The following is a 55,848-nucleotide window of genomic DNA, read 5'->3' as shown; positions in this document are numbered from 1 at the left end:
TGAACTTCGTATCGAGCGCGTCGGCGTGCTCACGGAGCTGTTCGTTCGCTCCCGCTCGATAGGTGTCGCCGTTTGCGAGCACTGCCGAATACCCTTGTCGTTCGAAATAACGCGCGAGTTTCGCAATGGTTGTCGTCTTTCCGACGCCGTTGACGCCAGTGAACACCATGACGAGAGGCTTGTCAGACTCTGCGACGTGCTGATCGAAATCGAACTGGCCGACGCTGATCACGTCGAGTAACGCCTCTTTGAGCGCCGATTCGAGGATCATGTCCGTCGACTGTACCTGTGCCCTGACTGTGCCTTCGAGGTTCTCACGGATTCCCGTGAGAATCTCCTCAGCGACGCCCATCTCTACGTCACTGGACAGCAACGAGAATTCGAGGGTCTCAAGCGGTTCGTCGAGATGCTCGGGTTGGATGATGACGCCCCCTGTTGCGAACGCTTTGGCCCGCTTGCCAAAGCCAACAGACACCTCGCGGTCGTCGTCTGCGGTTTCGGCCGACGAGTCTCGCTCTGGGGGTGCTGCGTCGTCTCGTTCGTCCGTCGTCTCTTCCTGTTCGACGTCGGCGGCGTCCGCGTCGACTTCGGCGTCAGCGTCGACACTTTCGGCTTGTTCTTCAACGTCGTCTTTGAACCGATCGAGTGTTTCTTTAAGTCCCTCGAACATGCGTCATCGTTTACTCGTCTGGTTGTTGGAACTGCTGTTGCATCTGCTGGAGCTGTTGTTGTTGCATCTGTTGTGCCTGCTGTTCGAGCTCGTCGCTTTCAGACTCCAGCTCGCTGATTTCCGACTGGATCGAACTGATGCGATCGTCGAGGGCGTCTTTTTTGTGTTCGAGGCTCTCGGCCGCACCCTCACGGTCGCGTTCGGCAGCGTATCCCCCTCCGAGGGACACGACAATCTCGTCGACATCCTGTATCTCCGCGCGAACGTACGCGTCGCCGCCGAGTGGCACCTGCACGGTGTCGTCGGTTTCGAGTCGATCAAGCGCGGCGATCGCTTCGTCCGCCTCGGCTTTCTCGGTCTGTAGCTCCTCGATATCTTCTTTCAGGGCCGTGACCTCTTCGTCGATGGCTTCAAGCTGTTCTTGGAGTTGTCGGAGGCCCCCACCGCCAGCACTCATTGGGATACCCCCTCGATGTCGACCTGTGTGCGTTTCAGCCCGTGCTCAGAGCCGAAATCGGCGTAGGTGTGCTCGATCGCAACGGCTTCGTTTTCGGCGGTGGTCGTTCGTTCAAACTGTTGGTACCCTTCTCGGGTCTGGAAGCGGCCCCTAACGGTGAACTCACTCATATACGCTCATGTGGCTGCAAGGGGGAAGAATGTTGCTAGTCGATATAGCCAAGTGCGTCTTCGATGCGGCCGAGTTCTGGTCCGGTCGAATCCTGTCCAGCGACGTAGCCGTTGGCGTTTGCTATCAACCCCGAACCGACCAACGGCGCGCCGTAATTGATGGTCCCGATATCGGCACGCACGCCGAGGAGGTCCTCAAGGAAGTCGAGTTCACCGTCAGTTGCTTTGGGGTGACAGAGTACGCCCGCGTTCGTCACGACGGCGGCGGTTCCCACGGTTCGAACCCCCGCGAGCTCGCCGCGCTCGACCGGCACGGAGAGCGCGTCGGAGACGGTGTCGACCGCCGCGTCGGAGAGGTCCGGATGGACGTACGCACCGGTATCGTTTGCGAGCACGACGTTCCCCGCCGCGTTGATGGTTCCCGGTAGCTCCGTTACAGGAAGATCAACGACTGAACGGATGCGCTGGAGTTCGGTCTCGCGAATGCGGTTGCTCACGAGCAGTCCGTTCTCGTTGCCCGTCAGGAGCGCGCCGACGGTTCCCGAACCACCGATGGTGGTCTCGACGGATGGAACGTCGAGTTCCTCTACGAACGCTGTGCGGAGATCGTCCTCAACGTTGGGCCGAATGAGAAGACAGTCGTCGGTGGCGACCGCAAACACCCCGACGTACGAAGAGCCCGCAAGGGTCGCGCGAAGCACAGCTTAAGCGGTTTCGGCCTCGACGATCTGCTCGCCTTCTTCGTCGAATCGTGCCGCATGAACCCGGAGCTTCCGCGGCGGATTCTTGCGTCCGCGAGACCAGACCGTCTCGTTGATCGACGGATCGAGCCGAATGGCGCTTTCGTCGACGGCGAACTGTTTGGCGAGGTGAGCGCGGATGAGGCTCATCGCCTTATCGGCGCGTTTATGCTTTGCTTCCGCGAGCACGTCGCGCAGCGGTACCGTAACAACCCGTTCTTCGAAGTCGTTCGCACTCATGGGTTACTCGTCAGTGTTCCCTCGCCGCCAGCTGCGACGTTTCGGGTTCTGCATGACCTCGCGGTCCGTTTTCATCATCACCCACGCGGGAACGCGGGTGTTTTGGCGCTCTAGCTTTGCTAGCCGCTTTTTCTTGGCCTTCGATTTCTTGCCCATATTATCGGTATTTCCGCGGCGGTAGTTAAATGGTTGTTCCTTTGGCTCTACAGCTCGACGGTGTGTATGGTTCGGTACTCGGATCCCGAGGGCGTCCGTCTGCTCTCCATGAGTTCGACGGTCGATACGTGTATTGATCCAACGTCCGGATCCCGCTCTTCGAGTATGGTTTGGACGCGTGCCTTTTCATCAGCGTGATCCATGCGTGCGATGGTCGCGTGTGGCGTAAACGAGTGGTCAGCCGGTTCAACGCCGAGATCGACCGTTCGCCGTTCGATCGCGTCGTGGAGGCGGTGGAACTGGTGGCCCCCGTCCCGGACGCCGACCCATATGACGGTGATGTAGTCGTGGTCTGGAAACGCCCCATACCCGCCTACTGCCACATCGAACGGCTGGACCCCTGCGTCCGCGACTGCCTCAGAGAGTGCCGTCTGCAGGGCTGGGAGCTGCTGCTTGTCCAACTCACCGATGAACTTGAGGGTGAAATGGACCTGCTCGGGATCGAGGGTACGGATCCCACTGAGAGCCTCGAACGGGGCTTGTGCTGCTCGGAGTTCGTCGACCGTGTCGAGGTTGATGCTGATGAACAGGCGCATACTCAGTTTTCGTGGCGCAGTGCTTAACCGTGCCTGCTCCCTACCACGCGCATGGCTGACGACGGTGATCCGTCTCACCGATTCTCCGACGGAGAGGGATTTGATGATCCCTACGAAGGGTTCGATCTCGAACCCGAGTTCGATATCGATCCGAGTCAGGTCGATCCCGTGGATTCGCGGGTGCTCACAGACAATCTCGACGTGGGCCAACTGCCACAGGACGACATCGACGTGGAGCGGCTCATCGAGATCGGCATCGAATACACACAGATCAATCGGTACGAGCAGGCGACCGAGACGTTCGAGCGCGTCGCACGGTTGACCGACGACGACCGCCTTGAACAGGAGGCGCGGGTGAACAAAGGAGCTGCCCACGCACAACTGGAGGAGTACGACGCGGCGGTCGGCGCGTATCAGGAAGCGCTCCGGATTGATGAGGAAAGCGAACACGCCGCGACCGCAGAAACCAATCTCGCCTACGCGCTCTGGGAATCCGGCCGATCGGAACAGGCACTATCCCACGCGGAACGCGCGGTTGAACTTGATCCACGGTTCGGGCAGGCGTGGTACAACCGGGGCTTTTTCCTCGCAGAGCGTGGTCTTGCCGAGGAAGCCGTCGACTGTTTCAACAACGCGCTCCGGCTCGGGTTCAGAAACGCCGACATCCTCGAAGAGAAAGCCACGGCGCTTGAAGAGCTTGGAGAGGACGAGGAAGCCGAAGAGGTCGCCGCACAAGCCGAGGAGCTCCGTCAACAAGCAGAGAGCCGGATGATGGAGTGAGGATGTTACTCACACAGCACGAAACGGACCGGGGACTGCTCGTTGCGGTGTGTGACACCGACGTTGTCGGTGACACGTTCGAAAACGAACGAGCAACGCTCACGGTCGACGCGGAGTTCTACGCCGACGACGCCCGAACCGCAGACGAGGACGCCGTGATCGAGGCGCTCTCACGCGCGTCGATCGCCAACATCGTCGGCACCCGTTCCGTGTCGATCGCCATCGAACACGGAATCATCGACGAGGCGTCGGTGCTCGATTTCGATGGTACGCGACACGCCCAGCTGTTGCGACTGTAACATCATGGACGCCGCCCAGACGTATCGCACGTTGGCCGAACGGGGAACGACTGTCGTTTCCATTCAGGGATCGGAGTTCATCGGTCACGCGTCGCCCGCAACGGATCAGTCGGCCGCCGAAACGTTCATCGAAACCGTCTGTGAGAACCATTCCGACGCCACCCACAACGTCCCGGCCTACCGCGTCCACACGGGAACTGACAGCCGACTACTCAGGGAGTATTCAAACGACGACGGAGAGCCGTCTGGATCGGCTGGCAAGCCGCTGTTGAACGTTTTGCAGGGCCAAGAGCTGGAAAACGTGGTCGTGGTCGTAACGCGGTATTTCGGTGGCACCGAGCTTGGTGTCGGCGGACTGGTCCGGGCGTACTCTCAGGCGACCACTCAGGCGATCGACGCGGCTGGTACCGTCGACACCGTTCCCCATGAGGAATTCCTCGTCACTGTCGATTACGACGATTCGGGGACGGTACGCGGAACACTCGAAAGCGCTGGCGTCGACTTCGACGCCACCTACGAGGAGCAGGTGTCGTTTCACGTACGGCTACCACTCGCAGACGGTGATAGCTTGCGTGACCGCCTCCAAAGCGCAACGAGCGGCCGCGTGACGATCGACTAACCGGGCGGAAGCGCCGACGCTGCCCCTCTCGTCGTCTCCACCCGACAGTCGTTCGAGCTGCTCTGTTTTCTATCCAAAAATCATATACCGATCATTGAGGTTCCTTTTCCACCCGAAACGAAGGGGATTGGAGAGCCATTCGTCGCCTCAATCGGTGCCAAACGCCCGATCACCAGCGTCACCGAGACCAGGGACGATGTAGCCGTCTTCGTCGAGGTGGTCGTCCAGCGCGACGGTGAGAAGCGTCGCCGTGGGCACTGCCTCACCGACGCGCAACACGCCATCTGGTGCACTCACAGCCGAGAGCACGAACAGGTTTTCCGGTTCGGGTTGGTTGTCGAGCACTCGTTCGAGAACGGCACACATCGTACTGCCCGTTGCGAGCATCGGATCCGCGACGATCACCGTGTCCTCTGGCTCGATGTCCGGAAGCTTCACGTAATCGATCGAGATGGGAAACGTACCGTCCTCGTCCATTCCGGCTTGGTCATCGCGCCCGGCGCTGATGATCCCCTGTCGCGCGCTCGGGAACGCCTTCAGTAACCCTTCGACGAACGGCGTTGCCGCGCGAAGCACGTTGATAATCACCACGTTGTCGAGACCGGTGAGTCGCTCACCGGTCATCTCGGTGAGCGGTGTCGTTACCGGAACGTACTCCGTCTCCATCGCTCCGTCGATGATCTCGTATCCACAGACGCGTCCGAGCTTGACGAGTCCCTTCCGGAACGACACTTGCGCCGTGCTCGTGTCACGAAGCGTCGATAACGTGTCCCGCGCTAACGCGTGCGTGATGACGTGAACGTTGTCTCGGTCTTCGATGGCCATATCTCTATTCCGGATAGCGATAGTGATAAAGAGGGTGAATCCGATCTGTCTACGGCAGCGATAGACGCGGTGGCGGCCTTGCTATCCTCCGTCAACGAAAAATATACAAAATAGAATATGCGCGGTTCCGCGTTCCCTACGCCGACATGCTTTTCCCGTCTGGTCGGTGACCGTGAGCACATGACACTTGCGGAGCGAATCGAGCAGTACTACCAGCACCTCGTGGAATGGGCACACGGACTGTACCACGGGATGATCGAGCATCCGGCGTACGAGTTGATTGAAAAGGAGGCAGAAGACATCGATGACGCGTTTCTGCTCGCGTGTTTTCCGGACGCCTTCGGAATCCCGAGTCCGATCGCCTACTACACCGCGGAACTCCTTCCACACCTGACCGAGGAGTTCGCGGGCTGGGAGCGGCGATTGTGGGATCGTGAGTCGCTGCTCGAACGGAAAGGTCAACAGTATCACTTCTGATGGGATCGTTCGCTTTTTTCGGTGGGAAAGGTGGTGTCGGCAAGACGACGGTCGCCTCGGCGCACGCCCTGCGGTGTAGCCGGACTGGCGATCGGACACTCGTGGTGTCGACGGATCCTGCCCACAGCACGAGCGACGTGTTCGAGCAGGAGTTCGGTGACGAGCCGACTCCTGTCGATGGATACGAGGATCTCTTTGCGATGGAGATCGATCCCGACGCGGAGATCGATGAGCATCTACAAGAAACCAAGCGGGCGTTGGACGACCACGTGAGCGCCTCGATGGTTAATACGATCGACCGACAGATCGAACTCGCACACCGAACGCCCGGTGCGTACGAGGCCGCGCTGTTCGACCGGTTCATCGACGTGATGGCCAACGCGGAGGCCTACGACCGCGTCGTCTTCGACACCGCCCCGACGGGTGGCACTCTCCGGTTACTGTCGCTGCCCGACGCCCTCGATGGGTGGATTGAACGACTCATCGAGAAACGAACCCAGAGCATCGATCTGTTCGAGAAAGCGGCGATCGGAGACCGAGAAGCCAGACGGAAAGTCGAAACCGATCCTATCATCGCTCGGCTTCAGGGACGAAAGGAACGCTTCGAGTTCGCTGGGCGGATGCTCCGGGATTCTGCGACGTTCTACCTCGTGCTTACCCCCGATGAACTGTCTATCCGTGAGACACGGCGAACGATCGAGGATTTCACTGACCACGGGCTTTCCGTTTCCGGTCTGGTGGTCAATCGGCTCACCCCCCAACCCGACGACGACGAACAGGGACAAGGCGGGCAGTTTCTCCGGCAGCGGTGTGCCACCGAACGCGAACGTCTCGACACCATCCAGACACTTGCTCCGTCCGTCGTTGCCACCATCCAAACACGCGCTGGCGAGATCAAAGGCGATCTCCTCGAAGACGTTGCGAGCGACTTGTCTGTCGAACGTTAGAAAACATCGAGTGACACTGGTGTAGATGACTGACTGTCCGCATGCGAGCCATCATCTTAGTTCTGTTGGCAAATGCAGAAACACAAAATATTCATCACTATCTCGTGGAAGATGTGCCATAGAAATACAGTAAACTATGAATTTACTACACAGATTCATCTCTGCTGGTCGTAGAGTAGACGGTCGCAGCGATGTATGGTACGTTTTCCTGATCATCACTGGTTGGGTTTTCGCTTATTTTCACGGACTCGATAGGCCTGTTTCCTTATGGGATGAAACAGCGTACATGACAGCCGCCCAGTTCGCTGTCGAGCGCGGGTACTGGATAGTACCGCACGTTCCTTACAATGGCTGGTCAGGACCCGAAGCCATTGGTGTGCAACCGTTTTTACTCAAGCCACCGTTTGCGATCTGGCTTCAAGCCGCCTCGATGGAGTTGTTCGGTGTTTCACCCGCAGCTGGGCGACTGCCAGCAGTCGTTTGTACCTTGCTGCTTGCTGTGCTCACCTATCGGGTCGGTCGGACGATCTACTCCCGAAACGCTGGATTCGTCGCCGCTGTCGTGGTGCTCTCGGTTACGATGGTGTTTGAAAACTACCATGGCGGCCGGAGTGCGGCTATGGATGTTCCGATGCTTCTCTTCGGAACGCTCGCGGTATATGCAACGTTTCTCGGCGTTCGACGCGATGTCTCCCGAATCCGCCTGTTCTCTGTGGCCGGACTGGCCGTCGGCATTGCCATTCTCACCAAGGGATTCAACGCTGGCATATTCGCGTTCATCGTACTCCCGCTGGTCCTCATCCACTGGCGAGCGTTTCTCTCCCGTGGCGCATTTCTCGGTGTCTCTCTGGCGGTGCTCGTCCCGCTCTCGTGGTTTGCGGTGGTTGAGTTGCTCCACGATGGGATGGTGGTGTCGATGTTTTACGAGCAGGTTCTCAATCGTGTGGCCGGGGAGAAGATATCTCATCCGGGGACGTTCGGCTTTATGAATTTCCCGTACTTTCGTACTGCACCAACACTCTTTGCGCCGTGGTGGTTTCTGTTTCTGGCTGCGCTCGTGACTGTCCCCCTCGGTGTGGTGGTCCGTCGTGGCCGTTCCCGTCTAACGACCGAGACGGGCTTTGTTTGCTGGTGGTCACTCGTCGTCTTCGCCTTTTTCGTTCCGACCGGCAATCACAGGTGGTATCTCATGCCGATGGTCGTCCCGATGGGACTGCTCTGTGGTCGTCTCCTTGATCGTGGGTTTCGTCCCGGCCCTGAGGCGGCCGGGATTGCAGTCGGTGTATGGCTGACGATGATGCAGACGGCAGCTGTCGGTGACGCATTGGCTCTGGCACCAGTGTTGTCGACGATTCCCGAACCAGCTGCTCGAGCAAGTATGGCGATCGGTGTCCTCGGTGTTCACATTGCTGTCGTCTATCGCAGCCAGTGGGCCGGGACGATCTCCTCTTTGACTAGGATTGATGCCCGCTGTCTCACGGTTGGTAAGCGTGTATTCATCGCTTCATTGATCGTAATTGTTCTCGTTCAAGTTCCGTTCGCTGATACCGGGTGGCGCGCCTCCGAACAACAGGAACGAGTTGCAGACGAACTGCATTCGATGACGGCTCCTGATACGCCGGTGTACGTTCATTCCAGTGCCGACGTATCGATCTATGCGTTCGTGTTCCACGCCGAGCGACCACTGCGTTCGGTCACGATCGATGAGATCAACACAGATCCAAGTGTCGAATACGTGCTTATCAACGAATCCGAGACAGCACGAATCGACCGACTGCACAGCCGTGTCGGATCGATGTCTGCGGACTATTTCGGACCGTATATTCTCCTCAGACTGAATCAGACCAGTGCTTCCTCTCACACTCAGCCGTCACTCCGTCCGCTGGAAGTCGATGGGGTGCTACGATAGCGTGAGCAATAGCTGCCTTGCAACTCTTCTATTGGAAGTGAGGGCGTCGGTGTGGTCCGGTAGTCGTTTCGCCCAGTTCCTTCTCGTTGGTCTATTCGGTATGTTCATCGATAACGCTGTTCTTGCCCTGCTGATGGAAGGCTGGCAGCCGCCGCTCGTGCTCGCTGCGCTCGGAGGAAAGGAAGCCTCGATTGCGACGATGTTTATTCTCAACGAGTTGTGGACGTTCGCGGAAACTCCTCCCAATCAAAATCGCTGGATCGGTGCCCGTTTGGCCCGCTCTCATCTTGTCCGGTTCATCGGTGCCGGCGTCGGGGTGTCCGTACTGATGGCACTCAATCAGATGTTTGGTGTTTGGTATCTATTTGCCAATATTATCGGCATCGGTGCTGGTTTTATTTTCAATTATACACTAGAATCGACCATCACATGGCAAGTTCACCGGGCCTAATGTTTCGATAGTGGACTTGTATTGTTATGTACTCTGTGACCGCTCCCAAATGGGAGTGCTGTCATTGTAAATATGAGATTATGGAGTTCGACAAGAACGTTTATATTGACTAAATCGCCATAGACATGCAGACCCATGGTACAAGTCCTCTGGCTCATCATTGCGGTATTAGTACTGTACAGCGTCGGCTACCTCAGCTATTCGAAGTACCTCGCGGGATTCGTCGAGTTAGACGACGAGCAGGAGACACCGGCACACAAACACGACGACGGACAGGAGTACGTTCCGGCGAAGAAATCGGTGTTACTCGGACACCACTACTCCAGCATCGCAGGGGGTGCACCGATCATCGGGCCGATCACGGCTGGCGCGGCGTTCGGGTGGCTCCCCGCGGTGTTGTGGGTCGCCATCGGCAACCCGTTGTTCGGTGCGGTGCACGATTTCATGTCGTTGAGCGCGAGTTTGCGCCACGACGGCCGCTCGATCGGCTACATCATCGGTGAGTACGTCGGTGAGCGCGGCAAGAACCTGCTACTGTGGTTCGCGTTTCTGACACTCATTCTCGTGCTTGCGGTGTTTGCGTACGTCGTGGCCACCATCTTCAACGCGTATCCGAGCGCGGCGACCGCCAGCATGTTGTACATCGTGCTTGCACTGGTGTTCGGCGTGTATCTCTACCAGCTCGATCTTCCGTTTCTCCCCGGAACGGTCGCATTCGTGTCAGCCGTGTTCGTGAGCGTTTGGATCGGAATCCAGTACCCGATCGCGTTGTTCGCAACCGGCGATCTGGCGTCCGACGTGATCGTGCTGTTCGGTGATGGTGGAACATGGTTACCTCTCGCGTCGTCGATCGGTGAGAACGCAGCAGCATGGGCACCGGTGATCATCATTTACGCCGTCATTGCAGCCATCCTCCCGGTGTGGATGTTGCTCCAACCCCGTGATTATCTCTCGTCGTTTCTGCTGTACACCGGTGTCGGCGGGATGGTGCTCGCCGCAATCACCGGAACGCTGTTCGGGCTGTTTGACCCAGTTACCTACGAGGGAGCCACCTACTCCCTCGAATCGCAGCTCCCAGCGTTTCTTGGCTTTTACAGTCCTGCTGTCGGTCCGATTTTCCCGTTCCTCTTCGTCGTGATCGCGTGTGGAACCGTCAGTGGGTTTCACTCGCTGGTTTCCTCGGGAACGACCGCAAAGCAACTCAACAAAGAAAGCGACGCTCGGCCGATCGGGTACGGAGCGATGCTCGGTGAAGGGCTGCTCGCCACCACGGCGATCGCCGCGCTGATGATCGTCGGTGCAACCGAGTTCGACGCCGGTCTCGCCGGTGCGATGGCGAACTTCCCACTGGGTGGGGCGGTGATGCTGTCCAGCTTCGGGATCCCGCTGGAGTACGGAACGACGTTCATCGGACTGGTGTTCGTGAGCTTTCTGTTGACGAGCACCGACACGGCGATCCGACTCGGACGGTACATGATGGAAGAGATCGTCGGAACGCCCGATACGTCAGGCGAAAACGATCTGACCGCCCGCCTTGAGCAGTTCGCAGTGAACCGGTACACCAACGCCTTCCTCATTCAGGGCGTCCTCGCCTACCTCCTCATCGCAAGCGGAACGTGGAGTAGCCTCTGGCCGCTGTTCGGCGGGGCAAATCAGACGCTCGCAGCGCTCGCGTTGCTGGCGGCGACCGTGTGGCTCGTCAACTGGGACGACAGCAAACAACTCCTCAGCACGGGCGTCCCGATGGCCATTATGCTGGTTATCACGGTGCTCGCCCTGTTGTGGATCGCGTTCATCAAAAACCCACAAACGATCCTCGAAACAGGGGCAACCGGTCTCGAACTAGCGTCGTTGGTGCTCCAGAGCGTCCTCGCGCTCGTACTCGTCGCGCTCGCGTTCTCCGTGATGCGGCGAGGATACAACAACATTCAGCGCGTTCGGGGATTCGATTCGTTGACCGGAAAGAAAGCGGAAGAGCCTGCTGACGACTGATCAACCAGTCTCCGCTTGATCTACGGAAGATATGTAATCAGTCTCACCAGCTTGTCTAACCGCTCGTTCATCTCGTCGTCGTTCGATTCGTCGTCTGGTGACGATTGGTTGTACCCACTCATATCTTGTATGACGTGTACTCTGCGATATGGCTTTGGTGTCAGCGGCGATCACGACCGGAGCCGGCGGACAACCCGATCGATCCACCCGGTCTCCGGCTCCGGTGTGTCCCACGGCGCGAACACCGCTTCGACCTCCGCGTTCGTGCTCGCCACAACGGTCTGTCGCTCGGGAGCAACAACCAGGAGATTCACCTCGTAATGGCCGTGAAATCCGAGTTTGAGCAGCGTCCGATCCCGGAAGCCGTCGACGAACGTGCGGACAGCGTCTGTGATTTCGGGCGCGATGAGCACGAACGTGAACTCCGTGCTGTAATGAGTTTCGTCCGGCTTGATCCACTCCTCAGCGAGCGTGTGTCCCAACTCTACGAGTCGGTCGAGAGCAGCGCGCTCCACCGAGGAAGCCCGCCGAATGAACAGGTGTTCCTGAGAGCCGTGATCAGCGTAGGTGATCGAGGGGTGGAGAAACTGTTTTTGGTGCTCGATCTGCAAGCGACCGTACAACTCGAACGGCTCTCCATGGACACGGTGCTCCCAGTCAAGATCGTAGCTGTGTTCCAAGCGGTCGGCCACACGATGCAGGTACGCGGCGTCGTCCTCCGACGCGTCTGCGTCGCCAGAGGACGCAGCCGGCTGACTCCCGGTATCGTGTGTCATACACAGACATTGCGATCGGTGTACAAAAGCTCACGGAAAAATCGATCACTCATAATAATAGTTCTCAAACGCCGCTGTGGCCCGAGAGACGGAAACGACCCCGGCAACAGCGCCGAGAACGACAGTGAGACCGATCCCGCCAGCAAGCACAGCAAGTTCACTTGTGAACCCGAGGACGTGGCGCGTGGCGGGAGTGAGGACCGATAGCGCAGGGAGGCTGATAAACCCGAACACGAGCGAGAAGAGTGCGAACGCGAAAGCGCTCGGGACGACAGCCTCTCGTGAACGGGTTATCGGGGCGGATTCAAGGCGCGGGAACGCGGTGCCAGCGCCGACGGCGATCGTGGTCGCAGTGACGGGGAGCACGATCGCCACAATTCCGACGCCAAGGAATTCGCCGGACGAAAGCGCTGGCGACGCGATCACCCCTGTGAGAACGGCGGCGAGAACGGTTACCGGTAGTCCGATCAACAGCCCAGCGAGACAGAGCGCGCCGATAAACGAGCGTCCTCGGATAGGCGTCGTGAGCGTGATCGGCAACACCGCTTCCTCGTCACCGATCGGATTCAACGTGAATGTGGCCCCCGTTGCCCACGCGCCGTAGAAGGCGATCATCCCCGGAAGCGACGCAGGAACGCGCAGCTGCGCGATGTCCGCAAGGGCGGGAACCAACAAAAACAACGGATATCCGGCGTACAGCAGCCGAAGCGGTGCTCGGCGCGCCCGGAGCCACGTTTTGTGAATCACATGACGCGTCGGTAGCGGGAGTGCGTTCCCGGCGATCGGGACGGAACCCATCTCCGAGGAGCCACTCGCCACAGTCGGCGCGACTGCGCGACGGTACCAGAGCTGTCCCGCAAGTAGTCCACACAGTCCACCGACACCGGGGATTCCGACCAGCGTGACACCGATTGCCCCGGCGACCTGGTGGAGATCGACCTCCTGCACAGCGAGCAGGGCGAGATCACCGTACCAGCCGACCGGTGACGCCCTGACCACCGCAAAGATCGGTTCGAACACCGATTCGGTCGATCCAGCGAACAGCACCCAGAAGTAGGCGACCGTGAGCACGACGCCGATTGCTCCTCGAAAGCGAGCCAATACGGGCGACCGCGCGACGAGCACCCGCACGCCGGTTCCGATCCCGATCCCACAGAGCACACCGAGCACGCCAAGCGACAGCGCGGCGACCGCCACGAGCACGACGCTTACGGCTGATCCTGCGCCGATCCCGAAGGCGAGCGCACCGATGAGCACGAACGGTGTGGGAATGCCCAACAGCACGGCGATCTCCGCGAGAAGGTAGCCAGCGACGGCCTCGCGGTGGGTGACGGTCGTCAACAGCCCGTCTGCTTCGGAGGGCAGTCCCAATCCTTGTGCTACTCGTATGGTCGCCATCACGGCCATGATTCCGAATACGCCCGCTCCGACACCGCGCGCAGGCCCCAAGACGGCTGTGTCACCCACGGCCCTGCCAGCTATGAACAGCCCGATGATCCCTATGAATCCGAACAGTACGCCAAACAGCCCTGAGATCACCAAAGCGATGATCTGATTCGACCCCTCGATTGAACGCTTTCGGTTACGGAGATCCGTCCGGGCGATCCGGGACACCCGCTTTGGAGCACCAGACAGCGTACCGGTCCTGTTCATACGTCACTGAGGAGATCTTCCCCGTCAGTGACAGCGAGAAACGCGTCTTCGAGCGAGCCGCCCGAGCCGACTCGCTGCTTGAGGTTTTCGGGTGGTCCCTCGGCTACCAACTCGCTGTCGTACAGCACCCCCACCGTGTCAGCAATCTCGTCGACTACGGGCAGAATGTGCGTGGAGAGAAACACCGTCGTCTCTCCGGCTGCGAGATCAGCGATCGTGTTCCGAACGGTGCGCGCCGCACGGGGATCGAGACCGCTCGTCGGCTCGTCGAGAAACACGACCGGTGGATCGTGTAAAATAGCCTGAATAATACCCGTCTTCTGTTTCATCCCTTTCGAGTACGTGCTGATTCGTTTGTTCGCGTCGCTCCTGAGCGAAAACAGCTCTAACAACTCGTTGATGCGCTCTGTCGCGTGGTCCTCGGGCATGTCTCGCAGCCCTGCGATGTACTCTAACTGCTCGCGGCCCGTCAACTCCTCGTACAACGGTGGGGCTTCCGGAAGATACCCCAGTCGGGACACCACCCGGTCGCGGTCCGTGATGGGCCGTCCGTCGATGGCGGCGGTTCCACTGGTTGGCTGGAGCAACGTTACCAGCATTCGGATCGTCGTCGTTTTTCCCGCACCGTTCGGACCCAGAAATCCGTACACAGTTCCCGGCGGAATCGAAAGATCAAGAGAATCTACGGCCGTCGTCGACCCGTACCGCTTCGTGAGGGCCTCGGCGTCGATCGCGTTCGGAGACGACATACACCCGATTACGACCTCACCGTTAATAAAAGACACTGGGTAGACACGAGTGATTTGTGATACAAATCTCCTTGTGGTGCGAATCTCCTCATTTCGGTCACTTCTATTCGAACGGCCGTGTCACGCCACCGGAGACGACACGATCTGTGAGTTTGTTAACGTTCACGAAATTATATGTGGGTAACGATCATGGATGTGGCAAGCAGTCTGCTGGGTGACACCACACCATGCAACGGGACAATTTCGACAGCGAGCGTGGAACCGTATCCGAGGACGTTCGAGAGCGCCACCGAGAGATCGCGGACGCCGTTCTGTCCGAGGAGCCGTATGGACAGTTGATCGGCGGTGAGTGGGTCGACAGCGAGACGGGTGAAGAGTGTGCGGCAGTCGATGCGACGACGGGTGAGACGCTGGCGACGTACTGGCGAGGCACTGCTCAGGACGTTGATCGGGCCGTCACGGCCGCCCAAGCGGCGTTCGATGAGACGTGGGGGAGTTACAACCCGATGCAACGCGCCGACGCTTTGGACGACGTTGCCGACGCCTTAGAGGAGCGCAAACAGGAGATCGCACGGATCGACTCCCTGGAGATGGGGAAGGCGAATCAACACTCCTTGTTCGTCGACGCGACGATCATGATCTCGCAGTTTCGCTATTTCGCGGGCCTTGCCCGAACGGCCGACGAAGGCCGCCGTCCGTCAAGCGCGTCCAACAAGCTCGCGTACACCAGCCGTGAGCCGTACGGCGTGGTCGGACAGATCAGCGCGTGGAACTTTCCGTCGATGTTCGTCGCCTGGAAGATGGGGCCTGCGCTCGCGGCGGGCAACACGGTCGTGTTCAAACCGTCGCCACGAGCGGTCCTCTCGACACTCGAAGTAGCGGACGTGATGAACAATCACCTCCCGAACGGAACGATAAACGTCGTGCCTGGAACCGGTCCCGACGTTGGTGCACGGATCACTGACCATCCCGAGATCCGGAAGGTGTCGATGACCGGCTCGACAGCGGCAGGCAAGAGCGTGATGGAGGGTGCCAGCTCAAACCTCAAGGCGCTCTCGCTCGAACTCGGTGGCAAAAACCCGAACATCGTCTTTCCCGACGCCGATCTCGACGACGCGGTTGAGGGCGCGCTCATCGCCTCCTTTTTCAACCAGGGCGAGCAGTGTACGGCCGGCTCACGGCTGTTCGTTCACACCGACGTCCGCGAGGAATTCCTTGAGCAGTTCACCGAGGAGATGGAGCGACTCACCGTTGGTGATCCCCTCGCCCCAATGACGGATATCGGCCCGTTGGTCGACCACGCCCACCTCGACCGCGTGCAAAGCTACGTCGACACCGCCGTCGAAGAAGGGGCGAACGTCCTCGTCGGTGGTGGCACTCCCGAGGATCCCGATCTCGCGGGAGCGCCGTTTTTCGAACCGACGGTGCTCACCGGTGTGGACAACGATGACACTGTCGCGTGCGATGAAGTGTTCGGTCCCGTGGTGAGCGTCATCGAATGGACTGACCGCGAGGAGATGATCGAGATGGCGAACGACACCGAGTACGGCCTCGCCTCGGCTGTCTGGACGACAGATCTCGACACGGCCCACGAAACCGCTGCGGCGCTCGAAGCCGGCACCGTCTGGATCAACACCTACAACGACCTGTTCGACAACGTGCCCCACGGCGGCTACAAGCAGTCTGGTCTCGGGCGCGAACTCGACAAAGAGGCGTTCGAGAGCTACCGACAGACGAAAACCGTGGTACTCAACCAAGGGAAACTCCCACGGATCGGCTGATCGACGCCAGCCTGAACCCCTATTCTCCGAATATTATCAGAAACTTTTCAATATACACGTACGCTTATGGTGTGACGTTCGTAGCGTTGGTGTATGGCATCCGAATCCGAACCGGAAGCAGGATCCGACAGCGAACAGAGCGCCATCCACGAGCGACACGCCGAGACAGCCGCGGAAGTCGTCCCAGAGCAGCTCGGACTGTACATCGGGGGTGAATGGGTCGAGAGTGCGTCGGGTGCGACGCTTGAGACGCGCGATCCAACCACAGGCGAAGTACTCGCTACGGTTTCGGCAGGAAACGCGGCGGACATCGACCGGGCGGTGAGTGCGGCCCAAGCGGCGTTCGAGGAGTGGGGAAGCGTGTCGCCGGCAAAACGCCAGCGGTTGCTCGAAACGATTGCTGACCGGATCGAGAGCGAACTGGACGCGTTCGCGCGCCTCGACGTGCTCGACAACGGAAAGCCGATCACAGAGGCACGGGGTGACGTGTATCTGGCGGCCGAACATTTCCGGTATTTCGCGGGGATCGCACGCGATTCGGCGGGGGAAACCGTTCCGACCGACGGCTCTCGGCGGGTGACAACGGTGAAAGAGCCGTACGGCGTGGTTGGGCAGATCATCCCGTGGAACTTCCCGTTGTTGATGGCGGCGTGGAAACTCGCACCGGCGTTGGCGGCCGGCAACACAGTGGTGTTGAAGCCGGCCGAACAGACGCCCCTCTCGGCGTTGAAGCTGATGGCCGAGATCGACGACGCGCTTCCGGCGGGCGTCGTAAACGTCGTTCCCGGCTACGGTCCCGACGCCGGTGAACCACTTACGAGCCACTCCGGCGTGCGAAAACTCGCGTTCACTGGCTCGACAGCCGTCGGCAAGCAGGTGATGAAAAACGCTGCCGAAACGGTGACCGACGTGACGCTCGAACTCGGGGGGAAGAGTCCGATCATCGTGTATCCCGACGCGGATCTGGAGACGGCCGTCCAATCGACCGTACTGGCCATCTTCTACAACACGGGCGAATGTTGCACCGCAGGCTCGCGGCTGTTCGTCCACGAGGAGATCGAATCGGAGTTCATGGATCGGCTGGTCGCGGCCGCAGAGGATCTCACCGTCGGTGATCCGCTGCTCGATTCGACCCGGCTCGGCCCGAAAGTCTCCGAAGAGCAGCGCGATCGAACGCTGTCCTACATCGAGAAAGCCCGCGAGGATGGTGCCTCGATCCTGACTGGTGGCAGTGCGCCCGATGCGGACGCGCTGTCCGATGGCTGTTTCGTTGAACCGACGCTCATCGGTGACATCGACCACGACCACGAGGCCGTCCAAGAGGAGATCTTCGGACCTGTGCTCGAAGTGTTCTCCTGGGAGGGCTACGAGGAGATGATCGAGTTGGCGAACGACGTCGAGTACGGCCTCGCCTCGGGCGTCATCACAAGCGACATCGAACAGGCAAACCGCACGGCTCGGGATCTCGAAGCCGGCACGGTGTGGGTCAACCAGTACAACGACTTCCCGACGGGGATGCCGTTTGGCGGTTACAAACAGTCGGGGATCGGCCGCGAGCGCGGCCGGGAAACGCTCGAACAGTACACCCAAACAAAAAGCATCGACATATCGCTGTGAGCTGACGGCTTGAACTCACGGCTCACCGGTGTCCCCAGGAACGACTGTAAAGCCGAGGGTGCGAAAGTCGCTGTCGAACGCGAAGATCCGCTCGATACTGTACTCTTTTGCGAGTACACCACTTATATGATCTGTTAGTGATATGTTGTGGTCATTGTATCGTTCGAGTTGCGCACGTGCCGCCATGAACAACTCGTGATCGACGGGTAACACGTTGAATGTATCTGATTGATTTATTGTATCGAATGCTGAAAGCGCAGAGCTGTGGTCGACGCGATATAGTATGAGCGTCACCAGCTCGGAAACTACGTATCGGCTAGTGTATATTGGTTGATATGGGAGCTCGCCTGCTTTGATATGCTCAAAGACAGCTGTCGCACGCCTGTGATGATCATCCGCCGAACTGAACCAAGCATAGAACGCGCCGGTGTCGACGAACAACGGTGTTGAAGCCGCTCTATCACGGCTCATTTCTACGTTCGCCGTATAGATATTTGTCTACGTTTGCAGCAACGTCGGTCGGTCCGCTTGTGAACATGCCGGCATACTTCCAGAACTCGTCGTCCGGATTAACACCAGAAATATCTGGAGATGACTCATCGATCGTGCTTTTTGACTCCCACCAGACAACCGCGCGGCTGCCGATTTTTGATTTCTCCAGTGATCCAGTGTCGGCTAATCGTTGTAATCGCCGGTAGGCCTGTGAACGGTCCAGCCCAAACCGTTCAGAGATGTCTGTTGCCGTTTGGAACGGTCGATCAGCAGCAACGAACGAAGCGAGGATTTCTTCGTCGGTCACAGTGGGTGTGTACTTGCCCTGGCCGTTACGATTACTCACATACTCACTTCGTAGTGTGCGGTAATAAATCTTACACTACAACGTGTGTCGTTGTGGTAACACGCGTTGTGTGTTTCGCGCTGTTTGTGACCGCGTGAAACGTGCACAGAGACGATCTCCCGGATCGATAGTCCCATCTGTTCCAGTGGCGTACACGCTGCTGATGAGTCAGACGGAGCCGTTCACAACGGAGATCTCTGTTCGGTATCGTGATCTCGATCCGGAGAACCACGTCAACAACGCCGTGTATGGCACGTACATCGAACAGGCTCGATTAGGCTATCTCGATCGCGTGCTCGAAACACGCGATGAGTATCGCGTTGTTCTTGCCCACCTCTCGATCGACTACCAGCAACCGGTGACGTTGTCCGATGAGTCGGTCGCGGTCACGGTGCGGACGACGGAACTGAACAGTTCGAGTATTCCGATGGAATTCGAACTCCGGACGAGCAGTGGCGTTGTGGCAACGGGCGAATCCGTGATGGTCACCGTCGACGACGACGGCGAGCCGCGCCCGATCCCCACGGCGTGGCGCGATCGGATCTCTTCCTTCGAACCGGCTCTGTGAGCTATCAGCTCCAGAACTGATCGAGCGCGAAATCGAGCATATCAGGACTGACAGTCGAGAATTCGGTGCGGTCAGTTGATAAGAGCGCGGCGACCGATCGCGGCGCGCCGGAGTGGTAGCGCCGATCGAGGAGCAACCGCGTTCCCACCTCGTCGTGGCCTCGGAGCACGCGCCCGATCGCCTGACGTGCCTTTCGCACAGCCGGGATTTGGACGGCGTACTCGAACCCTCCGGCGTCGAATTCCTGATCGTAGGCGTTCATCACGGCTTTCATGCGCGGGTTTGCGGTGTTGGCGTACGGCACCCCGACGACGGCGGCCGTGTGGAGTCGGTGACCCTTGTAGTCGACGCCCTCGGTGACTGTGCCGCGTGCGCTCGTGACGAGCACCCGATCAGTTCCATCGTTCTGAAAGAACTGATCGAGCATCGCGTCGGTCGCGTCGCTCTCGGTCGACCGATCGCGCAACACGGGCTTCGAAACGATGTCTGTGAGATACTCGACCGCCCACTCCGCCTCCGCATACGAGGGAAGACAGAGCAACACGTTGCCCGGACTGCGGGCGACCGTCACGAGAGCACCGGCGTGTGCTTGCCGAGCGCCGGTCATCTCCTCGTAGTCCGTTACCGGCGCTCCCCGGTTCCGGTAGGTGAACGGTGGTAGATCCACGACCCAACTCGCACGGTTTTCTGGCGGAAACGAGAGACCGTAGCTCGTTGTCGCTACCCGGTGTGTGTCGTCGGTTGCGTCCGTTCCGTCCGAAGCATCGGCCAGTCGATCGAGACCGCTCACCTGTCTGTACACGTCGAACGGTTCGAGTGTCGCAGACATGAGCACACCCCCAGCGAGATCGCTGAACACGCCCGCGAGTGGATCGCGTGGAATGCAGTTGTACAGGGACAGCGCGCCGTTGTACGCGGTCGCCCAGTCGGGTAGCGTCGTGTCTTCGACCGGCTTGGGGGCGTATTCGACTTCGATCTCCCGGAAGTACGTCCCGGTATCAACAGTCCCCCACTGGTTGAGAAACTGTCCTACCCCAGCAGCGACCGGACTACGATCCGTCTGGCTGTCGTTGTCGTGCACAGCGGCCACGGCGGCACCAACGGTTTTCATTTCTCGCCAGATACCGCCATCGAACGCCTCGCTGGCTGCGTCGGTGAGCCGATCGGATTCGACGGCTTGGGGATCACGCAGCGGGATCTCGTGATCGACTTCCGGAAGCGATCCTTCTCGAAACTGGCGCTGCCAATCGGCGTGCTCCTCACGCAGCAGTTCACTCACTTCCTCAGACATCGCTCTGAGAAGCCATTCGATGAACTCCTGACCTGCCCGGAGCGATGTCTGATCGACTCCATTGAACTCTGCGAGCACGGACTGGGCCTCGCGCCGGTGGGCGCTCGGGTCAGCTCCCGGCTCCCCGCCCGTCCCTGACAGATACTCGCGGGCCAACGCGATATCCTTGTGGGCCGTCCGGAGCGAATGCATACCGAGCGTCTCCGAGAGGAGATCACGCACCCGCTCTTCGAGCATGTGCGCCTCGTCGACGACGAGCATCGTTCCCGAGTCGAGGACACCGGCTTTCTCGTCGGTGAGCTGGCGGGTCACGGGATCGAACGCGTGGTTGTAGTTTCCGACCAGTACGTCCGCGGCACCCATCAGCGAAGCCATCGCCTCGTGTGGGCACATTCCCCGAGAGACCGCGGCCCGAACGATGGTCTCGCTGTCGAGCACGTTCGTCTCGGCTTCGCTGAAACCGAACGGCACCCACTCCTCGTTCGCGAAAAAACGCGCATAAAACGGATCAAAATGACCGGTGTCGGGTCCGGCGGTTTCGGGGTTGACGAGAACATCGCGCGTGTGGGGGGGAGATTCCGGATAGGGCGCGTTCACGCCAGCGGTCTCCAGCCGCGGGCCGTCCAACGACGAGGCAAGATGACAGAGTGCTGCCGCACGAACCGGATCGTACCACGAAGCGTCCGTTTCACGGTCATCCCGGTGGTCGGGACACGCATCGGACGCGTAGGAGAGCCGATCACAGTCTGGAGCTGAACAGACGTTGATCCGGCCGTTTACGTCACCCGGCTGAACGGCAAGTTCATGGGTGGCGTCGCGGCGGATGAGCGCGGCCGTCGTCTCGTGCAGTTCACTCGATGCCGCCTGAACGCCGTCCTCACCGGGGAGCGTTCCGACACGGGCGTAGGGCAGCATGTCGCGTTTGCCAACCATCACCAAGCCGTCAATGGGGTCGCGCTCGGTGCGGTGCTCGTTGATGGCTTCCAGATCGGTGACGAACTGTTTCAGTTGCTGTTTGACCGGTGTCACCGCCATCACGCGGTCGACCCGTTCCTCTTCGATCAGTTGTGCCCCAGCGACGAGCGCGATGAGGGTCTTTCCTGTCCCACACGCTCCTTCGAGGAGCTGATACCCCCTATCTCGACACACCGACAACACATGTTCTACGCCGTCCGTCTGTTGGGGGTACGGATCGAACGGAAACAGGTCGGCCCACGCGGCATCGATAGATCGTCGGGAAACCGTCCGTTCACCAGTGTTACTCACTACGTGTGGTTCCTGCGTCACCGACCATAAACTGCTGGCTCTGGGCACGACGCACAACCGGGAGTTTCACACTGGCGGAGGGCGTACCCCCAGTATGGACGGGTCTAACGAACAGACAAACGCCGACGCGAATGAACGGCGGGATTCCGACTCCACCCTCTCGCGAACGGTCCTGAGTGCTGGGAGCATCGCTGTGATCGGGATCATCACGACGGGCGTAATGGTGTACGTCCTCGACCGGATCGGTCCCGCCGGCTCTGCTGATATCATGTGGATCATCGGCTACGGCGTTACGATCTTCGTGCTGTGGCATCTGTTAGTACGCCCGATCGATTTCTCCCAACGGTACTGATGCACAGAGTAATCCGGGCAATGAGTAACGGAAGCTTGAAATCCGCACCCTCGTGAATGGAGGATAAGGATGTTCGCGCTCCCACTACAGGCAATCGACGATTTCCTGCTCCAGTACAACATCGGTCACGTTCTCGTGCTCATGTTCGTACTCGGACTACTCGGGACCCTGCCGCTCCGGAGCAAGACCATTACGGGACTGCATCTCGGTGCGTTCGGTCTCCTGTTTCTGATCACACCGCTCAGCTTGTTAGGCGGTCAGGTCGTTTTGAAACTCGTCGGTATCGGACTGATCTTCCTCGGACCAATGGTGATCGTCGTCGGAAAGTGAAACTGCTGTCTCTCCGCGCTTGCTGTTGTGGTGTCACTCCCTGAGCAGGGACTCGTAGCGCGCACCGGTTTGTTTCAACGTTTCTGTCGAATAGAGCCGCTCGTGTGCGAACGGGAGTTGTTCGTTCGCGAGTTCGTCGATCCGTTCCTCAACGGCGTCGGCGTCCCGTCCATGGATCATCGTAAACAGCGTGTACGGCCAGTCTAACTCTGGACGGCGTGGTCTGTGATAACAGAGCGTCACGTACGGGATCGCTCCGACCCGCTCGCCGTACGTGTCGAGTGAGTCTGTCGGCACCTCCCAGACGACCATGCAGTTGCTGTCGAAGCCGGTGACGACGTGGTTTACGACACACCCGATCCGTTTGATGCAGCCGTTGTCGAGCAGGCGGCCGATGCGTGCAACGACCGTCTCAGTGCTGGCGTCGATCATCTCCGCGACATCACTGTACGGCGTTTTCGTGAGCGGAAGCCCGTCTTGGATGGCGACAAGGAGCTGTCTGTCGAGTGTTGACAGGTCAGCAGTTGCGTTCTCACTGACCTGTGTCGCGGACACGGCCGTCTGATCGAGGCTCTCACGAGCGAACCGGTCGGCGTTCACGACGGGAAATTCAAGATCAATATAGTAATCGGTCACCAGCGGCAACACGAGCACGTCGCCGGCCACCGTCTCGATCTCCGCAATGATCCGGTCGCGTCGTTCTTGGGTCGCCGCGGTGATGACGAACCACATGTTCCACTCGTGATCCCGACGATAGTTGTGGTTCACCTGCCGGTAACCGTTGATCGTCGTGGCGATCTCCTCGAACCGATCTTCAGGTGCTTGCACCGCTGCGAGCGTCGAACTCCCGATTACCGGCGGATTTAACACCGCCCCGAACCGGCGAAACACACCCGTCTCCCGGAGGCGTTGAACCCGTGATACTGCCTCCTGTTCGCTAACGCCGAGTGTGTCACCGATCGAACGGAACGGCCGACGCTCGACCGGGACACCGCTTTGGTATCCGTCGATGAGTTTCGCGTCGACGACATCGAGAGTTTTCCGCCAGTCACCCTCCAGCGCGCTCATTACTCCGCGGTACGCACGTCATCGTTTACCGTTTGTCGGTTTCGGCTGCTGCGCGCATCACCTCATCTGTGTTAGATATGATTGGGATAGATATATTTCTGGAATCGTAGTTCGAGACCGGTATTATCATACGGATAATTCGAATCGGTTTCGGGGTGTTAGTCCCGATCAGGGACACGGGCCACCGATCGTTATTCTGGTTAGCTATTCTCATCCAGATAAGGGATACTGACAAGTTGTTCCAAAACATAGTACTAGTACATGCAGGGAAACTCAGACACACCGTCGTGGGTCACTCTCACGGAGGGTGAACAGCTCGTATGGAATGGGCATCCGAGTTTGCGGTCAGTCGGTGGGACGTTCGTCGTTGGTCTCATTCTCATTGCCGTCGGTATCGGCATTGGGGCGCTTTTTGAGGACGTGATACGGCTCCTCTCTCTCGTTCCCATCGGTCTGGGTCTCTTCATCGCTGGGGTGACGTACGTCAACTATCGGAGCGTACAGTACGTGCTGACAGCTGAGGAGGTGTATAAGAAATCAGGCATCATCTCTCGCAACGTCGTGAACATTCGTCTCGACCGTATTCAGAACACGTCCTACACACAATCACTCCCTGAGCGGTTCTTGGGATACGGACACATTCAGATCGACACGGCGGGGACCGGCGGATCGGATCTCATCCTCGAAGATGTCCCCAACCCCGAGCACGTAAACGGGTTGATCACCGAGTATCTCGACAAGGTTCGGCCACAGCCCGACGAGCAGCCCCAGAGTGCGTGACCGACGACAACGGCCGACAGCACCCGGAACCGATCGGTCAAACGAGATGTTTTTGGACAGGGGGTACGAAGCCATATCATGGTTGAATCAACACGCAGAGAGTGGCCGCTCAAACGACTCATGACCGAAATAATCGGGTCTGGCCCGAAGTCGTCAGAGGATATGACCAGAGAACAAGCCATGGAAGCGTTCCGTCGCATCCTCAACGATATCCCGGATCCGACGACGTTGGGCGCGTTCTGGTTAGCCAACCGGTGGAAGCGGAACACGCCCGAAGAGCTTGCGGCCTACATCGACGTGATGGCCGAAGAATCGGTTTCGTTCGGCGTGCCCTCCTGTGATCCACTCGACTGCGGCGCGAACTACGACGGGAAAAACACGTCAGCGCTGCTGGGCGTCGGCGCGGGTGTCGTCGCTGGTGCGGCCGGGACGCCGGTCGTCGTCCATAGCGGGGAGCGCGTTCCGACACAGAAGGCGTGTGCCTACAAGCACGTGCTCGATGAACTCGGCGTTCGAACGGCGCTTTGTCCCGAGGAAAGCGCCGCGATGACCGACGATATCGGGTTCGGATTTTACTATCAGCCTCACGCCAACCCCGAGGTGCACGCTCTTACCGACCGGCGCGATCAGATGGGCGTTCGGACGTTCGTTAACACGATCGAGACGCTCGCCAATCCGGCGCGCGCGAACGCTCATCTCGGGAGTTTCTACCATCTTCCCTACGCCAAACGCATCATCGATACGTTCGCCGCCAGCGAGCAGTACGATGTCGATCGGATCGTCATGTTTCAGGGGATGGAGGGGTACGACGACGTTCGCCCCGGTTCAACCAAAGTGGCCGTCTCGACCGACGGCGAACTCGAAGATTTCGATATTGAAACCGCCGAGTACGGGATGGATATGACGAGCGACGATCTCGCCGTTCCGGATGTCGCCGCCGACTCCGCCCGGATCACCGAGGAGGTGGTGTCCGGCGATCGGACCGACGAGTTTGCCGACGCGATCGCGCTCAACGCCGCGCTCAGGATCTACGCCCGCGACGACGCCGACACCATCGACGAGGGTCTCGTCATGGCCCGCGAGGCGATGGACGACGGGCGCGCTGCCGAGACGCTCGCTGCGCTCAAAGCGTTCTGAAGAGCTGACTGCTCCGACCGGGATCCTTTTCCCCGTGCCGGGCAACGACCGATACGCATGAGCGACAATCCGCACGCCCGACTGCACACGAATCACGGAACCATCGAATTCGAACTGTTCGAAGACCGCGCCCCACGCACCGTGGAGAACTTCATTGGGCTTGCTACCGGCGAGACGGAGTGGACCGATCCCGAGACCGGCGAGACGAAACAGGGCGAACCGCTGTACGATGACGTGCTCTTCCATCGCGTCATCGAGGGCTTCATGGTTCAAGGCGGGGATCCGACCGGCACGGGCCGGGGTGGGCCTGGCTACCAGTTCGACGACGAATTCCACGAGGAACTGTCTCACGAGGGACCGGGCATCGTGTCGATGGCGAACTCCGGGCCGAACACCAACGGCTCGCAGTTTTTCATCACGCTTGACGCCCAACCCCATCTCGACGGCAAACACGCCGTGTTCGGTTCAGTGACCGACGGGATGGATGTCGTCAGCGAGATCGGTGCGGTCGAGACCGACGGCCAAGACCGGCCGGTTGAGGACGTGGTGCTCGAATCCGTCACGATCCATCGATAACGAACGGGACGACCGTCGAATATCGCTTTCTGGTTGTCAAACGGTGGCCGGAACGACAGACCCGCGTCGACGCAAAGGATACACGAGAGATACGGTGGCAAGTACCATATCATCGGGTACGACGACCATATTGAACTCGTTCCTGTTGTGGACAATCTGCCTGCAGCGGTCCGTGCGGCGGCTGGCGAACTGCAGGACGTTCCCAGTGCGGAGATTCGTACGGATATCGAGGAGGAAGCGAAGGCCGACGCTCGGGGAACGGCTTCGGACCGATGAGGGGATGACGCTGTTCGACTCCTTTCATGCGGCAACGGCAACAACACAAGCAACGGCCGTCCTCTCTTCAGAAAATGATTATGATACTATCGATGTCGATCAGATTCTCCTCGAACCGACTGGGGGTGATAGCTTTCACAGATGTATAAATATCGAATTCAATTATTAGAGCGATATTGTGTTTGAGCAGTGTGTACACTGCTTTGCTATGGATATCGAGAATTTTATTAATCGGTGAAGGAGAATGTGTGTCGTGTCGTCGGTCTCCGACCTTCAACTCGCTGCACGTCGGTTGGTGGAACTGCAGAGCATCAGATCAAAATTATTCGATTGTCGGAAGAACGCTTCGTATGGACTGGAACGATGTATCTTGACCTACCAACAACCAACGTGGGGAAGGCGAGAGCTCCGGACTGATCTTAACGAATGTGAGTGGTCGATCTATCAATATACGAGCTTGCTTCATATGCTAGGAGAGATGTGTGACCGGACTCGGAATGAGTTCGACGTTCAGCTACAGAACTGTTCACAAATACGGTATGAAACACCCAAGCTCATTGGTATTCGTCACGCTATCCATCACAACGGTCTCATTGGACTAAACATCGCAGAGATACCGGATCTTCCTGAGCCCGTCGTTGTGATGCCCGCTCAGAGTATTCGAGAGCATGGAAATTGGGGCAATGGGCATCCCAAATTTCAAACATTCTTCCATGATGTATCTGGGAATATCATTGTGATGCAGTCGATTCTCGAACGGAGTGGGTCGGTAACCACTGTGCTCATTGAGGAGTATATACACAAATTGTACAGTACGTTCGGAGAAGATGAGCTCTCAAAGGAAGCAGCGAGTGTTCAGATATACCACTAATCAGTCGGATCAGGCATGTCGAACGCGTCGTTATCCGCAACCCTGGAGTCGTGAAACACGAGCGTAATTGAGTCGTATTCCTCGGCATCAATAACTTCTGGATACCTCTGCTGTGTTCGTGTTTTCTCCTGTGAGGTGTTCCAGTCGGTTGCCATCTCTATCCTCTATGAAAGGATAGTTCGACCGACCGTAAATAAGTATCGTTGGCGTTCACTCAAAGCGCGTGTTCGGTCGTTCGAAGTTTCTCGCCAATGTCGCCTCATCGATCGAGAGCACGGTGGGGCGGCCGTGCGGACAGGCGTAGGGCTGTTCACACGCACCGAGCTGTTCGATGAGAGCGGCGGCCTCCTCAGCGGAAACTGTCTCACCGGCGCGCAGGGAGGGATGACAGGCGAGATCGGCTAGCAGCGCATCGCGTGGATCTTCGGGGTCCTCCCCAGCGAGGAACGCGTCAAGCACGTCCTGAACCGCAGCACCGTCAGCAACCCGACCTAGCGGCGCGGGCAGTTCGGTCACCCGGTAGGTGGTGTTCCCGAACGGTTCGACCTGAAACCCAAGCGACTCGATTGTCTCGCGGTGTTCGTCGAGCGTTGCACCTTCCGCTGGCGTCAACGAAAGCGTCTGGGGTGGATCGAGCTCGACTGATTCGATCGCGTCGGCCATCTGTTCTTGGAGTCGCTCGTACGTAATCCGCTCGTGGGCCGCGTGTTGATCGAGCACCAGCAGGTCGTCACCCTTCTCACAGAGCAGATACAGCTCACGGAACTGCCCGATGACGGATACGTCCTCGAACGCCGACGTGCGCTCGGTATCGATAGAATTCCCATCGAACGAAAATTCGGCACGCCGTGAGAGATCCCGCCCGGAGAGTGCTTCTGAAACCGCCTGCTCGACGGCGGTCGCTACCGCTTCATTGTCGTCGAACCGGACGGATTCTTTGGCAGGGTGGACGTTCACGTCGACGCGTTCGGGTGGGAGGGTGACGGTGACGATAGCGATCGGATACCGATCGGAAGCGAGGAGACTCTCATAGCCCGCGACCGTCGCGTTCCGGATCGTCGCCTCTGAGAGCGCGCGACCGTTAACGGCAGTGTAGACGTGTGTCGGCTTCGATCGCGTCACGGCCGGATAAACGAGCGATCCCTCGACGCTGATCACGCCCGCGTCCGTTTCGTGTTCGGACGCGAATTCGGTGCTCTGTCCGGCGATCGACCGGTCATACACTGACAGGATGGCGTCCGTGCGCCCGGTTCCCGGTGTGGACAGGACCGTGTTCCCATCGTGTATGAGTCGGATCCGTACGTCGGGGTGACAGAGCGCGTATCGAGAGACAGCCCGGCTGATGTGGCCGAACTCCTGTGTTGGTGACCCGAGCGACGCCCGCCGTGCAGGAAGCCGCGAGAACAGTTCTGTCACCTCGACAGTGGTCCCGACGCCGCGCCCGGCCGGTTCAACCGTCTTCTCATCCTCGACAGTGACACGCGTTCCGCCGACGGAGCCGGCCGTTTTTGTCGTCAGTTCGAGGCGGGCGACAGTGGCGATGCTCGGAAGCGCTTCGCCGCGAAATCCCAGCGTCTCGACGCGGTCGACATCCGTGGCGTCTTCGATCTTGCTCGTGGTGTGGCGCTCAACGGCCAGCGCAGCGTCGGCTTCGTCCATCCCGTGGCCGTCGTCGCTCACTTGGAGTCGGTCAAGTCCACCGTTCTCGACAGTGATCGAGATTCGAGTCGCGTCCGCGTCAAGCGCGTTCTCTACGAGCTCAGTGACGACGTTTGCCGGACGAGTGATCACCTCGCCCGCTGCGATGCGTTCGATGGTGTCGGTGTCGAGTGTTCTAACGACCGTCATCGATTCGCCGCTGGAAGTCGTTGAGCGTCGTGAGGGCTTCGAGTGGCGTCATATCTGCAATCGAAAGCTCACGAATGTCCGATTCGATCCGCTGTCGCGTTTCCTCCGATCCATGTCCGTTCTCACCCGGAGTGACGGTCTGAACAGGGGAATCGTTGTCGGTCTCCGTGACTGTAGACCGGCGTTCGTGGCCGTTTGACCGCGCTATGCGCTCGGTGTCCGTGTCATGGGACTGGTGTTGCCGTGGGATCCCTTCCGCAAGCAACGTCTGGGAGCGTTCGACCACTGGCTCGGGGACACCCGCGAGCCGCGCTACCTCGACGCCGTAGGAGGCTTCCGACGCCCCCGGCACCACTGTGTGGAGAAACGTCATCTCCTCACCGCTTCGGTCGACAGTGAAATGCAGGTTCATCACATCCGGTCGACGGTCAGCGATCGCCGTGAGGTCGTGATAGTGGGTGGCAAAGAGCGTCATCGCGTCGATCTCGTCGTGAATGAACTCAGTCACGGCCCACGCGATCGCGCGCCCATCGGCGGTGCTCGTCCCGCGACCGACTTCATCGAGCAACACGAGCGAGCGCTCTGTCGCGTCGTGGAGGATATCGGACAGCTCGGTCATCTCGCGCATGAACGTCGACTGTCCCCCGGCGATGTCGTCGCTCGCGCCAACGCGAGTGAACACACGGTCGACAACGGGAAGTCGGGCTTCATCGGCGGGCACGAAACTCCCAAGCTGTGCGAGGACAACGATGAGCGCGACCTGACGCATGTACGTGGATTTACCGCTCATGTTCGGACCGGTGATAACGGCGATCCGCCCGTCTGTGAGGTCGGTGTCGTTCGGAACGAACGACGGTTGGGTCGTCTCCACGACGGGATGACGGCCGGCGTCGATGTGAATCTCGTCGCTGTCGTCGATGAGCGTGGGTCGGGTGTAGCCGCGCTCACAAGCCACGTGTGCGAGCGTGGCGAGCACGTCGAGTTCCGCGAGCACCGACGCTACGTGTTGGACGCGTTCGGCCTCCTCAGCGATTTCCGACCGGATCTGAGTGAACAGCTGGTACTCCAACTCATCAGCGCGCTCGGCTGCGCCGATGATCTCGTCTTCCCGTCGCTTGAGCTTCGGCGTGTAGAAGCGCTCTGCGTTTTTCAACGTCTGTCGACGGGTGTACTCCTCAGGAACCCGGTCGAGATTGGGATTGGTGACTTCAATATAGTAGCCGTGTACCTCGTTGTATCCGACGTTCAACGAATCGATGCCGGTGCGCTCCCGTTCGTGGGCTTCGAGATCGGCCACCCACTCCCGGCCGTCGCGCTCGGTCGCCCGTAGCGCGTCGAGTTCCTCGTCGTATCCTTCCTGAATGACATCGCCCTCAGTTACTTCGATCGGTGGCTCCGCCCGAATAGCTTGACCGATGCGGTTCCGAACGTCACTGAGGTCATCTAACGCCTCTCGGCGCTCAACGAGTGGGGTTCGTTCTGCGTCCGCGAGCACCTCTTTGAGTTCCGGTATTACATCGAGCGTCGATTTGAGCGATCGAAGATCACGGGCGTTCGCCCGGCCACGCGACACGCGGGTGATCAGCCGTTCGATGTCGTACACGTCGTACAGCAACTCCCGCAGTTCGTCCCTGAGCAGCGACCGATCACACAGTTCCTCGACAGCGTCGTGTCGGCGTTCGATTGCCATGCGGTCGAGCAGCGGACGGCGCAGCCAGTGGGTGAGCGCTCGTCGTCCGAGTGCGCACGCCGTTTCATCCAGCACACCCAGCAAGGTGTGTTCGTCGCCGCCGTCGCGGTTTTCGAACAGTTCGAGTCCCTCCAGCGCGGTCGCGTCCAACCGCATCGCCGCCCCCGGTTCGTAGCGAGTAATCCGCGTGATGTAATCGAGTCCGCCCGTGGTCTCGTCCTGAGTGTACTCCGCGTAGGCGAGCAGCGCGCCACACGCCCGCAGCTCTGCGGTTGAATCGAGCACTGCGTCCGGTGATGGAACGTACGCCCCGACGCGCTCCTCAGCAACGTCGGGATCGAACGCCTGTTCACGGAACGTCGTTTTCATCCCTTCGATGGTGAACGCCCCGGTCTCGGGTCCCGTGATGACTTCCGACGGATCGAGGCGGTCGAGTTCGTCTTGCACCGTGGTCTGATTCCCGCTCGTAACCCGAAATTCGCCGGTCGAGAGATCCAGAAACGCCACTGCGTGCGTCGACGACCCGGCGTCGGTGTCCGTCGGTCCGGTCAGACAAGCGAGGTAGTTGTTCGATTCGTCTGTGAGCAACTCCGCATCCAACACCGTTCCCGGTGTGATGACCCGTGTGACCGCCCGGTCGACCACGCCAGACGCTTCGGAGGGGTCTTGGACCTGATCCGCGATGGCGACCCGGTAGCCGGCGTCGAGCAGCGTCTCGATGTAGGACGCTGCGTTGTCGATCGGGATCCCCGACATCGGATACGATCCCGAGGAGTCCTCTCGCTTGGTGAGCGTGATCTCTAACAGCCGCGCGCTGATCTGGGCGGCCTCACAGAACGTCTCGTAGAAATCACCGACCTGAAACAACACGAGCGACTCATCGAACTCCGCACACAGCTCGAAATACTGGCTCATCATCGGGGTGAGATCCTCCCGATTCTCGGCCATCTTCTCCGGCGGTCCCGTCCCTTGCATACCTTACTCCCGACGATCCAACCATTTAGCCTTCCGGGACTTCTTCTCGGAACGTAGGACATCACTCGACACCGACGCGCTCCGAACCTCGCTGAGTGGTGCCGACAAGCGCAACCGAGCGAATAAAATCTTGCTAACGAATACCACGGATCAACGAATTACTTTGATAAGTGCTTGCTACCCCTGGTATGAGCAACGATCGGGCGTACGTCTGCAACGTTGAGGGAGCTGTGTGCGACGACAGCGCGTATCTCCTCGGAACGCGCTCCAAAGAAGAGGACCACGCCGCTGGCGAACTCAGTCTGATCGGCGGCACGGTCGACGCCGAGACCGATGACGACGTTTTACAGACGACCGTTCGCCGGGAGATCCGAGAGGAAACGACAGTCGAGGTGGGGGAGATGGTAGCTGGCGAGGTCGTCGTCCCCTCAACCGCGGCCAAACAGCTTACAGTTCGGTGATTCGAACGTGACCGGGTGAGCAAAAACGCGAGCACACCGCTGTCGGTGACGACCGCTGCCTCGGTCGTGGGTGGCGGCGAGACATACAATCAGTGTACAGATCCGGGGCGAGCCGACCGGGTCGTCGATTCGCGGGCTGACTTGCTCGCGGCGCTTGATGGAGCGTCCGATATTGTCGTCTACGTCGCTGATGACGCAGAGATCGATCTCACCGGTGAGTCGAGCATTTCACTTGGGAAAGGCGTTACCCTTGCCTCGGGACGCGGCCGGGACGGTTCTGAGGGTGGATTGGTGTACACCGACGGCCTCCCGCGCTGGCTGTTTCGCTCGCGGGCTGCGAGCGTCCGCGTGACAGGACTCCGACTCCGTGGCCCACGAACCGACTACTTCGATCCGCGAGAGGAGTTTTCCGACGCAACGGCGGCGTACAGCTGCGGGCTACACCTGTTTGGCGACACCGCCGAAGTCGACAACTGCGAGCTGTTCGGATGGCCACACGCCGCGATCGCGTTCGGAGCGCGCGACCAACCCACGGAGGGCTTTGCCCACCACAATGAGATCCATCACAACCGAATGGAGACGCTCGGCTACGGTATCGAGATCTACGACGGGTGGAGCCGGATCGAACACACGCATTTCGACGCCAACCGACACGCTGTCACCGGCTTTGGCTACGACACCAACGGCTTTAGAGCGCACTACAACCTCATCGGACCGTCACCCGTCTCCCACGCCTTCGACATGCACCGGCTGTCCGAGAACGTATCGTGTGAGGACGACCTTCTCGCCGGACAGAAGGTGTCAATTCAGTACAACACGTTCGCTTACACCCACGATTCGCTAGGCCGGTCTCAAGAGGCGGTAGACATCCGTGGGATTCCAGCCCAACAGTCGACTGTCGACCGGAACTGGTTCGCCCACGAGCGTGAGCCGTCCGGCGATCGCGGCGAGGCCGTCCGCCAAGGGATTGACGAACCGTTCTGTCGGCTTCGCGTGGGATCGAACAACCACTACGGTCCCACGGTCCCCGACGATCCCGAAGTCGGCTGCCCGCGTGACAGCGACCAGTCGCGGCATACGCAAGAATCCGATTCTTCGGTGCTCGATACGCTCATGCGCTTGACTGATGTGATACGATCACGATAAATACCTATGAGTCTTTTATCACGGACTGTACCACCAACCACACCGAAGTTCCTACCAATTATCAGAATAGTTCTGACACCAAACGATGATGGCCGGATGAACTCAGTACTCGCGGATCAGAACGCCATCGAACCGCTCGAAATGTGAGACGTTGCGGGTCACGACCGGCTCCTCGTAGTCGAGTGCTGTTGCAGCAATCAGACAGTCGTCCAATTCGACCGATTCGTCACGGTTTTTCAGTTCGCCATGCAGTCGACCACCACGGAGGGCAATGGCACGCGTTACGGGAACGATGTCTTTTGTCGCCGTCACCGCCATCATTTCGGAGAACTCATCGACTGACTCCGCCGCACGCGTGACGCCGGTTTGTAACTCGGCCATCGTAATGGCAGACACTCGCAGTTGATGCGGGGAGCCTTCAAGTTTGCTTGCACACCGGAGTGCGTCTGGATCTCCATGTCGGATATCGATGAGAAACGAAGTATCAAGTATCATTCATATTCTCGGTCAGCTCTTGAGCCGTTTCCTCTGTCGATCTATCGAGGCTCGTGCTCGCGTCATCGACAGCGTCAGCGAATCCATCATCGGGCGTTCCAGTGCCTGCAAACTCCAAGAGGGAGCGTTCCCCGGCCAGGCGCTCGACAACATCGCCAAAACTCTCACCCTCCCGTTTGCGACGTTTGAGTCGTTCGTACGCAGTCTCACTCACAGCGATGGTCTTGGTTGCCCCCATACTTATAGAGTGTTGTGCTGATCCTATAAGCCTTTGTGCTCCCGTCGTCTGTGCGTTTCGCAATCGGTTCTGATAAAGTTACGAGCGCATACCCCCGTTTTTAGGCGGGGGGCAAGCGGACCATAGCCTACACACCCACCGACGACGCCACGGCTGGATTTCCCACCGTTCTATCGGTAGTATTAAGACGCCGACGGACCATAGTGTGCAATACGGATGAAGACCACACGGCACGCAACCTACAACCTCAACTACCACATAGTGTGGTTGCCGAAGTACCGACAGTCGGTACTCAAAGGCGAGGGTGCCAGTCGTGTCCGGTCCATCCTCCACGAAATAGCCGACGACAAAGGCGTCGAAATTCTCGACCTCACCGTACAGCCCGACCACGTTCACCTGTTCGTCAGTAGCCCGCCCAAGAACGAACCGGCACTACTCGCCAACTGGTTCAAGGGTATCTCCTCGCGCAAATACAACCACCGATACGCCGACCACGACGGCGAGAAAATCGGATGGGCGCGAGGCTACTACGCAGGGACTGCCGGGCACGTTTCGAGTGAAACAGTCGAGAACTACATCCAACAACACAAGGAGGGCGACTCGTGACCGAACTCACGAAGACGCTCGAACTCAAACTGGTAGAGCCGAACGCCCACAAGTGGCGGAAACTCCGAGAACGCTATCGAGTGGTACGTCAAAATCCCGCACCACGAGGACTACCACCTCTGGATGCCCGCCCAACCGAATCCCGAACAGCGGGACTGGTTGGAAGCGTTGAACGCGGGAGATGCCACGATGGGCGAGAGTCGGCTGTTCGAGCGGGACGGAACGTGGTATCTCCACGTTACCGCCACCCGCGACGTAGAGGAACGCTCCGAGGCATCCGCCGAAGAACGGACGCCCATCGGAGTAGACATCGGGAAAGCGTCACTCGTCACGGTGTGTCACCGCGACGGCCACGGTTCTCCGCCCGCGCCCGAACTGTGGGCCGACGAGGGCAAGACTGTTCGTCGGCTCCGCAAGACCTACTTCACCGCTACGCGCCGACTCCAGACGCGCGGAAGCGAGCGTATCGGGGAGTCCTTCGGGGACGATATATGGAACCAGATAGACGACGTGTTCCACCGCGTCACCCGCGAGGTCGTGGAGTACGCCGAGTCCGTCGAGAATCCCGTTCTTGTTCTGGAAGACCTGACGTACATACGGGAGTCGATGGACTACGGCGACTTCATGAATCGGCGTCTCCACGGATGGGGATTCGCCAAACTCCACGCGCAGATACGCTACAAAGCCGTCGAGAAGGGTATCCCCGTCGAGACGGTGAACCCGCGCAACACGTCGAAGGAGTGCCACGCTTGTGGTGAAGTGGGGTATCGCCCGCGACAGGCGACGTTCAAGTGTACGAACGACGCTTGCTGGATGGGCGAGTACCAAGCGGACGTGAACGGCGCGATAAACATCGCAGACCGCTACCTCAGCGGAGAGAGCCATCCAAGAGAACACACGGATGGCGATGACTCGGCTGAGGATGGGGGGCGTTTGACCGCCCCGCAAGACACCCAAGCCGATGCTACCACAGAGGAGACGCTTGGAACGTATGCGTCTTGAAACCATAGGGCCACGACCGGCCTGAAATCCCGTGGTGGGATTCCCGCGTCTTTAGGCGCGGGAGGAGGTCAACGTTCGTTGGGCATGCCAGCAAAACCATCATCAGTACAGATAGTTGAAATGACCAGATGCGAAAATGAAGGCGACGTCGGTATTCGATCACGGACAGTCCATCGATACGATTGCAGTGTCTTCGTGGCCTGTCGAGAACGTGGCTACGGGTATGGCGACCGTCGCCCGTTCACAGTCGAAAAATACCGTTGTTACAGTACGATACGCCCCGCGATACCCCACCGATCACTCGACAGTGACGCTTTTGGCGAGATTCCGTGGTTTGTCGATGGGTCGGCCGAGTAACGCTGCGGCGTGGTAGGAAACGAGTTGGAGCTGAACGTTCGCCAGCAACGCGGCCGTTCGTGGCGTGCTCTCGGGGATTTCGAGGACGTGATCGGCGTAGCGTTCGACATCGGATACGCCGTCAGTGACAGCGATCACCGGCGCGTCGCGGGCTTCGACTTCCTTGACGTTGCCGATCGTTTTCCGGGCTTGCTCACCGTCGCCGGTGACCACAGCAAACACGGGCGTGTTTTCAGTGACGAGCGCAAGCGGGCCGTGTTTGAGTTCTCCGGCGGGGAAGCCTTCGGCGTGTTCGTAGCTGATCTCCTTGAACTTCAACGCGCCTTCGAGCGCGACCGGATGATGCAGTCCACGGCCGATGAAGAAGTAAGCGTCCGAATCATGGTACTCCTCCGCGATCTCTCGGGCATTCGTGTCGTCAAGGATCGCCTGCACGTTGCTCGGAAGATCCCGCAAGCCGGCAATGACCTCGCGGTCGTCCTCCGATCCGTTCAGATGGAGCGTCAGCAACGAGAGCGTAATCAGCTGTGAGGCGAACGTTTTGGTCGCTGCCACGCCGATCTCCGGCCCGGCCCGGATGTACAGGGCTTCATCACACTCACGCGCCGCCGTCGATCCGACGACGTTCGTGACCGCGAGGGTTTTCGCCCCGCGATGGCGGGCTTCCCGCAGCGCGCTGAGCGTATCAGCGGTTTCACCGCTCTGGGTGACGCCGATAACCAGATCGTTCTCAATGGGGGGCACGCTCGTGGCGTACTCGCTCGCAATGAACGCTTGGGCTGGGATGCCGATCGATCGGAACAGCTGTGCACCGTACAGCGCGGCGTGATAGGACGTTCCACACGCAACGAACTGGACGGCTTCTGGGTCGAGATCACTGAGTTCGTCGAGGATCACTTCGCCCCCGAACTCATCGACCCGCCCTTGGAGACACTGGCGCAGCGCGCGCGGCTGTTCGTGGATCTCCTTCAGCATGTAATGATCGTAGCCGCTTTTGCCCGTCTCCTCGGGATCCCACTCGATCGTGTTGATCGATTTTTCAACCACGTTGCCGTCGGTGTCGGTCACCCGCCAGCCGTTTTTGTTGATCACGGCGAACTCGCCGTCGTCGAGGTAGACGACCTGATCGGTGAACTCCCGGAACGCCGGAACGTCGCTCGCGAGGAAATACGCCTCCTCGCTGATGCCGAGCACGAGCGGCGAGTCGTTGCGCGCGGCAAAAACCCGGTCGACGCCGGCGATCACGGCACAGATCGCGTACGCTCCCTCCAACCTCGAAATCGCGGACCGGACGGCTTCTTCAGGTGCCATCCCGGTTTCAAGCGCGGTTTCGATCAGGTGTGGGACGACTTCCGTATCCGTATCGCTGTGGAACTCGTGGCCGTCGGCCGCCAACTCGTCCCTGAGTTCCTGATAGTTTTCGATGATTCCGTTGTGAATAACCGCGATACGATCCGTGCAGTCCCGGTGTGGGTGGGCGTTGGTGTCCGTCGGTGGGCCGTGGGTGCTCCATCGCGTGTGTCCGATCCCGACTGGGTTGTCGTGTAACCCGTCGCCTTCGACCGCGCTGTCGTCGCCATCGAGTAGTGTCTGTCCCGAGAGGGAGGAGCGCAGCGCATCGAGTGTTCCTGCCTTCCGTCGAACGCTGAGATCCTCGTTCGAGAGCGCGACACCGGCCGAATCGTACCCTCGGTATTCGAGCTTCGAAAGCCCGTGCATCAGGGTGTCGAGTGTCTCATCACCGCGGCCGGCACAACCGATGATCCCACACATCAGCGGACCACCTCCGATCGCTCGGGGATGTGTCCATCGACAACGACGCCGGTGCCGATCCGGGCGTTCGTCCCGACCAGCGCGCCCGGCTTGCAGCGGACGCCGCCACCGGACTGCACCCGATCCGCGAACACCGCCCCGAGATGTTCGTCCCGGAATAGACTCTCGTTGATCTGCACGTCCGCCGGACCACCGGGAACGACCGTTCCGGCTCCGAGTTTCACGTCCTGTCCGGTCACGCAGTCGAGTAAGGTGCTCCCTGCCCCGATTCGCGTGTCCGTGTCGATGACGCTCGACTCGACAGTCGTGTTCGCCCCGATCGTCACGTTCTGTCCCAACGCTACGTTGGGACCGACGACAGCACCCGGTCCCAGTTCACAGTCCGGACCGATGACGACCGGTGGCTGGAGCGTCGCGTTTTCGTTGATGATCGCTCGCTCTGACACCCACACGTCCGTTTCGGGGTGATCGCCGTCGATGAGTCCGCGCTCGAGCAGTGCGCGCGAAACCGTCAGGAGATCCCACGGGTACGTCGCGTCGGCCCACAGTCCCTCGGTTCGGACGCCCCGAACGGTCGCCTCATAGATCAGTAGGTCGACCGCGTCGGTCAACAACAGGCTACCGCTCCGGCGCGTCGTTTCCGACAGAGCTGCAAAGATGCGTTGGTCGAACACGTACACGCCACCGTTGACGAGCCGATACTCATCATCTGGCTTCTCGATCAGTTCCACGATGGTTGAATCACGCATGACGACCGCCCCATACCTGTTTGCGGCCGGTCGTTCGAGCACTGCGAGCGTCGCCGCGTCGTCAGTTTTCGACGCTTCAAGCACGTCGGTGATGATCGATGGCTCAATCACTCGATCACCGTTCACCACAACGAACGAGCCATCGAGTTTCTCCTCTGCCTGTTGGAGCGCGTGCCCGCTCCCCAACTGTTTGGACTGGACGACATACTCGATCGGAACGTCTCGGTAGGTGGGTCCGAAATGCTCCTGAACCCGACTGCGTTTGTAGCCGACAACCAGACAGAGGCGTCCGATCCCGGCCTCGATGAGTGCGTCTAAAACGTATTCGAGAATCGGTCTGTTACCGGCTGGTAACATCGGCTTCGGACGGTTTCGGGTCAGCGGACGCAGACGGGTCCCTTCCCCCGCCGCGAGAACCACAGCGGTGTCAGTTGGCATAACCAACGTCACAACCGCCAGTGTTGTGAATGTTCTGACTTTGTCCGTCTCTAATAGAGTAATCGTACAGACGTAAATCATCGACCGCTATAGTTGTCCTTTGTAAGATCAGTATAACAAATACTGTCACTCTCGTTTCCCGCCCTTCAGTTCGTCGTCGGGTGGGAATCAACGCCGTTGTCGGTGACAGTACCGCCTTCGACGGTTTCGAGCGCTTCGGTGTCCTTTTCACAGTCAACGTGCCACCGATCGACGGTCTGCTCGTAATCAGCCAGCGCGTTCGAGACGCGGATCCGGAGATCGTCGTCGTTGATGTTCACTTCCAGTCGGTAGGTCGATCGATCGTCGTCGATCCGCTGGAGGTTCGCGCTGACAATGTCGTTGTCGAAGTAGTACGGGGCGAGTTGGGTCATGACGTTCTTGTACACCACTCCCTCGACCGCACGGATCGCTTTCCGACCCGCCGAGTCGGCCGCACGGGCAACGTAATCGATCGACTCGTTCCATTTGTTGACTGCTTCGTCGGTGTCTTCGTCGAGCTTTTTGTACGATTCCGTGAGTTTCTCCCCCGCCGTTTTGATGTCGTCATCGGGCTGTTTTCCGGCTTTTTCTCCGGCACTTTCGTCGACGCTCGCCTGTTGTGCGGTCTTTTTGCTCACGTCGTCGTCCAAGCGCTCGTGACTTTTCGGTCTCCACTCGTCCCACTCTTCGAATTCGGAGCCGGCAACATCATTGTCTTTGAGTGCGCGCGTGATGCGCTCTCCGAACTCGACGACATCGCCCCACGTCCCCCGGTCGATAAACCCGGTCACGCTTTCTTCCATCTGCGTTCGGCGGTAGGTGTGCAACGGCAAAAACTTCTCTGTTGCCCTCCGAGACCCGGCAAAGCGTGCTATCCAGTTGCTGATTCACTACCAACCATGGATGATCGTGTGTCCCAACTCGTCGACACGCCGTTTCGCTTTCCCGGCCAGCACCATCGGAAACGACGCCACGCGGAGCCGGTCGGCGTCGAGTTCGATCCGGTCGCCCTCGAACGGCGACGAGCCACCGTCTTCTGCCCTGTCGGTCATCTCGACCACGCTCGTCATGGCACACCGGCCACACGATTCGGTTCGTGAGCTGTCCATGGGTGTGATTGGCAGTCGAAGATCATGAATCACCCGATCAACGCGGTTCGGTACTACTGTCCTACTGCTACCCACGCGAGTCCAATCGCTCCGGTTGCGCCGAGCAGCGTTCCGACGGCGTTGCACAGCGCCCGCTTCCGGTCACCGGTCTCCCAAAGGCGGACCGTTTGGACGGAAAACGATGAGAACGTGGTGAATGAGCCGCATGCACCGGTCCCAAGCAACAACACCACCGTTTCTGAGGAGCCGGCAAACGTGAGCGCGGCGAGCACGAAACTGCCGATGACGTTGACAGCAACCGTAGCCACCGGGAACGTATCGGCGTCGATCCACTGGCCGAGGAGATAGCGCAACAGCGCCCCGAGCGCTCCGCCGGTGCCGACGATGTGGGCCGGATCGATCCTCATCCGTCGCTCACCTTGACGGCTCGTGCCAACTCCCGACCGGCCAACACGCCAGCGAACCCGAGCGCGTAGTTGCCGAGAACGTTCAAGAGCATCCACAGCGGCGATCCGAGCAGCGTCGTTTGGACGGCGAACGTGCTGTAGGTGGTAAACGAAGAGAGAAAGCCGGTCGCGGCGACCGTCCGTGTCTGTTCCCCGAGAAGCCCGCTGTGCATCGCTTCATACAGGATGAATCCCAGCGCGACGCTACCCACGGCGTTCACACCCAGCGTTCCCATTACTTGCGGTCCCGGCACAACCCCATCAAGGAAATACCGGAGGTTCGACCCGGCAAAGCCGCCGATACCGATGAGCACGGCCGTTTCCAACCGAACCAATGGATGCTCGTTTGTCATCGCCATTGTCGTTCCTGAATTCGTCGGCTATGAAGACCGACGGAGCCGTTGTTCTCGGTCGAAGGTCCGAACGGTGTCGGGATATGCACTCCGGTGTGGACTTGCTGAGGTAGCGCGTCGTAGACGAGCAACCAGCCGTTCACGCTGACGACTGAAAACCAACAGAGACGGCGGTAGCGGTCGCGGCGGCGGTACGAACCCGCAGCACCGCGAGCTTCGCTCGCGGCTTTTTTTGCCCCCATCTTTTTTGCGGGAGCGGTGGCCTTCGGCTACCCTCCCGGAAAAAAGGTGGCGGACCAAAGAGGTGGGTTGAAGTGATGTCCGGGCATACGCGTCGTTGATGAACGTTTCTCGTGACCCGGATCGTGAACGGCCACCACTGGCGCGATGCGTTCGACCCATCGGTGTCGTCGAACGGTGTCACACGCGTTCGACTGTCGGGACGGACACAGGCACGGTGGCGGGCGTCATCGGTGCCGGATCGATTCCCGCCGCGACCACGTCGATACGCTGCTATCGGAGGTGTCAGCCGTGATACTGGCGCTCGATTCTCAGCGCTTCATGTATTCAAGTTGTAACGATGAGTCGTCTATCAGGAGAGGTGTGTGAACATGGTTGGACTGTGTGGTGTAATCGGTGAGGGATCGCTTCCGGACGCGATGGCCGACGCCATTGGCTGGGACGACGCGGAGGAATCGGTCACCTACCGTGATGATCGGTTCGAACTCCGTGCGTCGTTGCATACACTGCTCGCAGGCGACCAACCGGCAGTTGCCGATGAAGACGTGCTGATCTGGGTGTGGGGTGACGTGTACGGCTACGGCTCCCAAGGCAACTACGCCCCCCGAAACGGCCCGCCCGAGGGGAGCGCAGCGTTCTGTGCTCAACTGTACGAACTGTTCGGAATGCGCTTCGTTGAGGGGCTGAACGGGAATTTCGCACTCGCCATATACGATCAGACGGAAAACGAACTGTCGTTGGTCACCGACCGGTTCGCAACCCGACCGCTGTACCACGCTCGGCCAACTGAGGAGACGCTCCTCATCTCCTCCCAGTCGCAATCACTGGTGTCCCATCCCGATCTCGATCCAGAATTCGAGTTGCCGTATCTGTACGAATATCTGGAACTCAGGCGCGTGTTCGGCGTCGAAACACCGATCAAGGGCGTGCGACAGCTACCGCCGGGATCGATCGTCTCCATCGATCTCGACGATTTGGAGATGACGACCGAAACGTACTGGACTCCAAGCCACGACCCGATCGACAAGCCGTTTTCGTACTTCCGCGATCGGTTCACTGAGACGATCCAACAGGTGTTCGAAGAGTGGACCGACGACGACCTTTCGTATGGGCTGCTGTTGAGCGGCGGGAGTGATTCCCGGCTCGCGTTGGGTGCGATCGACCAACCGGTCACGACGTTTCATAACGCCGATTGGATGAGCCGCGAGGCGAAGACCGCCAAACGGTCGGCACAGGCGACCGGGAACACGTTCGAACTGTTGGAACGTGATGCGGAATACGACGCCCAACTGCTTGACCGTGCGCCGCCGTTGTCGAACTTCAGTGGCTGGTTCGATCAGGCGTACTTCCTCGGTTTCCATGAGGAGATCGCTGAGGAAGTCGACGTGCTCGTCTCCGGGTTGTACGCCGACATGCTGCTCGGTGGTGGCCCACTCGAAACCCGAACGCTTTCGCTGAACTCCCTCGGTAACCTCACACTACCGATCGCACAGTCGATCGACTCGATCGACGAGTACGTCTCTGCACAGGTGGGTGAAGCGATCGAGCCGCTACCGTACTTCACTGGGATCGACGATCAGTCGTTGTCATCGATCATACGGTCCAACATTCACGCCGACGACGAGGGTATTGTCAGCCACGGCGTTCGGTACAACAGCCTGCGCGATCTGGCGCTGTATGGGAGCTTCTATCCGATCGGTGCGGATACGGACGCCATCTTTTCGGAGAGCCTCGCGCACATGCGACCGTACCGAACGCCGTTTCTGGACAACCGGATCGTGGATCTCCAACAGCAGATCCCAGTCAAGTACTTCCTCCGGCGCAACTTCGTCAACGAAGCGATCGAGGCGATCGAACCGACGCTTGCTGAGATCCCTCATGCCCACACCGGCGTCCCCGTCAAATATCATTTCCCCATTGATTATATCGGAAAGAACATCCACGGATTTTGGTGGAAGCACATCGCTGACAACGACGTTCCGGAGCCACATCTCGATCATACGCCGTGGCCGAACAGAACAGAACTCATCCGGGCACAGTCGTTCACGACCGACACCCTGCGCACCCACGAATCGACGCTCGACGCCCTGCCGTTTATGGATCTCGAAGGGGCGTGGGAGTGTTATCAGGACCATCTCGACGGAACCGACAACACGCCGATCCTCTATTCGCTGCTGACGTTCCTCAAAATGGATGTCACTGATACGGCTGCCCGCGACGATACGACTACGGATGCGAACACAGACGCGAATCCCGACTCCGTTATCGAACCCCACTCGACCACGCCCGAGGGATGACTGCGATGACGCCAACGCTCAAAACACACGACGAGTCAGTTGTTTCGAACCGCCGAATGAATAAGGAACTGTTTGGGGTGTTTGGCACTCGCTCTGAGTTCGAGTGCCACCGATCCGCCGACGATTTCGACGAAATTCTCACCGGGGAGTCCATCACTGTCGGCGTTCGTGATCCCGGTCTCGGCGTGCCTAGCCGGAGCGCGAGCTATTCTGACAGCCGTGGTCTCTGTCTCCTCTGGGGAGAGATCTATCCGCATACTCAGGAAACCACTTCTTCCCCCGACAACATCGCTCGGTGGCTGTTCGACCGATACGCTGAGCACGGACGGGACGCCCTCTCGGACATCAACGGATCGTATCTCGCCGTGATTGAACACGGTGAGGACGCGTTCGTCTCTACGGATCCGATCCGTTCGTGGGAATGTTTTTACACTGATGCCGGCGGACAACGGTTGTTCACCACGGACTTCTCGTTGCTGGCAGATCGCGTTGACACGTTTGACTACTGTCGTTCGTCGCTGCTCGAATACATCCATCTCGGCACTGTGCTAGGTGAGCGAACCCTCATAGCCGGCATCGATCGGATCCCGTTCGACGGCTATCTGACCGCCGATTCCGTCGGATCACTGTCTCGGTTCGTGTACAATCCCCAACCGTTCGATTACGTCGAGGAGCTTACAGAGCGGTTGATTCGGGCGGTTGATCGTCGTTCGACGCTTCCCGGTCCGAAGGGGGTGTTGCTCTCGGGCGGGCATGATTCGCGGATCTTTCTCGCAGAGATACCGGACATTGATCAGTGCTACACGATCGGGAATTCGAACTCCCGAGAGGTTACCGTCGCTCGGAAACTCGCGGCCCAATACGACATCCCACACACGGTGTTGAAGCCAGATAAACGGTATCTGATGCCGACCGACGGAAAGAGCCGGTACAGCCAAGGAATCAAGGAAGCGCTTCACATCCACCAGGCGGGTTTCGATGACGCGGTCGAGATGCAGACCGTGTACCACGGAACGCTGTTTGATACGTTGCTAAAGGGGTACTTCCTCGAACGAGACGGTTTCGAGCTGTTCGGTACGAAGCTTCCGTCCTCAGAACTGGCTCCGAATCCGGACCCAATCAAGTCGCTTCTCAATACGCTCGGATTCTTCCCCGATGAGAGTCAAGCTGTCGAGGAGGCTGTCTCTGGTCTCTTCGACGTAGACCTCTCATTGGATTCTCCCTATGAATTCCTCTTCGACCAACTCCACGCAGAGCTGTCGACGTGTTGGGAACGCACCGATTCAGTGCACAACGCGATGGATCTTCTCATCATCAAAAACCAGCCAGTGCTACCGACGCACGCTCATCTCGCGGACAATTATTTCGAGGCGTTCGTCGCCGTCGACAGCGAACTGCTCGAATGGCACCTCATGACGCCGCCCAAATATCGGCGGTACGAAACGTTCCGGAAAGCGGTCGAACGAATCGATGAAGACATTCTCAAACACCGACCGCAGAGTCAGCCGCTCTCTTCCGTTCGCTTGAACCAGATCCAGCGCTTTTTGCGCCGGAAACTCCCGTTCCTCGACTCGTTCGAACCAGCGTGGCCGGACCGAGACGACGTGTACAAACAGTACAAGATGGACGAGGAACTGTTCCCCGAGGAGTACGCCGTCAGACAGCTGCCAGCCCGGCTCAAGCTCCGCGTTTACGACGCTCGCTGGTGGCGAGACGACCCGCAGGCGGACTAAGCTCTCCGTCATCCGGTCGCTTCACGTTTTGGGTGTCGGCGTGGCGATGGTGCACACAGAACGCCGTACGTGAATGCCACAAAATCTTTTACGTTAGCACGTGTAGCCCCAATTCTGGAATCTCTCCAGATACCTCCATCCAATGTTCGAGACAACCACCGAACTCGTGTTGGAAACACCCGTTGCGGTCGTAGCACTGTTGCCAGCACTGTACGTCACCGCAACCGTCCTATGGCGAGTTCGAAAACCGTTTGTGATCCTTTTCATGAGCCTCGCCACTGTCGCGCTTTTCCCGGTGTTTCTGTTGTTCATGATCGGTGAGTTCATCGGTTCGTCGACGTGGCTGTCGTTCGGTACGGCACTGTTCGAGTTTGAGGCGTCCGTGCTTGGTGGTGTCTTGCAGTTGTACGACGGCGTGCTAGCAGCGTGGCTCCGCCTCTGTCTGTTGGTTATAGAGGGAGTATTGTCGGTCCAGTTGCTTCCCGCACAACTCCAACCGGCTGATGGTGCCGTTCTTCCGGCGTGGCTGTGGGCGTTCGTGTTGCATTTCGCCGGTGGCGTGATGTTGGTGTACGGTCTCTATCGGGGTCGCTCGGAGTCGCGCGTCGACACCGTGTTGCGCGGCGGTGGCGGTGTGCTCTTGGTGTCGGGATTGTTCGTAGCGATGATACAAGGTGGATCCCTCACGAACGACACTTCAGTGACGATCGTGTTGTTGATGGCGGTGATCGGATTGGAGATCGGCGTCGCAGCTGTGTTGTTGGGCGTACAACCCGACTTCTCCGGATCGACGGGCGATCACGGCGAGGAGCTCACCGTTCAGGAACTTGGACAGTCGATGTGGTCCTGGCTTACAGGACTGATGGGACCGTCGTCGGACGCGAACGACGACCGATAACTAGTGGTCTTTCTGCTACTTCTGGGCGATGGCCGATCAGTGTTCCGACCGTCTCGGCTTCGTACGGTCCGTTCCTGGCAGTTGTCCGAGCGAACATCCTACGAGGTAGCCAAGGATTCCGAAGGTTCCGCCATAAAGAAGCGCCATCTCAAGGGGAAACGTCACTGCATACCGTGGTTCGGTCATGGGTACCGTCCAGTGGGTGACCGCCCACCCGACGACAGGCCCGCTGGCAAGAAGCACTGACGGAACGACGCTGGCGTTCGCTCGCGCGCCGGCTAGTCCGAGCAGAAACACTAGCACGCTCCCGAGGAGAAATAGCTCACCGACGGTACCGGCATAGGTGGGAAGTGACTGCTCGATTGCGGCGTAACCGCTGTGTGCAGTCACTTGCTGTGCGATGAGCGCGGCTAGTCCGACAGCACCGGTCGCCGCTCCGAGCAACTCTTTGCTCCCACCCAGCAACTGAGCGGAGATCGATTCGGGTGAGTCGGTCCAGAGTGCTGACTGTTCCCGGTCCGTGTCGGATCCCGTGACCGCTCGATCGGCCGTCGTGGGCTGCGCTTCCCGGAGATCCTCAAGCACCGTCGTAGCAATCTCGCGTCCACCGTTAGCGTAGGTGGACGGTTCTGGTGGCGACTGCACCGCCGTGAGCACATCGATAGCGTCGTTGGCGACCGTGAAGCCGGCTACGCCGTTCCGACAAATCCACTCCGCGACAGCTTGCTGTTCGGTGGTTTCGGGGTGAATCACACAGGGCGTGCCCGCGACGGCTGCGTCCATGATCGTTGAGTAGCCCGAGCAGACGACGACATCGGCCCCTCGAATGTACGGCAGCAACGATGGAACTGCCTCCCAGTTCTCCGAACCCACGTTCAACACGTCGTAGCCTTGTCGTTCGAGTTGAGCAGCGATCCGGTCGAAATCCGAGTAGTGACTCGGGACACAGACGATATCGGCAGTATCAACCGTGTCTTTCTCACTGTCGAGTGCGATCGGTGGAACGCGCGTCACCCCTGTGGGATCGATCTCCGAAGCTGGACACACAACCGGGTAGAAGAACTCACGCGCTGTGATGAGCTGGAACTTGGTGTGGAAGAATGCCCCTGCTCGTTCGAGTGGATCCCGATACAATCCGGGCATGTCGTGTTTCACGACGTACAGGGGAACGCCAGCTTTTGGTGCCGCCATCGCTGCAAACATGTCGTCGGTCACTAGGGCGTCGGGATCGATCCGGTGGAGCCAGTCGACGTAGTCGGCCACTCTTCTGGCACTCGCGGGAACACTCTCAGTGAGGACGTGGCTCATCGAGCCGCCCTGATACGTGTCGATGTAGTTGACGGTCGCCGGCTCGAACTCGTCGTATCCGTTGAGCTTGACGAACTCGGAGCCGTTTCCGCCACCAGCCATCAATACGTCGGCTCCTCGCTTTTCGAGTTCCGATCCGACTGCCAGCATCCGTGTCGCGTGTCCGGCACCTTCCGGGTAATGAGCGACTGCGATCGTGGGTTGCATCGATTACACCGACCCTGAACGCATCCGACGAACGGCCACGTCCACGCCGACTACGCCGAACCCAGACGCACACAGGCCGCCGCCGACCGCGAGCACCATCAGCCGATACGCCCACCCAGCAAACGTGCAGTCTCCGGCTGGGCCACACGTCACTGGAATCTGAGCAGTGAACCCCACCGCGAGCACGCCCGCAAGCACGAGCGTACCCGCACCGAGATACCGAAGCCGCGTTCTGTGGGCGGGTTCTGCCGCGTACCGACCGAGCACGCGACCGATTCCCGCTGCCACGACGGCGAACAGATAGAACAACACAGCGTTAGCGATCACGTTAGGGAGGTGACCCGTCACCAGCAGTGGTGTGTAAAGAAACTCTCCAACGGTGATGAGAAACATTCCGGGAACCGAAAGCACGAGCAGTATTAGCTGAACAACCGACGGAACCAGTGGAAACAGCACTGTCCCGGCGAACATCGGAACGAACAATACGGCGAACAGCAGCAACACGCCGCGATTGAGGAGGGCGCGCTGGACGCGCTTCGTGTCCATACCAATATAGGTATATCTAATCACATATAAATTCCGATTGGTATAGGATCGCAGACGTGAGTCACTCGATCGAGCGGATCGCCTCGTACAGTGCTTTTTCGCGGTCAGCGATCGCGGTGATCTCGGCGGCTGCTCGGTCGAGTCCGTCCTGAAGTCCATCGTCGTCGGCTTCGCTCGCCTCCTGCAGGGTGGCTCCCACCGCGGTCCAGTCGTCAGCGATGGCGGCCATCCGGTCTGTCACGTCGCTTCCGAACGGGTGATCGACGCGTTCGAAAAAGTCCCGCTGGAGTCCGCGAAACGCGCCGCCACCGGTGCCTCGGCGTTCGACGTTCTGGTAGGCAAACCGCGTCGTCCACGACGGATCAGGGAGCGCGGTCCACGCGGGCAGTTCCGCTGCGAGCGCCTGGAGGGCAGGGAGTCCGTGCCGTCCCGGTCCTCGGTCATCGGGACGAGTCTCAGGATCGAGCATGGAGCGGGCCATCAAGCGAGTCGCGTCCCGGACAGCCCCATCAAACTCGAAATCAGTAGGTTCCGACTCTGTAACGACCAGATACCGGTTACGCATCGGGACGACGGGATCACAGCGCCACGCCGACCGCAGGCTGTCGAGCGACAGCGACTGCAGCGTGGGAAACTCGCTGTCAGAAAGGAGAACGTGGGTGTCGTCGTAGCCCACCGCGAGCACAGCGTGCGGAGCGAAATGGGTGTCTGTCCCGAAGTAATCGAGATCGTAAATATCGAGAAACAACAAAACGGGTCGACCCGCCTCTAGATGGGCCGTTACGGCGTCCCATGCTGTTTCCCAGTTCTCGCCCTCCCGCTCAGTGTAGTCGACGCCGAGCCGCCGTACGAACGACCGTTCGAGTGCGAACGGTCGGCCGAAAAACGCGCGATGAGGATCCATCGATAGCTCGAAAAACGTGAATCCCAGCCCGCTCGCAAGCCCGAAACACGTCGGCTCGTCGAAGCCCCACCCATAAAAATCAGAGAGATTCCGGAGCGACACTGAGCCACAATGACGTCCTGGGCTGTGGTCGTAGCCTGAAAGTTGCATAACCGGATTACGACTCGGGAATACACAACCAGTTCGGTCCACAGCCACTGGAGTCCTGTCACCGAAGAGACGCGCAAGGAACCGCACGATTTGACGGAACCGGGCAAACCCTCCGACGGTCTGTTGCTCTCGCTGTCCGAACAGTTATCGACTGAACTCGATCGCAGCGCCCTGTCCGAATCCGACACACTCGGTGGCGATCCCGCGCTCGGTTCCGCGCTTTTCCATCTCGTGAAGAAGAGTGACAGGCAGTCGTGCGCCGCTGGCACCGAGGGGATGACCGATGGCGATCGCGCCGCCGTTGACGTTGAAGATGTCGTCGTCGATGCCGAGTTGTTGCTGACAGTAGACGGTCTGGCTGGCAAAAGCCTCGTTCAACTCGACCAGTCCGTAGTCCTCGATCGAACGGCCGTTGCGTTCGAGCATGCCTTCGACGGCGGGCACCGGACCGATACCCATCACGGTAGGATCAACGCCAGCGACGTTGTTGGCACCGATCTCGGCCATGATATCGAGATCATGATCTTCTGCGAACGCCTTGCTCGTGACGAGCAGTGCGGCCGCGCCGTCCGAAACTTGAGAGGCGTTACCCGGCGTGACCGTTCCGTCGGCTTTGAACACCGTTGGCAGCCCCGCCAGTTTGTCAGCGGTCGTGCCCGGTCGAAGCCCCTCGTCTTCGGTGACCGTTCCGTCTTCCGTTTCGATTGGAATGATCTCGTCGTCGAACCGACCTTCCTCGGTTGCTTCGCACGCTCGCTGTTGGGACCGAGCGGCGTACTCGTCTTGGGTCTCTCGAGAGACATCAAAGCGCTCAGCGACCTCTTCGGCCGTCATCCCCATCTGGAGCTTTGCGACGTTGTACTCGTCGTTCATGCGAGGATGGACGTTCTGGCTGTTCTGGCCCATCTTCACCCGAGACATGTTTTCGACGCCACCAGCGATGATCACGTCGCGCTGCCCGGCACGAATCGCGTCGCTCGCGCTGATGACCGACTGTGCCGATGACGCACACCAACGGTTGATCGTCGTCCCCGGAACGTTCTCTCCGAGATCAGATAGCAGTGTGATAACACGCGCGAGATTGTTCCCCTGCTCGCTGCGCTGTTGGGCACAGCCCCACATCAAATCGTCGACATCATCCCCGGATAGTCCGGTCTCAGCAAGAATCTCGTTGATGAGTGGAATCGAGAGATCTTCACTCCGAACATCAGCAAATACGCCGTCTTCTTTTCCCTGTGGGGTACGGTACGCTTTCACTACGACTGGTGTCGTATCCACCATACACTCACATTACGCTTCGTCGTGTTAAAACAGCCTGCTAACAACTTTCTACACCCCGTTTGCGGTTCCACTGTCCTGTGGTTTATTACTGTGTGTTCACATACCATATTTTGCGATGTGAGCGCACTCCGACGATCTTATACGCGTTCCGCGACAACTGTTTGGGGAATGACTGGCCCGGCGCTTGACGTCATTGAACTCATGCTTACCGCCCGCGTCTACAACGAGGACACCGCTCGTGACCCGGGCGATCTTCCACCGTCATACCGTCGTGCGTTTTGGCGCACTGCTGCTACCGACGATTCGGATGCTGACACCGAGACGCCGACACCGGAGGAGGCTCCGGGTGACGGTGACCGTCGTGCTCCGGGGAGCATCCAACGGCCCCTAACCGTTACCGGCACCCGGATCTCCGAAGCGACGGGGATCGCTCATCCGTGGGATGCCGTCTCCGAGTTGTTGTTCACCCAACGCGAGGAGTTCACGGGGGAACTCTCCTTCAGCGACGCTGAGATGGCAGAACAGTGGTATCTCAAACGGACAGATTCGGACCGCCTCATGACTAATCCAACGCTCGCTAGATATTTCGAGTCGGATGTCGAAGATGTCGATTACGAGGCGGCTCGCTCGATGAACCGCCCGATCCACGCCGATCGGGTGTGGATTGACAGCTTGCTCGAACAGGTGTTCGACGAGGAAGACGAGGAGATGCTCGATCTCGTTGAGGTTCGCGCGCCTCAGGAGATGGAGATGACGCTCGATGATCTCGTGCTCACATCGAATCAGGAGGCCGAGATTCAGAAGATCGTGAAGGCGATCGAGCACCGGGAGTATCTCGCGGAAATCGGGCTGCGAGAGATCGGAAAGCTCCTGCTCGTCGGCCCACCGGGTACCGGTAAAACGTCGGTCGCTCGGGCGCTGGCACACGGTCTCGAACTGCCGTTCGTGGAGGTCAAACTCTCGATGATCACGAGCCAGTATCTCGGTGAGACTGCCAAGAACGTCGATAAGGCGTTCGAGGTGGCAAAGCGGCTTGCACCGTGTATCTTCTTCATGGACGAATTCGATTTCGTGGCGAAAACGCGCTCCAGCGACGAGCACGCCGCGATCAAACGCGCTGTGAACACGCTGCTCAAATCCATCGACGAAGTCAGCCTGATCCGGGATGACGTGTTACTCATCGGTGCGACGAATCACCCAGACCAACTCGACGCCGCTGCGTGGCGGCGGTTCGACGAGATCGTCAACTTTCCGAAACCGGATTCCCAGATGCGTGCGGACATCCTCCGGGTCATTACCCGGAAGATGGACATCGAGAACTTCGATCCCGAAGCGGTTGCGAACAAGACCGAAGGGCTGACCGGCAGTGATCTCCGGTTAGTGCTTCGAGAAGCCGTGTTGAACGCGCTCACAGAGGAGCGCACGACCCTCACACAGGATGATCTCCTCACCGCCGTTGAGGGCTTTGAGGAACGAGACAACCTCAAGAACATGGACATGATCAACGGTGACGCTGACGCGCTCATTGCCGGCTCCGGCTCGACCGACACCGGACACGATCATGCTCACGATCACGCTCACAGCTCTGACGACTGATGCGGGTAACACTGCTCGGGACCGGCGACACCACGGGCACACCGACACCGGGTTGTGAGTGTGAGACGTGTCACACAGCCGCTGACCGAGGCGTTGAACGCACCCGGTTTTCAGTCCACGTCGAAAACGAGAACACGGGAGAGTCATTGCTCGTGGACACGAGTCCCGACGTGCGGTACCAACTGCTCCGGGATCAGGTGGCGCTTCCGGACGCGATCGTCATCACGCACATCCATTTCGATCACTTGGATGGGTTGGGCAACGCCTACCGACTGTTCGAGTCGCTGCCAGTGTACGCCGCAAACGAAACCGACCCGACAACCGGCGAGAGCGTCGCTGAAACGATCGACCGAAAGTACGACTACCTTGACCGGGTTACGGTGTCTCCACAGCCGCCGCTCGAACCGTTCGAAACCTGTGGATTCACTGTGACGCTCCTGCCGGTCGAACACCCGCCGTTTCTCTGTTATGGCGTGACTATTGAGGATGAAACGGGTGCGAAGCTGTCTATTACCGGTGATACCAACTTCAATATTCCTGATGCCACCCGCGATCAGCTTGCCGACCCGGATCTGTTGCTCGCTGACGCCATCGTCCCGGCGCGGCTCTGTGACCACCATCCGCTCGGCGGCCGTCACGAAACCGACGCGGGCGTTCCTCGAACAATCGGGACGAAACACATGACGATGGAGGGGGCGCTCTCGCTTGCCGAAGAACTGAACGCTGAACGAACACGGCTCGTTCACGTCTCTCACTTCCCGACGCCAGAAGAAGCGTTCGGTGACCACGCCGCTGTCGATGGCGAGCGGTATCAGCTCTAAACCCACCTTTTTTGCGCTCGGGTAGCTTCGCTACCGCTCGTCTGGCGAGACAGTCACTCATCCCAGCCGCACAGCCGCCCGACTCGGAACCGAAGGTCGGACACCAGCATCGGACTCACTCCCGTTCATCAGCGGGCGTCTCGAACGCCCGCTCCGCCAACACAGTGATTCACCACCGGTGGTGAACGTGGTCTCGGACGTGTTCGTCGTACACGTCCGTAACTGCGCCGTGGGTTTGATGGGTAAGTTCTTGGAACTCAGCGGCGCGAGCGTTCTCTTCGACGTGGGCCGGTGAAGTCGATCCGGGGATGACGGTCGTGACGGCGTCGTGATCGAGGATCCACCGGAGCGTGAACTGCGCCATCGACAGCTCGCTCGGAACGTGCGGACGGAGGTCCTCGATCGCTGCGATGCCCGCGTCGAAGGGGACCCCGGCGAACGTTTCGCCGCCCTTCGTGCCGACGCCGGCCGATACGCCCTCCTCGATCGCCATACGGCGATGGTCGTCTTCAGGGAAGTCAGTCGTCTCCTCGAACGCGTCAGCGAGCAGCCCCGAGGCAAGCGGGACCCGAACGATGATCCCAACGTCGTGGCGTTGGGCCGCTTCAAACAGCCGCTCGCGGGGGCGCAGTCGGAGCGGGTTGAAGATGATTTGCACCGACTCGACCACGTCGTATTCGATGGCTTTCAGCGCCTCCTCGACGAGTTCGACGCTCACGCCAGCGTGGTCGATCAGCCCCTCTTCGCGGAGGGCTTCAAGCGTCTCGAACACCTCTGGATCGTAGAACGCGCCCGTCTCCGGACAGTGCAACTGGACGAGATCAAGGCTGTCCACGCCGAGCCGATCGATCGAGCCGGTGATTGACTCCCGGAGTCCGTCCGGGGAGTGGCCTCCATCAGGATCGGGTTTGGCCTTCGTCACCACGTCGATCGCTCCGGCGTCGTCCCGTTCTTCCAGTACCTCACCGATCAGCCGTTCCGCGCGCCCGTCGCCGTACACCTCCGCCGTGTCGATGAACGTGATTCCCGCGTCGATCGCGGTGTCGATGGCGTCCTTGATCTGGGTGTCGCTCACGTCGCCCCACACCGGCCCGACGTTCCACGTCCCGAGTCCGACGGCCGTCGCGTCGATGCCCGTGCTGCCAAGTTCTCGCGTCTCCATGCCGAACGGTTCGATTGAACGACCAAAAACGCTGCGAGCCAGGGCACCGCTTGCCGGTGGCAGGGTGGATAGACTCGCGTGCTCGTGTTGCCGCTATCTGTCCGGCGGTCCACGTCGTTAATTGGGATCATTCCCGCCAGAGTCGACGAAATTCCTCGACTGCGATTCCATTGTCGAGATGCGGAACACAGTACTCGACGACGATCCGATCGCCGTACCGCTCCCCAAGGAGATCCATCGCTGTCTCGCTTTGGGCTTTGTCGGTCGTGTAGATGATACATTGATCGGTCTGCTCTGTTTCGATCAGCTGTGTGGCGATCGCAAGTAAAGAGGCATCCGCTCGCGCGTCGGTTGCCGTCTGGTGGTGTTTGTCACGTTGGGTGATCAACTGCTCGGCTCGGTTCAGGACGGTTGAGACGGGACCAATGGTGAAATCCAGCGGCTCAGCGACCGTGACCCAACCATCTTCGATCGCTGTCTCGATGAACGATCCCCGCATCTCATAATCCGAATCAGTGTTTTCGGTGAGCTCCCCGTAAGCCTGCTGCGAGATCGTGAACACGATTCCCTCGGTCGCAGCGAGCTGTTTGAACGTCTCGAACTTCGACGGACCCGGTCTGTCAGGTTGTGGTCCGCCGATCCAGACGAACACACCCGTATCTGCAACGTGACCAACGCGTTCATGATCAACTTCGACCGTCGTCATTCTGCTCCGGTATCCGCTGCATCGAGTGGGATATCAAGTGATTGGGGTGTGATGTGACTCTGGTTCAGGTCGCTGAGGATACCAACGATCGCCTGAAAGATCGATTCGGTCTCAACCACTGGCAGATCGAGTTCTCGGGCCATCGAGCGCAGTGTCGTTTGTCCCTTGAGTCGAGTAAGCGTGTACTCGATCGCGTCCGCTAACGTTTCGACGCCGTGGCGATCGATGAACGTTTCTACTGTCTGGTTCTCTGCCTTTCGAGCGACTGCGACTACGAGAGCAAGATAGTACGTTCGCTCACGTGGTCCCATCGTCTGCCATGGTGACAGCGACAAGGCTTGTGGCGTCGCTTGATAACGATGTGGTCGTCCAGTCTCACTACGCGCGGCGAGACCTTCCTCCACCAGCCAACTAAGATCGTCATAGATCGTTGCGCGTGGAACCGCGATAGAATCGCAGATCTCCTGCGGGGTTAGCTCACCGTCCTCAGCAAGCAAAAGCGTCGTATAGACGCGCGCACGGTGGTCCGGTTCGATCAGTGCTGCGAGCGAGCGAATCGTGGCAACCGGATTCGACCGCGTTGGGGAGGAAGTGACGTTACCAGCCATTATTCTATATTCTATAGATCTCGTATTAAGCGTTCCGACGAGCCAGCTGTTTCTCGCAGTGAATGATGTGGGATAAATAAATAACTTTATAAGTAATGGAGGTGCCAAAACGAAATGGAGGGCGCAGCCACGTGTTGCGCGCGTTCGGAAAGCGCGCCGGGTGCCGTAAACACCCGACGCTGGGTCCTCTGCGATGCAAGAACCCATGATTGGGAACGAATCAGAGACATGTAACGGTGTCGAATCGTATCAGAAATCATATCAGAAACGCGACCAGCGCCAGCGGTGTTCTCGGTGCGGGCGTCCGGTTCGGTCGCAGTATGAGCACCGTGTTGGCTGTCCACTGCTGGAGGGTCGTCGATGACCCTCCACCTTTTTGCGCTCGGGTGGCCGTCGGCCACCACTCCCGCAAAAAATCTGGACCAAA

The 55,848-nt window shown here is 59.3% G+C and carries 60 protein-coding genes and 1 pseudogene (1 of these 61 only partly in view); 27 read left to right on the top strand and 34 right to left on the bottom strand.

Annotated features, from left to right (window positions below):
- The 7 genes in view from ftsY to thpR are tightly spaced (at most 47 nt apart) and all read right to left on the bottom strand, a layout consistent with a single transcriptional unit that may run on beyond the window.
- Positions 1-670: the 5' portion of a signal recognition particle-docking protein FtsY gene (ftsY, locus tag EIK79_RS08440; RefSeq protein ID WP_124954685.1), read on the bottom strand. Its footprint begins 431 nt before the window's first position; only the first 670 of its 1,101 coding nucleotides appear in the window; its start codon is at positions 668-670; the stop codon falls past the left edge of the window.
- A 10-nt stretch (positions 671-680) separates the two neighbouring features.
- Positions 681-1,127, bottom strand: a complete 447-nt coding sequence (pfdA, locus tag EIK79_RS08435) for a prefoldin subunit alpha (RefSeq protein WP_124954684.1) — start codon at positions 1,125-1,127, stop codon at positions 681-683.
- Positions 1,124-1,297 (bottom strand): 50S ribosomal protein L18Ae, encoded by a 174-nt coding sequence (gene rpl18a / locus EIK79_RS08430; protein ID WP_124954683.1) that lies wholly within the window; start codon positions 1,295-1,297, stop codon positions 1,124-1,126. The genes pfdA and rpl18a overlap by 4 nt, the downstream gene beginning before the upstream one ends.
- A gap of 35 nt (positions 1,298-1,332) precedes the next feature.
- A complete protein-coding gene (locus EIK79_RS08425) occupies positions 1,333-1,998 on the bottom strand; it encodes a translation initiation factor IF-6 (RefSeq protein WP_124954682.1) in 666 nt (221 codons plus the stop codon).
- Between the two features lie 3 nt (positions 1,999-2,001).
- Complete coding sequence (locus EIK79_RS08420) at positions 2,002-2,277, bottom strand: 50S ribosomal protein L31e (protein ID WP_124954681.1); 276 nt, start codon at positions 2,275-2,277, stop codon at positions 2,002-2,004.
- Between the two features lie 3 nt (positions 2,278-2,280).
- Positions 2,281-2,433 carry a 50S ribosomal protein L39e gene (locus tag EIK79_RS08415; protein ID WP_124954680.1) on the bottom strand — a complete coding sequence of 51 codons (153 nt, stop codon included), beginning with the start codon at positions 2,431-2,433 and terminating at the stop codon, positions 2,281-2,283.
- Between the two features lie 47 nt (positions 2,434-2,480).
- Positions 2,481-3,029 (bottom strand): RNA 2',3'-cyclic phosphodiesterase, encoded by a 549-nt coding sequence (gene thpR, locus EIK79_RS08410; RefSeq protein ID WP_124954679.1) that lies wholly within the window; start codon positions 3,027-3,029, stop codon positions 2,481-2,483.
- A gap of 51 nt (positions 3,030-3,080) precedes the next feature.
- On the opposite strand from thpR, the gene EIK79_RS08405 reads away from it, so the two are divergent.
- Genes EIK79_RS08405 through EIK79_RS08395 form a run of 3 tightly spaced genes read left to right on the top strand, consistent with a single transcriptional unit; the run spans position 3,081 to position 4,727 of the window.
- Positions 3,081-3,809: a tetratricopeptide repeat protein gene (locus EIK79_RS08405; protein ID WP_124954678.1), complete on the top strand. Its 729-nt coding sequence runs from the start codon at positions 3,081-3,083 to the stop codon at positions 3,807-3,809.
- Between the two features lie 2 nt (positions 3,810-3,811).
- Complete coding sequence (locus tag EIK79_RS08400; RefSeq protein WP_124954677.1) at positions 3,812-4,108, top strand: DUF424 domain-containing protein; 297 nt, start codon at positions 3,812-3,814, stop codon at positions 4,106-4,108.
- A complete protein-coding gene (locus EIK79_RS08395) occupies positions 4,074-4,727 on the top strand; it encodes an IMPACT family protein (RefSeq protein WP_233738056.1) in 654 nt (217 codons plus the stop codon). Before EIK79_RS08400 ends, EIK79_RS08395 begins: the two co-directional genes overlap by 35 nt.
- A 147-nt stretch (positions 4,728-4,874) precedes the next feature.
- Here the strand turns inward: EIK79_RS08395 and upp are convergent, their stop codons facing one another.
- The gene (gene upp, locus EIK79_RS08390; protein ID WP_124954675.1) at positions 4,875-5,552 is read right to left on the bottom strand and encodes a uracil phosphoribosyltransferase; all 678 of its coding nucleotides are present in this window, start codon (positions 5,550-5,552) and stop codon (positions 4,875-4,877) included.
- Between the two features lie 180 nt (positions 5,553-5,732).
- On the opposite strand from upp, the gene EIK79_RS08385 reads away from it, so the two are divergent.
- The 5 genes from EIK79_RS08385 to EIK79_RS08365 all read left to right on the top strand — a co-directional run bounded on the left by EIK79_RS08385 (position 5,733) and on the right by EIK79_RS08365 (position 11,328).
- Positions 5,733-6,029, top strand: a complete 297-nt coding sequence (locus EIK79_RS08385) for a hypothetical protein (RefSeq protein WP_124954674.1) — start codon at positions 5,733-5,735, stop codon at positions 6,027-6,029.
- On the top strand, positions 6,029-6,976 hold the full coding sequence (locus tag EIK79_RS08380; RefSeq protein ID WP_124954673.1) for an ArsA family ATPase: 948 nt from the start codon (positions 6,029-6,031) through the stop codon (positions 6,974-6,976). Before EIK79_RS08385 ends, EIK79_RS08380 begins: the two co-directional genes overlap by 1 nt.
- Before the next feature lie 136 nt (positions 6,977-7,112).
- Positions 7,113-8,885, top strand: a complete 1,773-nt coding sequence (locus EIK79_RS08375) for an ArnT family glycosyltransferase (RefSeq protein WP_124954672.1) — start codon at positions 7,113-7,115, stop codon at positions 8,883-8,885.
- Positions 8,869-9,336, top strand: coding sequence for a GtrA family protein (locus EIK79_RS08370; protein ID WP_124954671.1), 468 nt, complete (start codon positions 8,869-8,871; stop codon positions 9,334-9,336). Before EIK79_RS08375 ends, EIK79_RS08370 begins: the two co-directional genes overlap by 17 nt.
- A gap of 135 nt (positions 9,337-9,471) precedes the next feature.
- On the top strand, positions 9,472-11,328 hold the full coding sequence (locus EIK79_RS08365; protein WP_124954670.1) for a carbon starvation CstA family protein: 1,857 nt from the start codon (positions 9,472-9,474) through the stop codon (positions 11,326-11,328).
- Positions 11,329-11,498: 170 nt separating this feature from the next.
- Here EIK79_RS08365 and EIK79_RS08360 read toward each other — a convergent pair whose 3' ends face one another.
- The 3 genes from EIK79_RS08360 to EIK79_RS08350 are packed head-to-tail and all read right to left on the bottom strand — an operon-like array spanning position 11,499 to position 14,506.
- Positions 11,499-12,104 (bottom strand): hypothetical protein, encoded by a 606-nt coding sequence (locus EIK79_RS08360; protein WP_124954669.1) that lies wholly within the window; start codon positions 12,102-12,104, stop codon positions 11,499-11,501.
- Between the two features lie 45 nt (positions 12,105-12,149).
- Complete coding sequence (locus EIK79_RS08355; RefSeq protein WP_124954668.1) at positions 12,150-13,757, bottom strand: hypothetical protein; 1,608 nt, start codon at positions 13,755-13,757, stop codon at positions 12,150-12,152.
- The gene (locus tag EIK79_RS08350; protein ID WP_124954667.1) at positions 13,754-14,506 is read right to left on the bottom strand and encodes an ABC transporter ATP-binding protein; all 753 of its coding nucleotides are present in this window, start codon (positions 14,504-14,506) and stop codon (positions 13,754-13,756) included. The genes EIK79_RS08355 and EIK79_RS08350 overlap by 4 nt, the downstream gene beginning before the upstream one ends.
- A gap of 227 nt (positions 14,507-14,733) precedes the next feature.
- On the opposite strand from EIK79_RS08350, the gene EIK79_RS08345 reads away from it, so the two are divergent.
- Together EIK79_RS08345 and EIK79_RS08340 are read left to right on the top strand one after the other, a co-directional pair.
- A complete protein-coding gene (locus EIK79_RS08345; RefSeq protein ID WP_124954666.1) occupies positions 14,734-16,287 on the top strand; it encodes an aldehyde dehydrogenase family protein in 1,554 nt (517 codons plus the stop codon).
- A 93-nt stretch (positions 16,288-16,380) separates the two neighbouring features.
- Positions 16,381-17,904, top strand: coding sequence for an aldehyde dehydrogenase family protein (locus EIK79_RS08340; RefSeq protein WP_124954665.1), 1,524 nt, complete (start codon positions 16,381-16,383; stop codon positions 17,902-17,904).
- Positions 17,905-17,919: 15 nt separating this feature from the next.
- Here the strand turns inward: EIK79_RS08340 and EIK79_RS08335 are convergent, their stop codons facing one another.
- Together EIK79_RS08335 and EIK79_RS08330 are read right to left on the bottom strand one after the other, a co-directional pair.
- A complete protein-coding gene (locus EIK79_RS08335; protein ID WP_124954664.1) occupies positions 17,920-18,375 on the bottom strand; it encodes a type II toxin-antitoxin system VapC family toxin in 456 nt (151 codons plus the stop codon).
- The gene (locus EIK79_RS08330; RefSeq protein WP_185715568.1) at positions 18,365-18,742 is read right to left on the bottom strand and encodes a helix-turn-helix domain-containing protein; all 378 of its coding nucleotides are present in this window, start codon (positions 18,740-18,742) and stop codon (positions 18,365-18,367) included. The genes EIK79_RS08335 and EIK79_RS08330 overlap by 11 nt, the downstream gene beginning before the upstream one ends.
- 163 nt (positions 18,743-18,905) lie before the next feature.
- Between EIK79_RS08330 and EIK79_RS08325 the strand changes: the two genes are divergently transcribed.
- A complete protein-coding gene (locus EIK79_RS08325; protein WP_124954662.1) occupies positions 18,906-19,310 on the top strand; it encodes an acyl-CoA thioesterase in 405 nt (134 codons plus the stop codon).
- A gap of 4 nt (positions 19,311-19,314) precedes the next feature.
- On the opposite strand, the gene EIK79_RS08320 is transcribed toward EIK79_RS08325, so the two are convergent.
- Positions 19,315-21,867 (bottom strand): ATP-dependent DNA helicase, encoded by a 2,553-nt coding sequence (locus EIK79_RS08320; protein ID WP_185715567.1) that lies wholly within the window; start codon positions 21,865-21,867, stop codon positions 19,315-19,317.
- A gap of 94 nt (positions 21,868-21,961) precedes the next feature.
- On the opposite strand from EIK79_RS08320, the gene EIK79_RS08315 reads away from it, so the two are divergent.
- Both EIK79_RS08315 and EIK79_RS08310 read left to right on the top strand, forming a co-directional pair.
- Complete coding sequence (locus EIK79_RS08315; RefSeq protein WP_124954660.1) at positions 21,962-22,219, top strand: hypothetical protein; 258 nt, start codon at positions 21,962-21,964, stop codon at positions 22,217-22,219.
- 69 nt (positions 22,220-22,288) lie between these two features.
- Positions 22,289-22,549 carry a hypothetical protein gene (locus tag EIK79_RS08310; protein WP_124954659.1) on the top strand — a complete coding sequence of 87 codons (261 nt, stop codon included), beginning with the start codon at positions 22,289-22,291 and terminating at the stop codon, positions 22,547-22,549.
- Between the two features lie 33 nt (positions 22,550-22,582).
- Here the strand turns inward: EIK79_RS08310 and ahbB are convergent, their stop codons facing one another.
- Positions 22,583-23,617 (bottom strand): siroheme decarboxylase subunit beta, encoded by a 1,035-nt coding sequence (gene ahbB / locus EIK79_RS08305; RefSeq protein ID WP_124954658.1) that lies wholly within the window; start codon positions 23,615-23,617, stop codon positions 22,583-22,585.
- A gap of 261 nt (positions 23,618-23,878) precedes the next feature.
- Here ahbB and EIK79_RS08300 point away from each other — a divergent pair, with 261 nt between their 5' ends.
- From EIK79_RS08300 to EIK79_RS18975, 4 genes are all read left to right on the top strand, one after another.
- Positions 23,879-24,397 (top strand): PH domain-containing protein, encoded by a 519-nt coding sequence (locus tag EIK79_RS08300; RefSeq protein ID WP_124954657.1) that lies wholly within the window; start codon positions 23,879-23,881, stop codon positions 24,395-24,397.
- Positions 24,398-24,475: 78 nt separating this feature from the next.
- Positions 24,476-25,534 (top strand): anthranilate phosphoribosyltransferase, encoded by a 1,059-nt coding sequence (locus EIK79_RS08295; protein ID WP_124954656.1) that lies wholly within the window; start codon positions 24,476-24,478, stop codon positions 25,532-25,534.
- A 57-nt stretch (positions 25,535-25,591) separates the two neighbouring features.
- On the top strand, positions 25,592-26,110 hold the full coding sequence (locus EIK79_RS08290) for a peptidylprolyl isomerase (RefSeq protein WP_124954655.1): 519 nt from the start codon (positions 25,592-25,594) through the stop codon (positions 26,108-26,110).
- Positions 26,111-26,257: 147 nt separating this feature from the next.
- Positions 26,258-26,386 carry a hypothetical protein gene (locus EIK79_RS18975; protein WP_267900530.1) on the top strand — a complete coding sequence of 43 codons (129 nt, stop codon included), beginning with the start codon at positions 26,258-26,260 and terminating at the stop codon, positions 26,384-26,386.
- A gap of 867 nt (positions 26,387-27,253) precedes the next feature.
- Here the strand turns inward: EIK79_RS18975 and EIK79_RS18055 are convergent.
- The 3 genes from EIK79_RS18055 to mutS are packed head-to-tail and all read right to left on the bottom strand — an operon-like array spanning position 27,254 to position 31,770.
- Positions 27,254-27,412: a hypothetical protein gene (locus EIK79_RS18055; RefSeq protein WP_185715566.1), complete on the bottom strand. Its 159-nt coding sequence runs from the start codon at positions 27,410-27,412 to the stop codon at positions 27,254-27,256.
- Positions 27,413-27,467: 55 nt separating this feature from the next.
- Positions 27,468-29,105, bottom strand: a complete 1,638-nt coding sequence (gene mutL, locus EIK79_RS08280) for a DNA mismatch repair endonuclease MutL (protein WP_124954653.1) — start codon at positions 29,103-29,105, stop codon at positions 27,468-27,470.
- The gene (mutS, locus tag EIK79_RS08275) at positions 29,092-31,770 is read right to left on the bottom strand and encodes a DNA mismatch repair protein MutS (RefSeq protein ID WP_124954652.1); all 2,679 of its coding nucleotides are present in this window, start codon (positions 31,768-31,770) and stop codon (positions 29,092-29,094) included. Before mutS ends, mutL begins: the two co-directional genes overlap by 14 nt.
- Before the next feature lie 188 nt (positions 31,771-31,958).
- Here mutS and EIK79_RS08270 point away from each other — a divergent pair, with 188 nt between their 5' ends.
- The gene (locus EIK79_RS08270) at positions 31,959-32,231 is read left to right on the top strand and encodes an NUDIX domain-containing protein (RefSeq protein ID WP_124954651.1); all 273 of its coding nucleotides are present in this window, start codon (positions 31,959-31,961) and stop codon (positions 32,229-32,231) included.
- A 15-nt stretch (positions 32,232-32,246) separates the two neighbouring features.
- Positions 32,247-33,377, top strand: coding sequence for a hypothetical protein (locus EIK79_RS08265; RefSeq protein WP_124954650.1), 1,131 nt, complete (start codon positions 32,247-32,249; stop codon positions 33,375-33,377).
- A gap of 102 nt (positions 33,378-33,479) precedes the next feature.
- Here the strand turns inward: EIK79_RS08265 and EIK79_RS08260 are convergent, their stop codons facing one another.
- Together EIK79_RS08260 and EIK79_RS08255 are read right to left on the bottom strand one after the other, a co-directional pair.
- Positions 33,480-33,872, bottom strand: a complete 393-nt coding sequence (locus tag EIK79_RS08260; RefSeq protein ID WP_124954649.1) for a PIN domain-containing protein — start codon at positions 33,870-33,872, stop codon at positions 33,480-33,482.
- On the bottom strand, positions 33,862-34,110 hold the full coding sequence (locus EIK79_RS08255) for an antitoxin VapB family protein (RefSeq protein WP_124954648.1): 249 nt from the start codon (positions 34,108-34,110) through the stop codon (positions 33,862-33,864). The genes EIK79_RS08260 and EIK79_RS08255 overlap by 11 nt, the downstream gene beginning before the upstream one ends.
- A gap of 216 nt (positions 34,111-34,326) precedes the next feature.
- Between EIK79_RS08255 and tnpA the strand changes: the two genes are divergently transcribed.
- Both tnpA and EIK79_RS08245 read left to right on the top strand, forming a co-directional pair.
- Positions 34,327-34,716: an IS200/IS605 family transposase gene (tnpA, locus tag EIK79_RS08250; protein WP_124954647.1), complete on the top strand. Its 390-nt coding sequence runs from the start codon at positions 34,327-34,329 to the stop codon at positions 34,714-34,716.
- A 66-nt stretch (positions 34,717-34,782) separates the two neighbouring features.
- Positions 34,783-35,718: pseudogene (locus EIK79_RS08245) on the top strand (RNA-guided endonuclease InsQ/TnpB family protein); the annotation flags it as partial.
- A 297-nt stretch (positions 35,719-36,015) separates the two neighbouring features.
- Here the strand turns inward: EIK79_RS08245 and glmS are convergent.
- The 7 genes from glmS to EIK79_RS08210 all read right to left on the bottom strand — a co-directional run bounded on the left by glmS (position 36,016) and on the right by EIK79_RS08210 (position 41,206).
- Positions 36,016-37,848: a glutamine--fructose-6-phosphate transaminase (isomerizing) gene (gene glmS, locus EIK79_RS08240; protein ID WP_124954646.1), complete on the bottom strand. Its 1,833-nt coding sequence runs from the start codon at positions 37,846-37,848 to the stop codon at positions 36,016-36,018.
- Positions 37,848-39,035 carry a bifunctional sugar-1-phosphate nucleotidylyltransferase/acetyltransferase gene (gene glmU, locus EIK79_RS08235; RefSeq protein ID WP_124954645.1) on the bottom strand — a complete coding sequence of 396 codons (1,188 nt, stop codon included), beginning with the start codon at positions 39,033-39,035 and terminating at the stop codon, positions 37,848-37,850. Before glmU ends, glmS begins: the two co-directional genes overlap by 1 nt.
- A gap of 146 nt (positions 39,036-39,181) precedes the next feature.
- Positions 39,182-39,859, bottom strand: a complete 678-nt coding sequence (locus EIK79_RS08230; RefSeq protein ID WP_124954644.1) for a DUF5828 family protein — start codon at positions 39,857-39,859, stop codon at positions 39,182-39,184.
- Between the two features lie 87 nt (positions 39,860-39,946).
- Complete coding sequence (locus tag EIK79_RS08225; protein ID WP_124954643.1) at positions 39,947-40,165, bottom strand: hypothetical protein; 219 nt, start codon at positions 40,163-40,165, stop codon at positions 39,947-39,949.
- Between the two features lie 53 nt (positions 40,166-40,218).
- Complete coding sequence (gene crcB, locus EIK79_RS08220) at positions 40,219-40,572, bottom strand: fluoride efflux transporter CrcB (RefSeq protein WP_124954642.1); 354 nt, start codon at positions 40,570-40,572, stop codon at positions 40,219-40,221.
- Positions 40,569-40,964: a fluoride efflux transporter FluC gene (locus EIK79_RS08215; protein WP_124954720.1), complete on the bottom strand. Its 396-nt coding sequence runs from the start codon at positions 40,962-40,964 to the stop codon at positions 40,569-40,571. Before EIK79_RS08215 ends, crcB begins: the two co-directional genes overlap by 4 nt.
- Entirely contained in the window at positions 40,961-41,206 is a 246-nt protein-coding gene (locus EIK79_RS08210) for a hypothetical protein (protein ID WP_124954641.1), read from the bottom strand. Before EIK79_RS08210 ends, EIK79_RS08215 begins: the two co-directional genes overlap by 4 nt.
- A gap of 98 nt (positions 41,207-41,304) precedes the next feature.
- Between EIK79_RS08210 and EIK79_RS18050 the strand changes: the two genes are divergently transcribed.
- From EIK79_RS18050 to EIK79_RS08190, 4 genes are all read left to right on the top strand, one after another.
- Positions 41,305-41,499: a hypothetical protein gene (locus tag EIK79_RS18050; RefSeq protein WP_124954640.1), complete on the top strand. Its 195-nt coding sequence runs from the start codon at positions 41,305-41,307 to the stop codon at positions 41,497-41,499.
- Positions 41,500-41,575: 76 nt separating this feature from the next.
- Positions 41,576-43,501, top strand: a complete 1,926-nt coding sequence (locus tag EIK79_RS08200; RefSeq protein ID WP_124954639.1) for an asparagine synthase-related protein — start codon at positions 41,576-41,578, stop codon at positions 43,499-43,501.
- Positions 43,502-43,506: 5 nt separating this feature from the next.
- On the top strand, positions 43,507-45,234 hold the full coding sequence (locus tag EIK79_RS08195) for an asparagine synthetase B family protein (protein WP_221621717.1): 1,728 nt from the start codon (positions 43,507-43,509) through the stop codon (positions 45,232-45,234).
- Between the two features lie 142 nt (positions 45,235-45,376).
- Positions 45,377-46,132 (top strand): hypothetical protein, encoded by a 756-nt coding sequence (locus EIK79_RS08190; protein WP_124954637.1) that lies wholly within the window; start codon positions 45,377-45,379, stop codon positions 46,130-46,132.
- Between the two features lie 36 nt (positions 46,133-46,168).
- Here EIK79_RS08190 and EIK79_RS18045 read toward each other — a convergent pair whose 3' ends face one another.
- The 4 genes from EIK79_RS18045 to EIK79_RS08170 form a co-directional block, all read right to left on the bottom strand.
- Positions 46,169-47,647: a glycosyltransferase gene (locus EIK79_RS18045; protein ID WP_185715564.1), complete on the bottom strand. Its 1,479-nt coding sequence runs from the start codon at positions 47,645-47,647 to the stop codon at positions 46,169-46,171.
- A 3-nt stretch (positions 47,648-47,650) separates the two neighbouring features.
- The gene (locus EIK79_RS08180; protein ID WP_124954636.1) at positions 47,651-48,193 is read right to left on the bottom strand and encodes a hypothetical protein; all 543 of its coding nucleotides are present in this window, start codon (positions 48,191-48,193) and stop codon (positions 47,651-47,653) included.
- 61 nt (positions 48,194-48,254) lie between these two features.
- Positions 48,255-49,247 carry a BtrH N-terminal domain-containing protein gene (locus tag EIK79_RS08175; protein ID WP_124954635.1) on the bottom strand — a complete coding sequence of 331 codons (993 nt, stop codon included), beginning with the start codon at positions 49,245-49,247 and terminating at the stop codon, positions 48,255-48,257.
- Between the two features lie 144 nt (positions 49,248-49,391).
- Positions 49,392-50,525 (bottom strand): thiolase family protein, encoded by a 1,134-nt coding sequence (locus tag EIK79_RS08170; RefSeq protein WP_185715571.1) that lies wholly within the window; start codon positions 50,523-50,525, stop codon positions 49,392-49,394.
- A gap of 171 nt (positions 50,526-50,696) precedes the next feature.
- Here EIK79_RS08170 and EIK79_RS08165 point away from each other — a divergent pair, with 171 nt between their 5' ends.
- Both EIK79_RS08165 and EIK79_RS08160 read left to right on the top strand, forming a co-directional pair.
- On the top strand, positions 50,697-52,124 hold the full coding sequence (locus EIK79_RS08165) for an ATP-binding protein (protein ID WP_124954633.1): 1,428 nt from the start codon (positions 50,697-50,699) through the stop codon (positions 52,122-52,124).
- A complete protein-coding gene (locus EIK79_RS08160; protein WP_124954632.1) occupies positions 52,124-52,945 on the top strand; it encodes an MBL fold metallo-hydrolase in 822 nt (273 codons plus the stop codon). The genes EIK79_RS08165 and EIK79_RS08160 overlap by 1 nt, the downstream gene beginning before the upstream one ends.
- A 169-nt stretch (positions 52,946-53,114) precedes the next feature.
- Here the strand turns inward: EIK79_RS08160 and EIK79_RS08155 are convergent, their stop codons facing one another.
- The 3 genes from EIK79_RS08155 to EIK79_RS08145 form a co-directional block, all read right to left on the bottom strand.
- Entirely contained in the window at positions 53,115-54,107 is a 993-nt protein-coding gene (locus EIK79_RS08155; RefSeq protein WP_124954631.1) for an aldo/keto reductase, read from the bottom strand.
- 127 nt (positions 54,108-54,234) lie between these two features.
- Positions 54,235-54,813 (bottom strand): hypothetical protein, encoded by a 579-nt coding sequence (locus tag EIK79_RS08150; protein ID WP_124954630.1) that lies wholly within the window; start codon positions 54,811-54,813, stop codon positions 54,235-54,237.
- A complete protein-coding gene (locus EIK79_RS08145) occupies positions 54,810-55,421 on the bottom strand; it encodes a DUF7437 domain-containing protein (protein WP_185715563.1) in 612 nt (203 codons plus the stop codon). Before EIK79_RS08145 ends, EIK79_RS08150 begins: the two co-directional genes overlap by 4 nt.
- Between the last annotated feature and the right edge of the window lie 427 nt (positions 55,422-55,848).

The sequence above is a fragment of the Halocatena pleomorpha genome, from assembly GCF_003862495.1.
GTDB lineage: Archaea > Halobacteriota > Halobacteria > Halobacteriales > Haloarculaceae > Halocatena > Halocatena pleomorpha.
This window is presented reverse-complemented; position numbering and strand designations above follow the sequence as displayed.

Coding starts and splice junctions, on each gene's coding strand:
- EIK79_RS08175 (WP_124954635.1), bottom strand. CDS start 49,247: ATGCAACTTTCAGGCTACGACCACAGCCCAGGACGTCATTGTGGCTCA.
- EIK79_RS08355 (WP_124954668.1), bottom strand. CDS start 13,757: ATGAACAGGACCGGTACGCTGTCTGGTGCTCCAAAGCGGGTGTCCCGG.
- EIK79_RS08420 (WP_124954681.1), bottom strand. CDS start 2,277: ATGAGTGCGAACGACTTCGAAGAACGGGTTGTTACGGTACCGCTGCGC.
- EIK79_RS08335 (WP_124954664.1), bottom strand. CDS start 18,375: ATGAGCCGTGATAGAGCGGCTTCAACACCGTTGTTCGTCGACACCGGC.
- glmS (WP_124954646.1), bottom strand. CDS start 37,848: ATGTGTGGGATCATCGGTTGTGCCGGCCGCGGTGATGAGACACTCGAC.
- tnpA (WP_124954647.1), top strand. CDS start 34,327: ATGAAGACCACACGGCACGCAACCTACAACCTCAACTACCACATAGTG.
- EIK79_RS08195 (WP_221621717.1), top strand. CDS start 43,507: ATGACGCCAACGCTCAAAACACACGACGAGTCAGTTGTTTCGAACCGC.
- EIK79_RS08230 (WP_124954644.1), bottom strand. CDS start 39,859: ATGGAAGAAAGCGTGACCGGGTTTATCGACCGGGGGACGTGGGGCGAT.
- EIK79_RS08395 (WP_233738056.1), top strand. CDS start 4,074: ATGGTACGCGACACGCCCAGCTGTTGCGACTGTAACATCATGGACGCC.
- mutL (WP_124954653.1), bottom strand. CDS start 29,105: ATGACGGTCGTTAGAACACTCGACACCGACACCATCGAACGCATCGCA.
- EIK79_RS08255 (WP_124954648.1), bottom strand. CDS start 34,110: ATGGGGGCAACCAAGACCATCGCTGTGAGTGAGACTGCGTACGAACGA.
- EIK79_RS08165 (WP_124954633.1), top strand. CDS start 50,697: ATGACTGGCCCGGCGCTTGACGTCATTGAACTCATGCTTACCGCCCGC.
- upp (WP_124954675.1), bottom strand. CDS start 5,552: ATGGCCATCGAAGACCGAGACAACGTTCACGTCATCACGCACGCGTTA.
- EIK79_RS08180 (WP_124954636.1), bottom strand. CDS start 48,193: ATGGACACGAAGCGCGTCCAGCGCGCCCTCCTCAATCGCGGCGTGTTG.
- EIK79_RS18050 (WP_124954640.1), top strand. CDS start 41,305: ATGAACGTTTCTCGTGACCCGGATCGTGAACGGCCACCACTGGCGCGA.
- EIK79_RS08270 (WP_124954651.1), top strand. CDS start 31,959: ATGAGCAACGATCGGGCGTACGTCTGCAACGTTGAGGGAGCTGTGTGC.
- EIK79_RS08405 (WP_124954678.1), top strand. CDS start 3,081: ATGGCTGACGACGGTGATCCGTCTCACCGATTCTCCGACGGAGAGGGA.
- crcB (WP_124954642.1), bottom strand. CDS start 40,572: ATGAGGATCGATCCGGCCCACATCGTCGGCACCGGCGGAGCGCTCGGG.
- EIK79_RS18055 (WP_185715566.1), bottom strand. CDS start 27,412: ATGGCAACCGACTGGAACACCTCACAGGAGAAAACACGAACACAGCAG.
- EIK79_RS08350 (WP_124954667.1), bottom strand. CDS start 14,506: ATGTCGTCTCCGAACGCGATCGACGCCGAGGCCCTCACGAAGCGGTAC.
- EIK79_RS08325 (WP_124954662.1), top strand. CDS start 18,906: ATGAGTCAGACGGAGCCGTTCACAACGGAGATCTCTGTTCGGTATCGT.
- thpR (WP_124954679.1), bottom strand. CDS start 3,029: ATGCGCCTGTTCATCAGCATCAACCTCGACACGGTCGACGAACTCCGA.
- ahbB (WP_124954658.1), bottom strand. CDS start 23,617: ATGAGCGCGCTGGAGGGTGACTGGCGGAAAACTCTCGATGTCGTCGAC.
- EIK79_RS08190 (WP_124954637.1), top strand. CDS start 45,377: ATGTTCGAGACAACCACCGAACTCGTGTTGGAAACACCCGTTGCGGTC.
- EIK79_RS08295 (WP_124954656.1), top strand. CDS start 24,476: ATGGTTGAATCAACACGCAGAGAGTGGCCGCTCAAACGACTCATGACC.
- EIK79_RS08360 (WP_124954669.1), bottom strand. CDS start 12,104: ATGACACACGATACCGGGAGTCAGCCGGCTGCGTCCTCTGGCGACGCA.
- EIK79_RS08340 (WP_124954665.1), top strand. CDS start 16,381: ATGGCATCCGAATCCGAACCGGAAGCAGGATCCGACAGCGAACAGAGC.
- EIK79_RS08160 (WP_124954632.1), top strand. CDS start 52,124: ATGCGGGTAACACTGCTCGGGACCGGCGACACCACGGGCACACCGACA.
- mutS (WP_124954652.1), bottom strand. CDS start 31,770: ATGCAAGGGACGGGACCGCCGGAGAAGATGGCCGAGAATCGGGAGGAT.
- EIK79_RS08200 (WP_124954639.1), top strand. CDS start 41,576: ATGGTTGGACTGTGTGGTGTAATCGGTGAGGGATCGCTTCCGGACGCG.
- rpl18a (WP_124954683.1), bottom strand. CDS start 1,297: ATGAGTGAGTTCACCGTTAGGGGCCGCTTCCAGACCCGAGAAGGGTAC.
- EIK79_RS08290 (WP_124954655.1), top strand. CDS start 25,592: ATGAGCGACAATCCGCACGCCCGACTGCACACGAATCACGGAACCATC.
- EIK79_RS08210 (WP_124954641.1), bottom strand. CDS start 41,206: ATGGGGGCAAAAAAAGCCGCGAGCGAAGCTCGCGGTGCTGCGGGTTCG.
- EIK79_RS08300 (WP_124954657.1), top strand. CDS start 23,879: ATGCAGGGAAACTCAGACACACCGTCGTGGGTCACTCTCACGGAGGGT.
- EIK79_RS08225 (WP_124954643.1), bottom strand. CDS start 40,165: ATGGACAGCTCACGAACCGAATCGTGTGGCCGGTGTGCCATGACGAGC.
- EIK79_RS08400 (WP_124954677.1), top strand. CDS start 3,812: ATGTTACTCACACAGCACGAAACGGACCGGGGACTGCTCGTTGCGGTG.
- EIK79_RS08380 (WP_124954673.1), top strand. CDS start 6,029: ATGGGATCGTTCGCTTTTTTCGGTGGGAAAGGTGGTGTCGGCAAGACG.
- EIK79_RS18045 (WP_185715564.1), bottom strand. CDS start 47,647: ATGCAACCCACGATCGCAGTCGCTCATTACCCGGAAGGTGCCGGACAC.
- EIK79_RS08155 (WP_124954631.1), bottom strand. CDS start 54,107: ATGGAGACGCGAGAACTTGGCAGCACGGGCATCGACGCGACGGCCGTC.
- EIK79_RS08385 (WP_124954674.1), top strand. CDS start 5,733: ATGACACTTGCGGAGCGAATCGAGCAGTACTACCAGCACCTCGTGGAA.
- pfdA (WP_124954684.1), bottom strand. CDS start 1,127: ATGAGTGCTGGCGGTGGGGGCCTCCGACAACTCCAAGAACAGCTTGAA.
- EIK79_RS08145 (WP_185715563.1), bottom strand. CDS start 55,421: ATGGCTGGTAACGTCACTTCCTCCCCAACGCGGTCGAATCCGGTTGCC.
- EIK79_RS08365 (WP_124954670.1), top strand. CDS start 9,472: ATGGTACAAGTCCTCTGGCTCATCATTGCGGTATTAGTACTGTACAGC.
- EIK79_RS08215 (WP_124954720.1), bottom strand. CDS start 40,964: ATGACAAACGAGCATCCATTGGTTCGGTTGGAAACGGCCGTGCTCATC.
- glmU (WP_124954645.1), bottom strand. CDS start 39,035: ATGCCAACTGACACCGCTGTGGTTCTCGCGGCGGGGGAAGGGACCCGT.
- EIK79_RS08315 (WP_124954660.1), top strand. CDS start 21,962: ATGGACGGGTCTAACGAACAGACAAACGCCGACGCGAATGAACGGCGG.
- EIK79_RS08150 (WP_124954630.1), bottom strand. CDS start 54,813: ATGACGACGGTCGAAGTTGATCATGAACGCGTTGGTCACGTTGCAGAT.
- EIK79_RS08415 (WP_124954680.1), bottom strand. CDS start 2,433: ATGGGCAAGAAATCGAAGGCCAAGAAAAAGCGGCTAGCAAAGCTAGAG.
- EIK79_RS08345 (WP_124954666.1), top strand. CDS start 14,734: ATGCAACGGGACAATTTCGACAGCGAGCGTGGAACCGTATCCGAGGAC.
- EIK79_RS08370 (WP_124954671.1), top strand. CDS start 8,869: ATGGGGTGCTACGATAGCGTGAGCAATAGCTGCCTTGCAACTCTTCTA.
- EIK79_RS08375 (WP_124954672.1), top strand. CDS start 7,113: ATGAATTTACTACACAGATTCATCTCTGCTGGTCGTAGAGTAGACGGT.
- EIK79_RS08310 (WP_124954659.1), top strand. CDS start 22,289: ATGTTCGCGCTCCCACTACAGGCAATCGACGATTTCCTGCTCCAGTAC.
- EIK79_RS08260 (WP_124954649.1), bottom strand. CDS start 33,872: ATGATACTTGATACTTCGTTTCTCATCGATATCCGACATGGAGATCCA.